The sequence below is a fragment of the Photorhabdus sp. HUG-39 genome (assembly GCF_963878365.1).
Taxonomy (GTDB): domain Bacteria; phylum Pseudomonadota; class Gammaproteobacteria; order Enterobacterales; family Enterobacteriaceae; genus Photorhabdus; species Photorhabdus kayaii.
This window is the reverse complement of the sequence record NZ_CAWNWY010000033.1, coordinates 1-57,059: the sequence shown is the minus strand read 5'-3', so window position 1 is coordinate 57,059 and position 57,059 is coordinate 1. Positions and strand designations below refer to the sequence as shown.

Here is a 57,059-nt window from a genome sequence, read left to right as displayed (position 1 = left end):
ACGAATGAGTAGGAAAAAGAAATGCCTAAGATTGATTTTCAGCAAGCGGGTAAAAAAGTATTACACATAGAACGGGATGGATTAACAGAACTTGAACAACATATAAACGGAGATTTTGACCGTATCTGTGAACTGATGTTCAACTGCGAAGGTAAAGTGATTGTCATGGGGATGGGTAAATCCGGCCATATCGGGTGTAAAATTGCTGCCACTTTCGCCAGCACCGGTACACCATCCTTTTTCGTTCATCCGGGAGAAGCCAGCCACGGCGATCTCGGCATGATCACACCTAAAGACATTGTCTTAGCCATCTCAAATTCGGGTGAATCCAGTGAAATTTTATCGCTGATTCCCGCATTAAAACGCCAAAAAATCCCGCTTATCTGCATGACTAACAATTACAACAGTAATATGGGAAAAGCCGCCGATATCCACCTGTGTATCAAAGTCCCGCAGGAAGCTTGTCCGCTAGGTTTGGCTCCTACAACCAGTACCACTGCAACACTGGTTATGGGTGATGCTTTAGCGGTTGCATTGCTCCAGGCACGCGGCTTTACTGCTGAAGATTTCGCACTATCACATCCAGGCGGCACTCTTGGACGCAAACTTCTGCTACTGGTGAGTGATTTGATGAATACAGGCGATGATATTCCAAAGGTTAATCGTCACGCCACCTTACGCGAAGCACTGCTCGAAATCACCCGACAAAAACTGGGGATGACCGTCATTTGCGATGAAAATATGTATATTGATGGTATTTTTACTGATGGTGATTTACGGCGAGTGTTTGATATGGGCGTCGATTTGTACAATGTCAAAATTTCAGATGTTATGACAACAGGTGGCATCCGCATCAAACCAAATGCCCTTGCAGTTGATGCATTGAATTTAATGCAGTCACACCATATCACGTCCTTATTGGTTGCAGAGGACAATAAATTGCTTGGTGTATTACATATGCATGACCTGCTACAAGCTGGTGTGGTGTAACCGGAGAAAATGCCTTAATGAGCCAATTAGTTTATTTGGACACCTGTTATGGTCCAGTTAATAAAGACGTTATTGAAAAAGCCCGTAAAATCCGCTTGCTGATTTGCGATGTTGACGGTGTTATGTCCGATGGCCGGATCTATATGGGCAATAACGGTGAAGAATTAAAAACATTTAATGTTAGAGATGGTTACGGAATTCGCTGCTTAATTACTTCAGGAATCGAAGTCGCTATTATTACCGGCCGTAAAGCAAAATTGCTGGAAGATCGAGCAAATACCTTGGGTATTACACATCTTTACCAAGGACAAAGTGATAAGGTTTTGGCGTACAAAGAATTGTTAGATAAACTGGGATTAAAACCAGAACAGGTTGCTTATATTGGTGATGATCTGATTGACTGGCCTGTCATGGAACAAGTGGGGTTATCTGTCGCTGTGGCAGATGCACATCCATTACTCTTACCAAAAGCGCATTATGTCACCCAAATTGCAGGGGGACACGGTGCGGTAAGGGAACTTTGTGATTTGGTGCTTTTTGCTCAGAATAAGCTGGAAGAAGCCAAAGGATTATCAATATAGTAGGTTGAAGTGAAACGAGAATGGATAGAATCAAATCCTGGTTGGTGATAACTCTGGTATTAATCATCCTGGCGTTAATTGGCTGGAACTTGTCTGATTCAGATGAGATTAAATCATCTTCTGCCACAGATAACAGTCAGCCAACCTATCAAAGTCAGGAAGCTATAACTTTTGTTTATGACCCTACGGGGAAATTGACGTATAAACTGGTCGCTGATGACGTCCAAAACTATGCAGAGTCAAAACTTACCTGGTTTACCAAACCGGTATTAATTACTTATGACTCAAATGCCATTGCTACATGGACAGTTCGTGCTAACAAAGCCAAACTAACTAATGACAAAATGCTCTATCTTTACGGAGACGTACAGGTTGACAGTCTGACTAATACGTCACAATTACAACGTATTACTACAGAGAACGCTATCATCAACTTGGTCACTCAGGATGTTTCATCTGACGATCAGGTCACACTGATTGGTGTCGGGCTAAAATCCGTCGGTATGAAAATGCGTGGCAACCTGCGAAACAAAACCGCTGAACTGATTGAAAAGGTTAACACCTACTATGAAATCCAACATGAAAAACAGAATCCGTAATGCTTTTATTGCCAGTGCTATCTTTGTAGTCAGTCTTCCCGCTATGGCACTGAAAGATGACACACAGAAACCCATTTCTATCGATTCTGTTAAACAAGCCCTTGACATGACAAGGAACACTTCCACATTTACAGAAGATGTGATCATCAAACAGGGTTCTATCGATATCCGCGCTGACAAAGTTGTTGTGACTCGCCCAGATGGCGATTCTAAGAAAATGGTTATTGAAGCATTTGGCAATCCGGTAACCTTCTATCAATTACAGGACAATGGCAAACCAATCAAGGGCCGCGGTTCCAAAATACGTTACGAAATGGATAAAGAGCTGGTTACACTCACTGGCAATGCCTATTTGGAACAGTTAGACAGCAATATAAAAGGCGACCGTATCACCTATCTAGTCCCAACTCAGCAAATGGAAGCGTTTAGTGACAAAGGTAAACGAGTGACAACCGTCCTACTACCTTCTCAATTACAAGAAGAAGGCCCTGCTGGGGTTAACAACAAGAGTAAATAACGATATATGGCAATACTAAACGCAGAAAACCTGGCAAAAGCTTACAAAGGCCGTAAGGTCGTTGAAAATGTTAGCCTAAACGTGAACTCCGGCGAAATTGTCGGCCTGCTTGGTCCGAACGGTGCAGGGAAAACGACGACTTTCTATATGGTCGTCGGTATCGTTTCACGGGATACCGGGACAATTACCATTGATAATGAAGATATTAGCCTACTGCCACTTCACGAACGGGCACGACGTGGTATCGGTTATTTGCCTCAGGAAGCTTCTATTTTCCGCCGTCTAAGCGTATTCGACAACCTGATGGCTGTATTGGAGATCCGCCAAGATTTGACTCAAGAACAGCGGAAAGAACGTGCCGAAGAGCTGATGGAAGAGTTCCATATCAGCCACCTACGAGACAATCTTGGTCAATCACTTTCCGGAGGTGAACGTCGCCGCGTAGAGATTGCCAGAGCACTGGCAGCTAATCCTAAATTTATTTTGCTGGATGAACCTTTCGCTGGCGTAGATCCTATCTCAGTCATCGATATCAAGAAGATTATTCAGCATTTGAGAGATTATGGACTAGGGGTCCTTATCACAGACCACAATGTCCGTGAAACATTGGATGTATGCGAACGTGCTTATATTGTCAGCCAAGGGCATCTGATTGCTCACGGCACACCTAATGATATTCTTAATAATGAACAGGTGAAGCGCGTTTATTTAGGCGAAGGTTTCCGGCTCTAATTCGGCCAGGAGAATTGATTTAACGCTATGAAGCAAAGTTTGCAACTCAGGCTTAGTCAGCAACTGGCTATGACACCACAGCTCCAACAAGCTATTCGTTTGTTGCAACTTTCTACGCTTGAACTCCAACAGGAAATACAACAAGCGTTAGAAATGAATCCTTTGCTTGAACAGGATGAAGATCATCAGGAAATTGGCAATCAGGAACTTCCCAATCACGAAACGGAAGCTATGGATACGCTTGATGCCTTGCAACAGAAGGATATGCCAGATGAATTACCCCTGGATGCCAGTTGGGATGAAATTTACACCGCTGGCACACCTTCCGGGACACGCAATGACTATAACGACGACGAACTGCCACTTTACCAAGGTGAAACAGTTCAAACCCTGCAAGACTATTTGATGTGGCAAGCAGAATTGACCTCTTTCACGGAAATAGATGCGGCGATTGCGACATCAATCATTGATGCCGTAGATGACACTGGCTATCTCACTGTACCACTAGAAGATATCCTTACCTGCATTGGCGACAATCAACTCACTCTGGCAGAAGTGGAGGCTGTGCTCAAACGGATACAGCATTTTGATCCTATCGGTGTCGCGGCTCGTGATTTAAAAGATTGTCTACTCGTCCAACTATCCATATTTCCACCAGAAACCCCTTATCTGAAAGAGGCGAGACTGATCATTTGCGAACATCTAGAGTTATTAGGTCATCGGGATTTCCGCAATTTAATCCGTCTGAGTCGCTTGAAAGAAGATACACTGAAAGAGGCTATAAATTTAATCCAGTCACTTGAACCAAAGCCTGGTCTGGCAATAAACACTGACCAATCAGAATATGTCATCCCCGATGTACTGGTTCGAAAAGAGGGTGAACACTGGCAAGTAGAATTAAATACAGATAGTATCCCCCGTTTACACATTAATCAGCATTATGCAGAGCTTGGGCAACATACGCGCAATGAAAGTGACAGTCAGTTTATCCGCAATAACCTACAAGAGGCCAAGTGGCTTATTAAAAGCCTGGAAAGCCGAAATGATACTCTGCTGAAAGTTGCGCGTTGTATTGTAGAACAGCAACAGGAATTTTTTGAACATGGTGAAGAATATATGAAACCTATGGTTTTGGCAGACATTGCTTTCCAGGTTGATATGCATGAATCCACCATTTCCAGGGTGACTACCCAGAAATTCCTGCACAGCCCACGTGGTATTTTTGAATTGAAGTATTTTTTCTCCAGCCATGTCAATACAGAAAGTGGAGGCGAAGCCTCTTCAACTGCAATACGGGCTTTGGTGAAAAAACTGGTAGCAGCGGAAAACCCCGCCAAACCATTAAGTGACAGCAAACTGACAAGCATGCTAGCCGATCAAGGCATCATGGTTGCCCGACGGACTGTCGCAAAATATAGAGAGTCGTTATCCATTCCGCCATCAAACCAACGTAAGCGTCTGGTTTGAAATGAACAGAGAAGGAAGACAATATGCAACTCAAAATAACCGGCCACAATATTGAAATTACTGATGCATTACGCGACATTATCACTGCAAAATGCAGCAAACTGGATCAATATTTCGACAGGATCAACCTGACTCAGGTAATCCTCCGAGTGGAAAAGGTACAACAAATCGCCGAAGCTACTGTACACATTAACGGAGGTGAGTTGCACGCATCATCAGAACATGAAGATATGTATGCAGCAATTGATGGACTGGTCGATAAACTGGCGCGTCAATTAACCAAACATAAAGACAAACTGAGACATCATTAACAGTTAGTTAACAAAAAATGTAGTAACAACAGCAGAGTATTACTGTAAAACAGTGCGCAAATACAGGATGCCACAGATAACCTATGGCATCCTGTATCAATAAGCACCTAAGTGAATAGGAAAATGAATAATCAAGCAGATTTACTACTAAGCTCTGTGCTTTCCCTCGCATGTACGCGCAATAATGTACATTGTTCGAGCAAAAAACGGGCTTTAGAGATTATCAGTGAGCTAGCATCTAAGCAGCTTAAGTTACCAGAAAATGTCGTATTCGAAGCAATATTAACCCGAGAAAAAGTAGGTACTACTGGAATTGGCAGTGGTATTGCTATCCCTCACGGTAAGTTAGATGAAGAAAGCTCAGATCAAGCGGTTGGCGTTTTCCTAAATCTGGAACAACCTATTGCTTTCGATGCTATTGATAATCAACCAGTCGATTTGCTGTTTGCTTTACTGGTTCCAAACGATCAATGCCAAACACACCTACACACATTGTCATTGATTGCCAAACGTCTTGCAGATAAAAATCTCTGCCGTCGTTTAAGATCGGCACAAAGTGATGAAGAACTATACGCAATTATCACTGAATAACTGTTGCAATGCATGGATAGCAATAGATAAGAGTGGCTCATAATAACCACTAAGAAATTAAGGGGAGTCGCCTCATGGTGCTGATGATAGTCAGTGGTCGTTCCGGTTCAGGTAAATCCGTTGCCTTACGCGCACTGGAAGATATGGGTTTTTATTGTGTAGACAACTTGCCGGTAGTATTACTGCCGGAATTAGCAAATACGCTAGCTGACCGCGATATTTCTGCTGCGGTTAGTATTGATGTAAGAAACATGCCGGAATCACCTAAAGTTTTCGAAGAAGCTCTGACTAAACTACCAGCGAGTTTCTCACCGCAATTACTATTCCTTGATGCTGAACGTAATACGTTGATCCGCCGTTATAGCGACACCCGCCGTCTGCATCCGCTATCAAGCAAAAATCTTTCTCTGGAAAGCGCTATTGATCAAGAAAGTGATCTGCTGGAACCCCTTCGTTCAAGAGCTGACCTGATTATCGACACCTCTGAAATGTCAGTCCATGAATTGGCTGAAATGCTAAGAACGCGTCTGCTAGGCAAACGGGAACGTGAGTTGACAATGGTCTTTGAGTCTTTCGGCTTTAAGCATGGCATTCCAATTGATGCCGACTATGTTTTTGACGTACGCTTCCTACCAAATCCACACTGGGACCCCAAATTACGGCCAATGACCGGTCTTGATCGTCCTGTAGCCGCTTTCCTCGACCGTCATACGGAAGTGCATAACTTCATCTATCAAACCCGCAGTTATCTTGAACTCTGGCTACCTATGCTTGAAACCAATAACCGCAGCTATCTGACCGTTGCTATTGGCTGTACCGGCGGTAAACACCGTTCTGTTTATGTGGCAGAACAGTTGGCCGATTATTTTCGTTCCAGAGGAAAAAACGTACAGTCGCGCCATCGTACTCTCGAAAAGCGAAAATAATGACTGTCAAGCAAAGACTTGAAATCAAAAATCGGCTGGGAATGCACGCCCGGCCAGCAATGAAGCTGTATGATCTAGTACAGCTCTTTGAATCTCATGTTATTTTACGCAATGATAGCCATGTTGAAGCCGAAGCCAGCAGTGTAATTGCTATGTTGATGCTGGATTCAGAAAAAGGCAGCTATATTGAAGTTGAAGCCAGTGGCCCAGATGAAGAACAGGCTCTTGCAGCTATTATTGATCTATTTAATTCGGGATTTGACGAAGAATAACCTTGCTCACTCACCTATGGATTATCATGTCCTTCACTGTTTTCATTAGCAGCACAAAACAGTTCGTGATCATGATCTCTTTATTTTCCAGTAAGAACAGCCTACTATCAGGTTAATCATTTTAAATAACACCCCCCTCCTCATGGTGCGGGGTGTTATTTTGTATTGGAATCCATTTGGAGTGTGGTATGACTAAACCAGCAATTATCATCAACGAATTAGACGCAGAACGTTTAGATTCCCTGTTGGAACAGCCAGCGTTTGCAGATACTAGTATCGCTGACGCTTTGAATGAGGAGCTGGATCGTGCAGAGATTGTACCGCCAGCAGAAATTCCATCAGATGTTGTGACGATGAACAGCCGGGTTCGTTTTATTGACCTGACAAGCAATGAAGAACGGGTACGTACTTTAGTTTATCCAGCGTCACTGCAAGACAGTTCAGATCAGCTTTCTGTTATGGCTCCTTTAGGTGCTGCATTATTGGGCCTTCGTATCGGTGACGAAATCAGTTGGGAATTGCCAAACGGCGAAGAAACCCGCGTCAAAGTATTAGAATTACTTTACCAACCAGAAGCTGCCGGTGAATATCACAGATAAAACCCTATTAAATCAAGACAAAAAACCACTATCGCACAAGTGGTTTTTTGTCTTTGATAGCCAAATGGCGACAAAATGGCGACAGGAATTTTATATCTTCAATTACTTTTCAACTAACCACTATACATTATGAGGTAATTATAATGTTCGAAAATAATAACAATCTGTCAATTCTTAAAGAAGTAAGAGACACTAATATATTCACTGGCTCTGATATAGATGAATAAGTAAATCAATATCTTCAAGGAGGTTGGATAATACTTTCTGCTACAAGTGGTACAAGTCCAGATAGCTATCCTATTCACTCAGTTTTTTAGGTTTCATTCCTTAACAACTAATTTCATCTCTATGTGTTCAGTAAAGCCGCGTCCTACTTGAATTCTTAAAATCAGCGCGGCTTCTGGTCATGATCCTATCTCCCACGTAAAATAGAATTTTTCCTTTAATATCATTATATTGATATTTTTCCCGTGATCCTCCCTTGATCTACAAACTGAAATTTCCTGAAAATCTTTTCAATCATTTCAGTTTGTGATTTTCCTTACATCGCTAGTACTGGCACGGTCTGGCCGTTTGTCTTGTAGGATTTTAAAACTGAAAAAATTTTTTGATCCAAAGCGTGCAGGCGGGTGCGGTGTAGTGCCGTTTTCGCCATAAGTTCATTTATTTCGTCATAAGCGCAGCAAGACAAACCGTCACTAAGGTATTTATTTGATTCTTGAGTCAGATAATACAATCGGTTAAAGTAGTGTTGTCATTGGCAAAATCCAGTGACCAAGGTTTTGCAGCCTTGCGTTCATGGACGCTGGTAAGAAGTTTTTACCAGTGCGCCTGCTATCGCCCCTCTATGGCGGTTCAGGCAGGGGAGGTTAACACCTCGCCGGAAATGAACGCCGGTCTGCAAACCCTGTTTGAATCGCCACCACCAAAGAGGTAAGCAGGAATATGAAAAAAGACTGGCATACCGCCGATATTATCGCAGCGATACGCAAGAAGAATAAAACGCTGGCATCATTATCCAGAGAGCACGGCTTAAGTTCTTCAACATTAGCAAATGCTTTAACGCGCCCCTGGCCTAAAGGGGAATTATTGATTGCTCAGGAAATTGGTGTAACCCCTGCCGAAATATGGCCCAGTCGGTATTTCGACGAAAATAAGCAGCCTATCAAACGAACCGTCCGAAATGATTTACCAAATAATTCTGATATCACATAAGTTATTTCTATATCCAAAAAAGTAACGACAACTTTTAAATCACTAAGCTAAATAACACGCTGAATTATCAGTTTTTTATTACACTTACTGCCCATTCTTTTAATATCAGAATTGTATTCAAGCTCTATGAAAGTATAAAAAAGCCCGCATGTTGCGGGCGAGATAATTGTATTTCAGACCATCAGAACCCGTAGCGTTGATTGATACCGCATTTAAAAAGGCGTCCCAATGTTATTATGTGTATGACTCGCGGTAAACTACACTAATCTATTGGCTATCCTCCCATACTACCGGAGCAATAATCGCTTGAACACGGGTTCAAGTCCGGTCGGGATTACCAAATTTAAGCTGTTAGATCAGTATATTGGGCCACTTAAACAAGGGTGGCTTACTTGATCAAAGGCGGTAAATGTTAAAGGCCACCGGGAGGTTACCCCGATGGCCTTAGCTACGTTTCCGTTATCTATTTCAGAAATGCACGGATCAGCTCTAAAAGCGCGATTAACGCTTTGAGAACGATGATAGCAGTGTCAATAAATGCTTTCACCCGTTTGCTCCAGTTAGGAGCACGACTCAACCAGCCATTGCCTTTACGCTGCCTGTCCGGCTGACTTCCATCAAGTCAGTTAAGGAATATCGCGCTCTGACCGAGGCACTGAAACAGCACCACCTGTTCTTCAGCCAGGACTTACGAAAACTTGCGTCAGAGATACACAGGCCAGAACGCTACCCAAAACTAACAGCCGTTGATTATAGGTTTATTTTCAGATGATTCAATCAATTAAAATGGTGAGTTGGTAAAAACAAAAAAACCAACTGGTGAGGTTGGCTTTTTTGTTTTACCCATACAGGGCGCGGGTATCTTTTGTGCTATTACCGAGATTGGTAGCCTCAGTCCTAGCGCGATATTCCTTAACTGACATAACCAGTCTAATGTCTATAGCATAAAATATCAACCTAGGATGCGGAGTAAAAAACCTCACATAAATGGAATGATATTCAACCAATCACAGGCGAATATTTCTGTTTCAGCCTATCCGATTTATAGGCCGTGTTCCTTATCGCGTTGGCGTTCTCCGGCGTACCTGTGTTGTGGTGCGTATGGGCGGCAGTCTGTTCCGCCAGTGCTTTAACCACATCCAACGTCTCTAACATCAAGGTCATGACATTGATTTGCTGGCTGCCCACCCAAACCACGGGCGCGATGATTTCTTGCCTGGCACCGGCGATGCTCTGCTTAAGCAGACCAATCTTCTCTATCAGCTTTTGCCCGACTTCAATATTGGCCTCTTTCCCTACACTGGCAACGAAATTTGATGAGGTCGCCATACTATAGTCACCGTCTGCGATTTGCTGGACAGCGCCCGCCAATAGCGTAGACGTGCCCAAAACCGTGGTTTTATCCGTGGCCTGTATCGTGGTTTCCCGTGCGACTACGGTACGCGTTTCCGTGTCTGCCCTGACTTCACGGTGCATAGACAATTCATGAATAGTTTGGTCAGTCTGACGAATCCAGTGCCCTTCCTGAGTCACTCTCTGCGAGACTTCCGCCCGCTGCTGCTGCAATTGCTCGCCTGGCTTGATATCGGGCAAGGTATTGCCCTGGCTTAATGTCTGCCGGATAAAGGGCTTGTCCGGCCTGCCTGCCTCAAAGGCGATTTCAACCATCGTTCCGACAGGCGGATATTGGAACATACCGGATTCACTGCCCGCCATCGGCAAAGGCAGCGGAACAGCGTGGTAAACAGAGACAGCGGCATCCTGACCATCATCAGCCAATAATTGCACATCAACCGCATAGCGTGGCCGGAATGGGTTAGAGATATCGCCGCTGACCGTGTTTTCAGTATGTGCCTCAATGCGGGCAAATTTGGGTAAATGCAGCCCTGCCGATAATTCGGGGTAGGCGGCATCAATCTGGCGCTGCATTGGCGTTTTGGTCTGCGACTGACCGGTCAGTTTGTTGACGGCTTCCCATGTAATGACCATATTTGCATTGTTCAGATTGACCTTGTTCAGCCGGTGCTGGTTGATCTCCACGCCTGGGCGCAACGATGGGATCATAGGAATGGTCATCGTATTGCCTGCGGACTGGCGCTGGCTAAATTCATTGGGGATCTCTACCGGTTTTCCCGCAAACATCGAATGCGCCCCACTGCCCACATAAACCGAACCATCCGGCAACTGATGCCAGAGATAATCCTCAATCGAAAAAACCTGCCCAAGATTAGCCAGTAACTGATAGCCGGTACCATGATGGGTAAAATGCGGGATGGGTGTCTCCGTATAAGGAGCATCCGGTAATGTGAAAGTGAGTCCGCTGTACTCCTGCAACCAATCCGCAATCTGGCTCAGTGTTGGATGCTGAAATGAACACGACCATAATCGGTCAAACACACCAACCAATTCACGCACAAAAAGACGCTGATAACCGTTTTGGGCTGGCTGTGAACGTTCCACATAACCCGTAAACCAGCGTAATACCAAATCCGTGTAACCCACGTCCAGCCGTACCAGTTTTCCGGTGTAATCGGATGTCGTTTCCGCCGTGATAAAACCACGGCCACAGGATGACAGTTCCAGCATAATATTGGCGTCAACCAGATGAATTTCATCACCGGAAAGATAGAGCCGGTTAATCGGTGTCATTATTTAGCGGGTCCTATTTTGTCATTGATGGGTTTCAATACTTTGCTTTCAAACCAGCTTAATTTTTCCGGCGCTTCTTTTGCTGCGGCGGCCCCCTGGCCTGTTTGCTTTTTGGCCTGAATATTATCGGCAACACGGGCATCACGTTTTTCAGCAACGGATAAATGTTCACGTAAAGTAAATGTGACCTGCCATGCCTGTTTACCGTCGATCTTACTGGCATCAATAGTATGGGTGAATGTCCCGATGCGAAAGTTGATAGCACCTGCGGTCAGGTTAGCGACACGGTAGCGTTTCAGATTTCCCTTATCTTTGGCCTCCGCCAATGTAAACAGGCGTGACAACGTTTTTTGCTCAGTAAAGGGGATGATCCCCGTAACACGTAATTCCTTGGGCTTAATGCCTTGCTCCGCTACGGCGGTACTGGATGACTGGCCGCTTTGGTCTGTGTCCTGAAACATCACCGATGGGGTTACGGTCAGACTTTTTAATGGGATGGCCTCGCCATCAAGGGCCAGTGTGATAATTTGGCTCATTATGTAGCATCCTTTCTAATGCGCGAATATCGTCCCCAACAAATAATGTCGCCAACGTGTAAACAGCGTCCTGTTCGGGGGTATCCTGACACAGTTTTTCGGCAAGTAGTACGCCGTTCCCTTTCCCTGAGCATACCCAGACACGGGTCGATTTGTTCCTGACGCCATTCAGAGCGGCAGTCACTTGTTGTAAGGCGTTCTGTCTTACCGTCGTGAAGTTTGTTAATTGTGATTTCAATCCCGCAATGCTGCTGCCGGCGCTAACCTGTGTTTTAGCCTGCTCAATCAATTGCGCATTCACGGCCATGCGGCTGGTTGATGTTGAAAATGGTTGCAACGGAGGCAAACCGCTGCCCGATTTCCCAGGCAATTGCATTTTGGTGATCGCCAGACGTTCCGCTGTCTTTGCCATACGGGTGACCTGAGAAAATACAGGCAACGGCAACACCGCTGAAAATTGGGTTAAATGCTGGATAAATTCATTATGCGTCTTCGCGCAGATCATGAGTACCACGGCGCTGATGTTTCCCGTTCCCCGGATTTTATTTGCCAGATAATTGATGGCGTTTGCCGGACTCAGATAGTGACCGCTGTCCGCTTTCTGCCCGATACCGTATACGAACGGATGGACGGATAGCATCGAGCAATGCATTCCCGTCATATTCGGGGATATGCGCATTATTTTCCGTTGCCAATTCATCACGCGGGTTGCTCAGGCCAGTTGATATCGGGGACAGTTGAAAGGTCTACTCTGTTCACCCGCACACGATATTTTTTCCATTCCACGAACGCTGATTTTTCGGCATCCGTGGCGATATCCAGATCAATGGCATCCTGTAAGGGTTTAATTGCCGCATCTGCCTGCTGCTGTAGAGCGATTTTCTGCTGTTCAGCCTGTTCAATTTGATGAGATTTTAGGGCTGATTTATCTGTGACCCATTGCTTATTCTCCCACTTATCAAAGGGGGTTTGGGGTGATTGCAGGGTAAGATTATCTGGCAACGCACCGATGGCGGTAATATTGATCGGCTGGCCTGTATCGGTTGCATACGCCGTTTTACCCCGATAGTCAGGCACATGTCGCCAGGATTTTTCATCTACACAACGACAAATCGCAACGTCATGCGTGTCAGGTAATTCAGGCTCATCCAGATACGCATTAGCCGCAACAGAAAAACCGCGTGGCACGTGATCCATATCGGCCCCAATATATTCCCGTGTTTCAGGATGACAACGATAAACCGCAACCCATCCGCTAACAATGGCTAACCCATCCTCATCAAACCGGGCCATTTGAATATCTGCACTATATTTAGTCATTACTTTACCCTCGTAATATAAATCACTGATTTGTTGACAGGTCGGTTTTCATTTGCGGTCGGGACCACTCTCGACGCGTCAAATGTCCATGAAATCACCCCACCACCGGCACCGGCGGCGCGACCGCCTGCCTTATACTGGTAGCTGAATGCACCAGAGGCGTTGCTCCCGCTCTCAATAGTGGGACTACCTAATGATCCTGTGATATTTCTGATCGCGTCCCCTTGAACACTCCCTAACGAACGACCCGAATCTAAACCACGTCCTCTATCCAGACCACGCTTAAATAAGCCTCTGTCATCGGGTAATTTCAGGTCGGGAAAAATTTTGGCAAGCTCAGGGTAATCTGCCGCACGGAATGCGCGTCCCTCATTGGGTTCATATCCGGCGGGTATCGGCGCAGCCGCATGCCATTCGATAGTGGCGCCAATCGGGATACCCATCGTAATCTTTTGCTCTACGGCACCGTTAGCGTTGAGAAATCTGGTGTGCAACTGTGCATCGGCATCAATCCAAATTTGCCCCGTGTCACCCCCTACACCGATACTCACCCCTTTGGCCCATCCATTTTCCCGACCACAAGAAAATGGCCCTGAATAATGCCTGCCGGGTAGCTCAGTCATATAGGTAGTCTGGTGATAGGCGCCAACATCACCCGCCATCAAACTGATATCAGACGATAGCGATTTCCCGTTAATTCTCCTGTCATTCGGTACAGCATTCATTGCCTGTTCGACGGTTTCCACTAAACCTATGTTTTTGACAAATTCATTCTTATTGGGAATATCTGCGCCGTTCTGGTTTTTAGCCAGGCGACTATTGGCGTTTTCGCTGACAACGGTTAATGCGGAATTAGTGGCATAGTCCCCTTTCGACTGTTTCCCATGTAGACCGCTTTCCAATGCCTGCTGAGTCACATATTTCCGTTTCACGCTATCAATCTCTTGATGAATAGCGGAAATATCACGGTCATTCAATGACCCTTTAATGCGCAAATCCATCACATCTCCGTGACCATCAACACCCGCAACCGCAAAGACATAATGCAGATACCCTGCCGCATCGATGTAGTTTTTAAGATCATTGGCGGCGGTGATATGAACGGCGGTTTTCCACTGGCTGACCAAATTGCCTTGATAGCTAAAATCCGCATAAACGCGGGTATCGCGCAGGCGGTTAAGTGTTTGGTCAAACGCCAACTCACCCCGCAACCCGCCGATATAAGCCAGCCCCTTTTTGACCGTGTACTGGTCACCACGACGAACCACGGAAAATCCATCACCGAAAAACGCCGCCTCACCGTAACTGTCGGTATTCATCAGACGCTGCATTTCATCGATGCCAGATAAACGGGCGGTAAAATCAATCTGCCAGGTTTCCGCCGTAGTCGTAATAGCCGTCTCTTTGGCTGCCCCTTCAAACTCTAGCAAGAAAGAGCGGGTGAATACATTTCCCTGTAATCCGTTAGCGGTCTTAATTTTTTTCTGAGTTGGGGCATGGGTAATCATGCCAATAATGCCAGAAGCCTTATTTATCAGACCAATCCAGTTAAAATCAAAATGACCGGCTTCCGTTCCCAATGTGACACTGTAGGCTACCGCATTTTCGCTAGCTAACCCTGTTTTATTAACAGCCTGACGATGCACAATATGACTTTCTGCGGGTAATTTCTCATCGCGATTAATGGCAAGAGTGGGATCTAAATCCGGCACATAAGCAAAAACAAACTCATCCAAAACCACGGGTTTTCCCGCCGCGGCCTGCTGCGCTTTCCATTTCTCAAAGTCTACTGTAATCACTGATGCCATATTATTTCCTTATAATGATGCACCGTAGGTCATATTAGGTGCAGTAATCTCCTTTAAACTGGCGCTATCAAAAACGGACTCACCCGACATGTAACCCACTTTTAATAGCAAGGACGGCGAGGACATAGCCGCGTAATAACAGCAATATTCCGCGCCTAAACTGCCCACATGCATAAACAGTTTTTTATTCGTCATCACTTCAAAACGGTAGCGGCGGCAAGTGCGGCCATACTGATGAATGATGCTCATCAGCAAATCAGGGTTTTCAGCGACTTGTCCGTCACTGACGCGCAAAATAATCACATCCCAATCTATCGCCGGTTGTCGTTCCAGTAATTCAACATGGCCGACACCTAAACGTTCAAAGATAGCGATAAATCCCGCGACACTGCCCGCCTCTCTGGCATTAATAAACGCGTATTTCACCCGTTTACGAAATAATGTCAGCGGTTCACCGTTAAAGCGCTGGATGTCCCGCTGATAGGCCAACATCGGCAGTAATTCCGCCGAACAAGTTTCCGCATCCAATTGGGCTAACGGCCATGTCAACCAGCGGTAAATCATTGACCAGAACTCACGCGCGGCCCAAAGCAGTTTGGCGGGTTCTCCCTTATCCATCCATGACGGCAAGGCCAGCCGCTTGAGTCGTTCCTTGAATTCAGACATTCTTCACCTCAATTATCAGTGATTGCAGCCTGGGCACACTTAAATCACTCAGAATGTCACCCAATGAAAAGGTCAGCGATTCAATCTCGGCAAATTCACGGTGTATTTCTCGTCCCAAGTTGGAAAAGGAAAATCGGGCATACGGCCAGGTTTTTTTCACGTGATATTCCCTGTTTTCCCGAAAGGCGCAGCGGATCAGGTTTTCAACATCCGTTTTTAATGTTGTTACCTGTTCCTGGCTGTAGTTCGCCAGATTTGCCACAAACAGCATGACCGATAATTCATGGTGCGTTTCGGGCATCGGCAGACACTGCATATCATCCCCATGCCCATGATGACCCTGATGGGTGATGTAATCGTTCACTGCCTCAATAAAGGGCTGGCTGATGACCCCAGAATCCAGCAACAAATAGGCGTTTGCCGTTCCGGCGCCACGAGGCGCATCATGCAGGAAAAAAATGCGGTCAATGCTTAAGCCTGCCACAGCGGCAATCATGCCACGGTAAACCGCATCAGTATGATAGTTGCCCACCCAGTTATATTGGTTGCGGCAGCGGTCACGCAAATCATCATCGGATTCGGCATCTGAACCGGGCATCAATAGCCAACCCTCTTCATTCTGTACTCGCTCAATGCCGGACACTGCCACGGGCAGGATACGAAAATAACCGGGGGCAAGGTTGAAAGCACCGCCTGCGGCTTCTGCTCTGACAGGCAATAAGGCACTGGACACATTGTCGGCCATCACTACGCTTTCCGTGGTGCTGACGCGATAGATTTCGCCATTAATGCGTTCAGTCTGGATCACCGTTCCGGCGGGCACGGTCACCATCGATGCACCTGCGGTTTTATAGAAGCGGAGCACACCCTGCGCAGCGGATGCGGGTTTACGTTTCAGGTTGACGCCCCACGCAAACATATCCAGCCATGTGCCGGATGCAGTCGCCAAATACATATTTTTTAAGGTGACATTGATTAACGCCGCTTTTAGCCATAACACCGGGCGCGTCACGATGGTGTTAATCAGCCGCCAAAACGGGGACATCCGCGAGGTGTTGGTCACCAATCCGGCTTCATCGACCACTTTAGCGAATGCCGTGCTGATGTCGGTCTCCGTGGTTGGCATCCCGCTATCACGTAAGACCTTTTCATAATCAATCGTCGGTTTCGTTTCCACTGCTCACACTCACGTTAATACGGCCAAAATCATAAGTTTCGGCGGTTATCCATAACTTAATGGGTGATTCTTCATTAATGATGACGGTTCCCGGAATAATCCGCTCATCGTCTTCGACCAGTATGCCTATCTGTGTGTGAATGTCTGCCCGTAATGTTGGGCTGCGTTCGGCGATAAGTTCAGTTGCCAGACCACTTTCAATAATAGCGTGTACACAATCCTGACCGATAGAAACACGGTTATGACAGAAATGCGGTTCATTCCCTGAATTAAGTGTAAAATTGCGCTCGTTAATGAATAAATCAATATATTTCGGCTCATCCATGTGCCACTTGTTCCCATTCCGTTAATTGCTCCGGTGTCATCCCGTTGGAAATATTCAACGTCACATTTTCAATTCGGCGACTGTTATCATTGATGGTCTGTGAATGGGTTGTTATCCCTTTTATCATGCCATGCTTACCGATACCCTGCTTTTTCCCGCCCGTTAATGCACGCTCGTTTTCTGGCGGTTTAATCGCTTGCACAGGCTGGATCATGGCTTTAGGTTGCCCCTGAAAAATACCCTTGGATTGCGTCATCAATTTTGGGGGATTTTCCCCTATGCCCATATTGGGAGCCGTCGCTTTTCCCATTGGTTCAGCGACTATTTTTTCAATGGCCTGGGTTTCAATATTGATACCGGGAATAGCATTTAATTTATCGATAATCCAATGGTAGCTGTCGGAAAAGGATTTCATCAGCCAATCCCATAAGCCGCCGAAAATATTGCCGATACTCTCCACAATGCCCGAAAAGGTATCCGCCAGTGAAAAACGGCTAAACCCGTTACACAGGTTATTCCAACCCTCGGCGATCCCATCCCAAACCGCACTGAATATCCCGCCAACCCATTTCACATACGCCGCCACCATCTTAAAGACGGCTGTGTTCATCATGGCCGCTTTGATGGCATCCCAATGCCTGATAAGCAGATAAATGCCAACAGCCAGCAACGCGATAGCGGCAATAATCAGTAAGATCGGCCAGGTCATAAAGCTGAATGAAATACCCGCTAAAAAGGCCGCCATCCTGACAGCCAACAATACCCCATGTAACACGCGCAATGTGGTGTTCCATGCAATAATGGCCGCGTTATAGAGCCACACCGCCGCCGTACCTAGTTTCATAACGAGCGTACAAGCCGCCCAAATCCCCTTAAGGCCAATCCAGATAAATTTAGATACGCCCATGACGAGATTGGCGGCAGCCCCCGCAGCGGCAAAACTCAGAATACTGAGAGTGATATAACCGACCCAGCGGGCGATATTCGAAAACAGTTTCAGCCAGCGCACCAGTAATTGACCGGCATTAGCAAGCCTATTGACCCGTGAAGAGATAACCGGGAGCACTGTTGAACCTACGGCAATACGGATATTCTGCCAAATAGCATGTAACCGCGCCCACGGGTTCGCCATCCGCTCGGCTATTTCACGAGCACGTTTCAGGCCATCATTGGCCCCTAACGCCGAAATATTCTTACGCAGCATATCCACATTGCCATACAATTGTTTTACGACAATGGCAGAATCGCCAAACGCCTCCTCAATTTCCTTTTGTGCCTTGAGATTGCCCTCAATGTTCCTGCCATATTTGGTCTGTAGCTTTTCCAACATTTCCGGCAGGGTTAGCATATGACCAGACGCATTAACAAAGCTGATACCGAGTTTTTTCGCACCCTCAGCGGCATCAGTCAAAAACGATTCATAAACACTACTGGACTCTGTACCCAATGAACGGTGCAATTCCCCTAATACCGCCAATTGTTCATCAATACCTACCCCGAAATGCGTTCCTGCTGCGCGGGCCCCTTCCATCAAATCCGCGATTTCCTCCATACTGGCGCCAAATGTTTTCGACATGATGATGGCTTTTCCCGCCAGTTCCTCAGCAAACTGAATATTCCCCACGGCTTTAGCATGGCTGGAAAAATTCGAAAACATCTGCCCCATATATTTAGTCGTATCTGCCGCGCTGGATTTCAAGGCAGCGGCGGTGATATTGGTGATGTTAGTCATCTGCGGTAAGTCATTTTGTGACAGTTCGCTAATCTTCTTACTGATTTCCGCCGTTGATTGCACAAATTCAATCGATGACTTGCCATACAATGAACTGAATTTCATGGCATCCGCCGCCACTTTCGCCATCACGCCACTATCAACCCCTTGGAGTGATGCCTCTGTCATCGCATCATCCCATTGAATAGCCGGATCAAGCCCCCCCTTAATTGACCAGAATGTCCCCGCTAACCCTGCGCCGCCGACTGCAATTTTTTCAAACGCCGTTTGTGATACTTTGGCAAACCCAGAAACGGCCGCTTTCGCACTGGCAAGCGGTTGTGTCAGTTTATCAATTAGGCTTAATGTAAAATCTAATTGCCTCATGGTTCACCCTTTAATGCCAATGCAATACCATTCGCGGTTGCGATCCGCATATTTTCCCAATAACGATTATCCAGCCAAATTGCACGGGCTAAATTGTCCGTATTATCATTCTCATTCGGTAAATAATGACGGCGCAATATTAATGCTTGTTCAAATAGGCTGTTATCAATGGATTTAACCCGCGTATTTAGTTTTTTATTTCAATTTCCAGTTTTGGCGCATATTCGGCATTGACCTTTTCAACGATTTGCATCGCAGCACCGGGTATTTTTAACCATTCATCTAAAATTGATTTAGACGCAGGCTGAACAATACGACGCAAATAGGTAACAATGGGTACAACCTTATTATCCATTGCCATATCGTTAATCATGCTATTATAAGCAACAATATTTGGCTCGAATGTAATTTCATTTTCACCGACAATTAAAGTAATGACTTTATTTTCTTTGCTCATAGGTTAATTCCTTTCTTTTATTAATTTCATCCACTAATTGATTATGCCGTGCGGCGCAATTACCATATAATTTGGAATAATCCATTATAACATTTGCCAGATTATTTCCGGTTGTTCCCGTCAGTTTCGGTAATCTGTCCTGACATTTTGTCAGTAAGTTTTCCTGATAGTGTTCGTTCAATACTTTCGGCTGTATCGTTGTACATCCTGACAAATTCAGGGCTAACGCACACATGAGTAAAAACAGGCCGAACCATTTCAGTATGAATCTCTCGTGGGGCGGCATGGGCTATCCCTTCTAACTTATTTTCCAATTGTCGGGCGGATACACTGGAAATGTGTTGCAGTTCCTGCCTGATTTTTCCCCCTGCAGCATCCGCTGCCCGTGTGATATTCAACTCCAGACTGTCACGGTAATAATGGTTTACTCGCCAGCCTGCACAGAATGCCAATGCCAGGAAAGTCAAATACAGCATCCGGGCATTGAACATCATTTCGCCCCATTATGCGCCAGTGAGAAATGATTGCCGTCCGGCCGAGAAAATCGCCCGCCCCACGTGCCGCCAAGAGATTCCCAATATTCTCCTAACGGTAAATAAGCATGACTGTTTGTCTGGTACTCGCCCCCGATAAATAAATTCAGATCTATCGCCAGCCGCTGAATATGCAGGCTATTGGCAATGCCTTTCCCTATCTGAGCGTTTAACTTCGCTTGTTCTGGTGTACGATAAGCCTCGCCTAAAGTCAGGCGATAACCGTGTTCGTCCGCCCATAAGATCAATTGTGCGACCAGTACCGCAAATAATTGCTGTTTTTCACTCAGTGTCATTTCTTTAACTTCCCTGTTAACAAAGCGCTGCCGCGCTTGCGTAGCCAAACTTCAATTAACTGATAGCCGGCAATCCCTAATGCGCTGCCTATCCCAGTCACCGCTATCGGGCTGATGCCCGGCCACCAAATCAGCAATACCCCCGCCATCACTGACACAGCCGACCCTAAGATAATCCGGCCAATGAAAAGCCGCAGGGTGATCGGCTCATCGCCTGTTAGCATCTTTCCTAACGCAATCAGTGCCCCCAATAGCACCAGCGTCACAAAGGTTTTCTCATGCTCTTCCATGAACACGCCTCTTTACCCTATCAGGCTTTGTGTCAATTCCGCTTCCAGATAGGGAATGCCATTAATGCGCACAAAATCGGGACTGGTCACCACAAATTTCACTTTATGCGTCATGACACTGCCGCCTTTCGGATCAACGTCCAAAATGTCGCTGACAATCAGCTTGCAGCCGTAAGCCTCAACTTTGATTTCTTCGTTACCGGCCTTGGCATACCACATCAAATCGACGGGCTGAATACCCCGCCATGAACCCACCGCGCGCGCTTTAGCGGTCACCATCTCCAGATATTTGGTACTGAGTTCAATCTCCCCCTCTGCCGCCACATCACCGGAGATATAACCATCCGGTACGCCCTGTGTTTGGGCGGCGGCGGTGTTGTCCGTAATGGACAAATTGACCTTTTCCGCATGAACCAGATCCCCGTCCATATTAAAATCAACCGACTGGCCTGAAATACGTTTGCTCATGCGGTTTTCTCCAGACTACTATCCAGCAACAGACTCACCGAGATCCCTTTCGGACATTCGTAAGTACGAACAGTGATATAAATTTCCACCGTGTTTTTATTACGCCATGTAATCACCACGTCTTCATCTTTCGGGGATTTCACTTCCCCCGGAAAAGTCACGCCGTTAATTTCAGTACTGCGCGACATTTCACGCAAGGTACGGGCGAAGTATGCCTGATGCGTTGCGACACTGCCCGGCGTGCTGTTTAAGCTACGGTCGGCAATTTTAGCGATAGCCTGCAAACGCACCCGACGCGCTACTTTATCGACAACCCGCAAGTTTTCGATACTCTGGTAGTCTCCGCCTTCTACGTCCAATGTGCGACCATCTGACCAATACATGCCATCATAATCGGGATACCACATCGGCACACTGAAACGCAGTTTTTCCAGTGCCTGCAAGGTTGCCAGATCAATCGGCTGATCTGTGCCATCTTTTGGAAAATCGGTTGAACCCAAATCCATCAACGCTCCGGTTTGTACCCGTGCGGGACTATCCGCCACGGTGACAGTGCGGTTACATAAACGCCCTGCCAATACGCCCGCCTCATTGCCCCACAGACACGGCACCAGTTGCACCGATGCCACAGCTTCGCCCTTTTGTAGCTCTGCCAGACGGGCGACATAATCCGTCCAAGTCTCTTTTGCCTGTGTGCCATCAACCGCCAGAATGGCCCACTGCCAGCGACCAAATTTAGCCATCGTGTTGGCTCGCAAGGTTTGCGCGGCTTTAATGATGGCTTTGGTTGCGCCGACCGTCAGAGTATAGCCCTCAATACTGGCTATACGCTGCGCCGACGTCACCGCCTCAACAAACGCCAATTCATCCGCCGATCCCGGCAATACATGGATATACCCGGACCAGTTTTGCCCCGCATTTGCCATTGCGGCCAGTATATGACGCTTGAGGGCGGTTTGTGCCGTTCCCAGTACAGAATCAAAGTCCGTCTGGGTATTAACCGCAATGGTTTTACCTACGTTGGTTTTTCCCGTCCCAACGAAAAGCAAGACTCGCTCAATTTCCCTTGTTTTGCCTTGCAGTTGATTAACCTGGTTAACCTGAACATGTGGCCACATAATTTAATCCCTTATCAATGCGCTTAACCCACACCGTATCCAATGCCTTGCAACTGGCGAGCCAACGCTTGACTGAATTCTTCATCATTGATACCTAAGAACTTACGGGCAGGAACTTCAATCATCCATGAACGTTTAACCGTCCCGCCGCTCAGTTCGCGGATCAATACCCCTGCCTGAATAAATTTCATATTGGCGGTAATTTCCTTTATCGGGGGCTTCCGCCAGCGTTTATCCTTCTTAACCTGATAACCCAAATCCCGCAGTTTTTTCGCCTGCTTAATGGTTGCCATGCGCTCACGATCAACGCGCTTTTGCACTTGCCGCCGACTGACCTGAATACGCATCCCGTTTTGCTGTACATACCCCACAACACCCGCAGGAAGCTGTTGTTTTCCATTCCGGTAATGCCCGCCTTGCAGGTAAATGCGCACGGCGTTATTTTCCGGCATTTCCCGAATATGCAAGAGCTTCGGCATGTTCCTGAGCATTTTCTTGCGCCACGGGCTTTTTCTGGCTGTCCATCGCCCACCATCCGGTGATTGCTGATTGCGCACATTGCGTTTTGCCGCCTGGATCACCCCGTATTTCGCAATCCGCCATAACAGGCGTTGGCGCTTTTTCGAGGGTAGTTCAAGGTCACTCAGTGCGTTTTGCAGTGCCTTAAACTGATTTCGGTTTAACTGCCCATGCATCATTATTGGCTTTGTCCAACGGGTGCGCCTGACTCATTCACACCATGCACAACCCCCTTTTCAGCAAACCAGATTTCAGTATCAGCCAGCCTCCAGCGCTTACCCTCAAAGGGGACGATGCCGTTTTTATCTTCACGCATGACAACAGGCTCTGACAGTGACAACGACACTACAACTACAGCGGTTTCCTCATCCACTTCAACGGTCATCGCTGGCCGTTCCGGCTCCAGATTGGCATCCCCTAACTCATTGCCCTGCTCAGTCAGCCACACATCTATTAACAATGGGACATATCGCGGATCAAACTCTCGGTATGGGAAACGCCCCCAGGCAATCACCGCCTCATACTGCTGGATAAACATCTGGTATTGCCCCAGACCTAAATCCCGTTGCGCAGGAATGAAACGAATTTCATCCATTTCACTGGTAAATTCTATCTTACAGAGACGTTCTGGCAGGTTTTCCCGCAAAAATGCCGTTAAATGATGTAATTTGCTCATATCATGCGTACCGTTGTGCGACCGTATCCCTTCATATTGCGGATAACAAAAGCCGCTTCCGCTAATAAACGGGGACGTAGTTCAGAACTTTCTTGTGGCGGATGAGGGGCACGACTGACAATAGCGGTGTATTCCCCCAACAGATCCGCTTTTGCCCTGGCATAAACCGCCTTTTTATACTGCCCCACTAACGCATTAACGCCATCGATAGCAATGCCTGGCACATCGGCCGCTTTCTGATAGCCTTTTGCCTGCAACCGGACTTTCAGACGCTGTAAGTCAAGATTGATTTCAGCGGTACTTGCCAGCAGTGCATGAGCTAACAGGCCATTATCTAAGTCAGCCGGAATATTGCGGTTCACCTGAAATTCGCGCAGATTCAAATCCGGCCAAAAACCGTCATTGGTCAACGGTTCATCCCGATAATCAAGGGTGTTGCCACTAAACATCTCGCCTCTCTCATCCATAAAAAAGCGGGCAGCCCGGTTTCCACGGCCATGAGCAATCCTTGCCATGCCTCCACCGCGCCCGCTCTGGCTTGCGGTAGTCATTGTTTATCGTGGTATCGCTATTGGGTTGTCAATGCCCGTAAACGGGCGGCAATCCGTTGCCGATAAGTTTTTACGCCTGATTTCGGGTTACACTGATGCGCTTTTGATAACCAGATATCCGCCTGCTCCAGCACATCCCACCTATCAACCGAACTCACCTTAATGTCGGCGTTATCCCCTTTCAGCAGGTTCAAGGCAGCAAATTTGTAGTATTTAGCCTTAATTTTTTCGTGTACTTTCCATTTGCCCGTGACATTCTGAAATGTCCTTGAAAAATAGGGTTCAACACTATTCCCGGTGTCGGCTTCCACCTGTGCCCAGAGTAAAACCGTGTCGGCAACAAAGGCCGGAAAGCTACTGCGAAAATTGTCAGGGGTGAGCTGCCCTTGCTCAATGGCGATATCGGCCCAATCCAATCCTTTGGCAAAATCCCCAATATCAAATAACCAGATCACGCAGTAAGCAAAAATCGGGTTTCGGTAAATTTCCCCCTCGGTGATGTAGCGTTCCGCCGTGGGCAGATAATTAGGCAACAATTCCCGCTTTTTCATCTCTACCCGTTCCGCCGTTAACGCCAACTGGCGTAACCGCTTAATATCCTGCTCAATGGCGCGGGCTTGCAGGTGCATACTCGCCCCCTCTGCAATCGCAACCGCTTGTTGCCGCGCCAGTTTCTGGCGAAGTTCAACCGCGGCCCGGTGTCGTTGAGCAGGCGACAGCACTATTCTGTATCCAGTTTTTCAGCAGGTTCAGCCACGGTACCGATAGTGACGGCACTTTCATCATAGGCGGCGTACAATTCCGGTGTTTCAATCGCGTAGCCCTCATTGCGCAGGTATTTATTTTCAAATTGTTTACGGTCATCCACAAATTCCGCCTTACGCTGGCGTGTATTACGCTGTGTCAGAATTTGCAAGTTAGGCAGCATGGTGACTGACATACGTTTACCCGGCATAAATGGCGGGATAATGGCCGGACGTCCAGCAATGGAACTCCCTAACATTTGCGCCGCGATTTTTTCAGTCGGTTTATTTGCTGCCTGATATAATCGATATTGTTCAGCCGCCACTAAATCAGCACCGACCAGTACCACCAAACGTGGATCATGCCTGAATTGCTGCGGAATACAGGCGTTAATCAGATCTGACGCCATCGCATCCAGTGAGGTAAAATCACCGTGCTCATCCAGTTTCACCGGTGCAGTAATCACCTGCTTGCCGTCATTCCATTCTTTGGCGATTTGATGCCAACCCATGTTCACATCTTCACCATTCGGATTGGCTTCTGGGTCGGTGGTCTCCGCCACTCGCTGGCCGTTAAAACCAACCCGGATCATATCCAGTGCAAAAGATTCATGAGTGAATTCCTGCATACGTTGGAAAAACTCATTTTCTGAACCCGAGTTCGCCCAGACAGATAACAAATCCCAGGGCAAGGCGGTACCGGAATCGGTTTCAACTAAGCTGTATTTATTGCCGTCAACCCCCGTTTTACGCATAAAGCGGCCATCTTTTTTACGCCCGGTGAATAACCCTGGGTTGCCGACTGACACCACCTGGCCGGAAAGGTGATCCACATCCGCACAGGTGATCATGCTGAGAAATTCCACGGATTCCAACAATGCGCTGCGCAAGGCGGTTTCTTTTGGGTCAGTCAGCGAAAAGTAACGTGATGTGTCTTCAACCCCGTAGGATTCGGCTAACCCCGCCGCATATTTCTGCAAAAATGTCCGTGCCTGATGATTCAATTGCATAGCTCTTCCCTTTGCCTTTTTCCATCATGGAATTACAGAAATTTAAAAGGCTCGTTTTTGTCGCCTTTTGGGTTACGCGATGGTAAGCGGGTAGCAATACCGTCCAATTTGTTAAACTTTTTTAGAATATCGGGCAAACTGTCACGTAAACGCGCAAATGCTTCGGTATCGACAACCGCTTTCATTGTCTCGACATCTTCCTGAACGTCTGCAACTTCCTGCTCGGTCGATTCCTGCTTACCCTCAAGCGTGGTCATTCGCGCTTCTAAATCTGCTACAGCCTGGGCCAGCGCCTGCAACGCATCATCGCTTGATGGTTTTGATTCGATTTCTTCTGGCTCTTCAATGTTAAAAAAGCTTTTCCATCCTTTTTTGGCCTTTGTCATGCCGTTATCCTTAACGTGTTTAACCTCATCAATAACCAGTGGCTTATACGCACCGAATCGACGATGTTTGTTCCTTTTTTTAAATTGCAGACGCGTTGTGCCCACGCTGGCGGGTGAGTCAGTCACTGCCAGTCCTTCCAGATATGTTTTGCCGGTTCCGCGAAAATTGCCATCAGACGTAAGTTCAACAGAGGTAAACAGTAATTGTCCCTCTCGATTGGCCTGTAACAAATGATGATTGGGTCGCAGTTGCGCATATAAGCGTAAAACCCCGCCATCATCTCGCGCTGCTTTGACGGCTAACACTTCGCCCATTGCACCGAACCCACGTTCATGTTCCGGCCAAATGCGGGCAGTGTACAACTCTGGGTTATAGAGTTCGGCAGCCTCTAAAATCCATTGAGGTTCCATTACTCGGCCATCAACCGTGTCGCCCTCCGTGGCAATACATATCCAGTTAGTCATTAACTGAGACATATTTAATTCCTTCCATTTGAATCAAATACAGTATTGCGGATTCAATAAAATGCTGCGAATGGTTTAATTCTGATGAATTCGGATATAACGCCATAACCCATTCAGGCCGAAATTGAATGCGCGTCAGGATACATTTAGCCCGGCATAATATGATTGCTATGGCTAAATACTCCGATGAACTAATCAATGTCGCCCGTTCTTTATACCTACGGCGATATACTCCGGCAGAAATTGCCCGTGAATTAAATCTGCCGAATCGGCGGATCATTTACTATTGGGCGGAAAAATGGCATTGGGCAGATATGCTCAACCATGAAAGTGTTATCGAGGCCATTAACCGCCGAATTGCCGTGCTCAGTGAACGCAACAATAAAACCTCGCTGGAATTAGACGAACTCGACCGATTAATTGCACATCATATAAAACTGATGGCACAGGAAAATAAGCATAAAGAAAAGCTGGCCGAAATTAAGGCGCAAGAAAAATCAGGCGGTGATTATATCCCATTCAGTGAGGATGAACCCAAGAAAAAGAAACGCTATCGTAAAAATGATATTTCGACACTGACTAAAGAAGATTTTCAGCAGTTTGTCGATGAGACGCTTTTCGGCTATCAAAAACATTTACGCAATAATCTGGCAAAACAGATCAGAAATATTCTCAAAAGTCGGCAAATCGGTGCAACCTGGTATTTCGCCTTTGAGGCATTCGAAAATGCCGTATTAACGGGCAATCCTCAAATATTCTTATCCGCCTCAAAACCACAGGCAGAAGTTTTCCGCTCGTATATCGTTAATATCGCTGAACACTTCTTCGGTGTAACGCTGACAGGCAACCCTATTCGGCTCAGCAACGGTGCCGAACTGCGTTTTTTATCAACCAATAAAAACACGGCACAATCCTATTCCGGTCATTTGTATTGTGACGAATATTTTTGGGTACCTGATTTTAAACGCCTCAATGAAGTTGCCTCCGCAATGGCAACCCATGACAAATGGCGTACCACCTATTTTTCAACCCCCAGCGCCAAAACCCATCCCGCCTATCCATTTTGGATGGGTGACGAATGGCGCGGCAATGATCCCAAACGTAAGAACATTGAATTTCCCTCATTTGATGAATTACGTGATGGCGGTCGCGATTGCCCGGATGGTCAATGGCGTTACGTCATTACGCTGGAAGATGCCATTAAGGGCGGATTCAACCTGGCATCCATTGAAAAACTGCGGAACCGTTATAACCCAGACACATTTAACATGTTGTATCTGTGTATGTTTGTTGATAGTGGCGCATCTGTTTTCAAATATCACCAACTAGAAAAATGCGGCGCGGATATCCATCTCTGGGAAGACCATGATCCCAATGCACCGCGTCCTTTTGGGGATCGCGAAGTCTGGGGCGGTTTTGACCCGGCCCGTTCTGGCGATACTTCAACCTTTGTGATTATTGCCCCGCCCATGATGGCGCCCGAAGTTTTTCGGGTATTGGCAACGTTCTATTGGCAAGGCATGAACTGGAAACATCAGGCGAAACTGATTGAAGATCTCTTCAAGCGCTACAAATTTACCCATATCGGTATTGATACCACGGGGATTGGTCACGGTGTCTATGAAATGGTGCAGGACTTCGCCCCCCGGCAAGCCCACGCTATCCACTACAACCCGCAAAGCAAAAACCAACTGGTCATGAAAATGATTGATGTGGTCAGTGAGGAGCGTATCGAATGGGATGTGGAACAAAAAGAAATTCTGGCCTCATTTCTGGCTATTCGACACACCACGACGAAAAAAGGCGGCAGCATGACCTTTGTCGCTGACCGTTCGCGGGAAACCGGACACGCTGACGTCTTCTGGGCAATCGCTCATGCCCTGATGAATGAGCCGTTAAATTACGACAAGAAACGCACCTCTAAATACACATTTGCAAAGGCTGCATAATGAAGAAAAAGTTAAGGAAAACCCGCGCACATTCCCCACGTACAAACGGCCGTCAACGGCAAATGAGCTTAATCACGTTGGGCAAACCTGAACCGATACTCACCACCAGAACGGATTATCAAAATATCTGGTATGACAATGACTATGACCATTACACACTACCGATTGACCGTTTAGCCCTGGCACAACTGACCAACATGAACGGTCAACACGGCGGTGTACTCTATGCCCGTCACAATATGATTGCCTCGGATTATGTCGGTGGCGGACTGTCCCATGAACAATTCAAGTCAGCCGTGATTAATTTCCTGATTTTCGGTGATGTCGCCATTCTGAAAGTCCGTAACTTCTGGGGTGATGTGGTCGCACTGGAGGTCTTGCCTTCCCTATACCTACGTCGCCGTAAGGATAAATATTTTGTGGTCTTGCAAGAGGGTGAACCATTGGTTTTCTCACCGGAAGAGGTCATTTTCATTAAGCAGTATGACCCGCAACAGCAAGTTTACGGATTGCCGGATTATATTGGCGGTATTCATGCCGCACTGCTCAACTCTGAGGCCACCATTTTCCGCCGTCGTTATTACCACAATGGCGCCCACACTGGCGGTATCATTTACACCAATGACCCGAATATCTCTGATGAAACCGAAGAGGAAATTATCCAAAAATTACAACTCAGTAAAGGGATCGGGAATTTCGAAACTCTGTTTGTCAACATTCCCAACGGCGACCCTGACGGGATCAAATTTATTCCGGTGGGTGATATCTCAGCCAATGATGAATTTGCCAATGTGAAAAGTATCAGTTCACAAGATGTGCTGACCGCTCACCGATTCCCGGCGGGATTGGCTGGCATTATCCCGACCAATATCGGCGGGTTGGGTGATCCGGAAAAAGCCCGTGAGGTCTATCGCCAGGATGAAGTTATCCCCGTTCAAAATATGTTCATGAATGCGATAAATACCTATGATGTGCCCGAAATATTACATATCCGTTTTAAACAAGATCGCGTAAGTTCGTGTGCAAAACGCGCAAAAAACAGGTAAAATTACCGAAAATGGATACTTTGGGAATGAGGAATATGCGCGTATTAAAAATTATCTGCCCTGAGTGCGGTGCTAAGGCGGTTATTCGCAAGACGAATCGGAAGCACCGTGAAATTGCTGATCTGTACTGCGCGTGTTCCAGTGTTGAATGTGGTTATACATTTGTTATGAATTTGACGTTTTCGCACACGCTAAGTCCCAGTGCAAAAACGGGTGATCAACTGTTGCAGACCGTGATTAACAACCTCAACCCGCAACAGCGTCAAATGGCATTGGATTTATTAAAAGTTCGCCCTACTGCGTAATTCTGAGCCACTACTTAGTGGCCTTTTAGTTTTTACATTTGAGATTATTTCTTTTCTGACCTGCTCAGCAAGTTCTGCAATCCAATCAAATGCGACTTGCCGTTCTCGACTAGTGCAAATACCTGAATTACCAACTTTAGCAATCAATTCAATCCGTTCCAACACGGCCAACTTATCCAGATAATCTGACATCATATTTTTACCGTTCCATTAACTGTATTTATATACAGTTTAATTTAATATAATTAACAAATGCATCAATTTCATTGAGAAATAATTAGTTATGTGACCTCAATCGGCCCTTGGTTAATTTTTCGCAACATAGTCAAATAATGACCTTTTGGATCACGGAATATCCCGGAAATATCAACCCCCAATTTTTCACTTAACCTACTCATTATCATTTTTGTTGTTTCAGTATGCGTTTTTTTAACTTTATGTAGATGACCGAACATAGATAAACAATAACGCTGTCCATCTATGGTCATACTCCCCCCCTCCAGTAACGAATGTGCCAGCACATCACTCATCTCCAAACTCTGTAATTTTGCCGATTCATAAACTCGCTGTATTTTTTCCTTCTCACTCATTTGATGCCAACCGTAATAGAATTCATCTAAATACAGATCACTTCCTTGACTAACCGTATTTCGTGCCTCCGTACAGTTATTGACAGAACTCCAAGAGGAAGAAAAAACCACACCCTCACCCGCAGATACCGGGCTGGATTTAGGGACCATCCTCCATTTCACAGTACGGGTAACAAAAGAAGAGGATTCGCCCAGACGGGGCGAGTAAATACCGGAAATACGCTGAACATCCTCACCGTAAATATTGCCTTCCTCGGTGACCTCATAAGCAAGGCGCACAGTGAGATCTTTGCGGGCAACCAATGCACCGCCCTGAAATTCGGTATAGGCTGACCAGTTGCCAATATCCGCCGCAAAGCGAACGTTATCCATATCCTCATCAGGCAAAATCTGTTCGTCACCACTTAAGCGACGCAGTTCACGCCAGACAGAAACCGGAGCACCACCAATCTGCTGGAATTGACGGATGCGCCAACGACTCGCCCAGGCAGAAACCGAACGGGACATATCCTTAAGAAGTTGGCCTGTTTCCCCATCCTTTTCGCCATCCAGCGCGTAACCATCAATATTCTTTGAGATGTATTTGGCGATATAGCCCGTGGCCGAACCTTTTGCCTTATCGATAGGCTTCACATGGAAACGCGCCTTGAGTGCCTTTTGTCCCTGTAATTCCTCTGAATCTTCCAACCGGGCGTAATAACACATAATGTCGCGCATTTCATCGACATGCTCAGGGCGCATAAATAGCAGCATATGCCAATGTGGCGTTCCGTCATGGTGAGGTTCAACAACACGAAAACCGAATACGCTGATCCCCGCACGGGAATAAGCCGCCCGGATTTTTGCCCAGACCTTACACAAATACTTTTGTGTATCCTTTGGGGTCGCACCGTTCCAGTTTTTCACAAAACCGCCACCACTATGTACAGAGTGATATTTAGAAGGGGCTGTAATAGTATAAAAATCTCCCACACAGCCCATTTCGTTAGCCAAGTCCTCAAATCCGCGCATACGGATCATGAGTTCACAACGGCGAACGGCAGGGTTTGCAATGCTGCCCAAGACCTTATCGCTTAACGAAACTCGCTCCCCATCTTCATTCTCTAAATCGAACGATTGCAGAAACTCCCAATTTAGCCGCTTCTGCTCTGTCCATTCATGTAAAGTCTGACGTGAAACATAGGATGAAACCGCTTTTTGTACCTGTCCGACAGCAATTGCAATATGTTCGGCACGAATATCACGTATCCGCTTTAAACGGATGTACCACCATTGATCTGACATCATGCGCAGCAATCCCGCACATAGTTGGTCTTCTGTGGGTTTAATTCGACCTTTTGCAAATTGCTGCCAATATGGGGCTATCGTTCCCGCTTGCTGTGTCAATTTAGCCAAACGGGTATAGACATGAATTAATCTACGGCAAGCGTCCTGCTCATTCTGTAGGGCCTGTTCAACATATTGGTCGTAACTCTCAGCCATAAACCGCGCAATCTCATGCGCAAGCTGTTTTATTTCTTTACGTCCTAATGTTGGCAATTGTTCCAGTGATTCGATAAACGGGAACGGCATAACACCAGATACAATATGCTGGAACTCGTATTGTTCATTGACCAATTTTAACCGTGGTAATACGTTCTCGCAGAACTGACGTAAAAACGTATTAGCCCGGCGGCGACCAGATTGATTGAAAATATTGGCGTAACGTGTTGCAAGGTAGATCGCCAGTGAATGCGGCACATTCTCAAGATATTGATGCCGCCATGCATAATCGTTAGGGTTCGCCTCCCACATAATACGTTCAGCCAGAGTTGCATCATTCGGCAACCCTGGCTGAAATTCTATACTCTGGCGATACATTGAACGCAGTGCATCGCCGTTATTTTCTTCTTTTCTTTCAATATTCATGTTACAAACAATTAACGGGAATTAATTAAAATAAAAGCAAAACAAATTCTTCCGCTATCTGCGGATACAAATCTTTATTAATTACCGTTACATTTGTTATTTTTCCTGAAATCAATCTTCCTATGAAATTTCCATTGTCACCAATTTTATTCAATGCAAGAAAATCACCTGTTTTATATTCTTGATCATTTACTCTAAATTCTGCTTTTTTCTCTCCGTTATCAATAGCTATAAAATAAACTCTTTTTTAAATGATGAGTTTTGTTTTTCACTTTCATGATTATTCACCCTCACGAAAGAAAAAATTCGGTGATAGCGATGTAAGTTCATATCTGATATTTCCATATGGATAATCACAGCTAACATCATCTCTTATGACAGAATTAACGATAAAGGTTTTAACCCTAACGCCTTTATATTCACGTAAAATAACAATATCGTTTTCCTCAATTACAGGCATAAATACCGATACATCAATGCAAAGCTGACTATCTGACACAATGCAATCAAAATTTTTAGTTGTTAGATCATGATATCTAGTCATCCCACACACTCCGATAATGTTTCTGTTCCATCTCGAAAACTTCCTGACAGGAAACACAACGGGTAACACCCATGACTTTCATCCGTCGCTCTGATGAGATTAATTCCCCACAATCTTCACATTCAAACGTAGAAACACTCACAGGGCGGTTTATATGCCTTAATATTTTGCGTTCCAGTGTTTCCTCTGCATGTTGACAAGCTTGGTCGATAACATCAGACATAGTGCCACTCCTGGGCCTGACGCTCGACGTTCTCAGATTCACGTTGCAAAAGCGCTGCACTGGCCGCATGATCCATTTTATTTTTCAAAACATGAACGGACAGTTTTGCTAAACGGAATGAAAATAAATCTGCATAATGTTTACGTTCATCCTCCCGCACCTTTTTTATTAACTGCTCAATACCTGTAGCTTTCATTTATTAATTTCCTTGTTTTTGGTAATAAAAATCCCTGACGTGTTAGCGCCATTAAAATTAGAACGATAGTTATTTTTATTTAGTTCGGCAACGATAAATTATTGGGTAATAATACACTCGTTGCCTTGATAATATTTATTGCTCGTATCAGACTAATCATTTCTTCACGAGTTAATTCATTCAATGCCAGTTCATGCCTATTGGTTGGTATACGTGCTATGTAGAAAATGGCAGCTAACACGCGTTTATTATCCACATAGTTTTCGCTACGTTTATCTCTCATCTCATTAATAAAGACACTTAACTCTTTATTATCAGATTTGAAATATTGTGCCCTGACTTGAGCAACTTTATTTAATCCATTAACCCGCGTTTCAAAAGATATTGAGAATGCACGTTGTTCGCTTGATTCAAATTGATATTCCGTGTTCATGTAAACCTCATCGAATCAGGAACAGAATAAAATAAGCAAAAGCACATAGAACGATTGGATAGATAAACCTATCTTTTTGGGGTTTAAATGATTCACCAGTCAATTTATATTGGTGTTCTTGTTGCTTTAATGCGTTCATGCTGACCTCACACTAACAATGCTCCAATACCTGCAACAACATCAACCACCGAACTAGACGCAGGCATTAGAATGCAATCTTGATGAAATGGTAATACCCACTAAAGTTAATAATCTGATCGCATTATTAACCGTCCTCTTAAACTCAGCCACACGGGTATGATTGAAATGACCTCCCGAAACAACAGCACTTGCCAGTTTTCCCACTTCTGCCGTTACACCTAACAAATAATTCGACATGTTGGAATCACAAATCTCATTCACCGGTACCGATGGCTGACACCGCAACTGCTCCAGTAATCCATCCAAAATAGATGCGTCTTGCGTTACATCGGTTAACTTCATTAAGTCAACACAAGTCAGTATGTGAGGCTGTTCAGGATTTAGCTTGTTACGCAGCATTTGCGGATTCATTCGGATAGCTCCCGAAATTTGAGCTAAGTTGCCCCTATGAACGTTGGCGAATGCCCGGCAAGCATGATCAAAGTGTGCTTGTTTGGAAACTTGATAATCAAACATTGCTGTTTTTCTCCAAAAGCGAAATGCTTTACTCGTATTGCGTGTTAAGTGAAATTTGGACACTAGTTGCGCTTAATGCTTCAACTGCCAGAGCCATCATATTGATAAGCACTTTACCGCGTTTCTTATCAATGGATTTTTCACGAACGGGTAAGCGACCATCTCTAACCATGTCGCGGGCAGTCGATATAGACATGGCATGACGGCGGCAATATTCTTCAATTGGAAGGAATGGCTCAGTGACAGTGATTGTAAAGATAGGTCTCATGGGGCAAAATCCTCTTTTAGCTTTAGTCTTATCAATATTCGTTTATATTCGTTCATATTCACTATAACCTACAAAGTGAATTATGCATTCGCTTAAAGACAAAAATCAAGAGGATTTTTAGCTTGAATCTACAAATAGATTTAACCAAAGGCGGCGACAAGGTTCTTGACCGTATCATTGAGGCTTATGGGTTCTCTACAAAAATAGCCCTAGCAGAACATTTCGGTATCGCCAGTAGTAGCTTAGCAATGCGTTATAAACGCGGATTTTTCCCCTCAGATATCGTTGTTCAATGCATGGCTGAGACTGGCGCAACTTTAGAATGGTTAGCTACTGGTCAAGGAAGAAAATTTAATGATGAAGAAATCGACATGCTAAAATTACCTAATAATAAGCTGATTGATGGAAAACTCTATCAATCAGGCTATGTCATGTTCGATAAGGTGATGTTTACTGCTGGTATTCCCTTTCCTTCTGATCCTTTCTGTGTTCTGGATTCCAAAACTTACTACATCATTGATCGTGGGTTTGCAGATGTTTATGATGGCAAATGGTTGATTAAGATTAAAAACAAAATCAGTATTCGCGAGTTAACCCGTATCCCTGTTAGACGTGTCCGAGTTTCCGGTGTTGGAATGGCATTTGATTGTGATTTAGATGAGATCAATGTACTAGGGAGAGTTGTTAAGAAAATAAAGGATTATTAAAATGAAAATTATAATCACAACAATAAAAATTGTTTCACTTACCTTCTTAGTGCTGTTTTTTATTTCTGGATTAGGTTTCCGTTTCGATACCGAACCTAAAAATAAGAGTGTCGTCAAAGCCATGCTGTTTATTTCCGGCTCGGTTCTTTGCTTTTTATTTTATCGTTGGATTTATCTACCACGCAAGGGTAAAAAGGAGAAAGAAGAAAAAAGTAATAACCTATCTATAAGAGAACGATGGTCCCTTATAAAAAATAAATTTTCTGCTGAATATGAGAAAGCAAAGAAAGAATCAAACGAGCGCGAACCAACTAAACGCAATTCAAACTCCGACGCTGAGCCAAGTCTTTACAGCACGTCAAATGGTGAAGCCATTATCTGGGAAGGTACATCCAAGCCTGATTGGTTAACTAATGTGGTCGGTATCGATAGCTATGGCAATAAATAAGCAACCAAATGGCAAATGGCTAGTTGAGCTTTACCCCAACGGCAGGAACGGGCGAAGAATCCGTAAACAGTTCACGACCAAAGGTGAGGCGCTCTCTTATGAGCGCCATATATTAGATGAAACTGTAGACAAGCCTTGGCTCGGAGAAAAGCAAGATAAACGTCTTCTTTCTGAGCTGGTTGATATCTGGTATCGAGCACATGGCATAACCCTAAGTGATGGCAAAAACCGCAAACAAAGAATGCTCTTTGCTTGTAAAGAAATGAGTAATCCCCTTGCAACCGAATTTGATACTAAGTTGTTTTCTGTTTACCGAGAGAAAAGGTTAAATGGGAATGCTAACAAATTAAAACCTGTCACTCCTAGTACCGTTAATAATGAATTAGCATATTTCCGTGCTATGTTTAATGAGTTATACAGGCTCGGAGAATGGAACAAAGAGAATCCATTGAAAAACATCAGAGCGTTCAATACTGATGAAACGGAAATGGCTTTTTTATCAAATCAACAAATTATTACCCTGCTGGATTTCTGCGCACAAAGCACAGCAAAAGATTTGTTGATTATCGTCAAAATTGCTCTATCTACAGGTGCAAGATGGTCTGAAGCTGCGGGATTAACTGGCTCACAAATCACGCCTTATAAGATAACGTTCACTCAGACTAAAGGGAAACGTAATCGTACTGTTCCGATAACTAAGGAGCTATACGATGAGATACCAAAGAGGAAAGGGAAATTGTTCAGCTCCTGCTATTCAGCTTTCCGTAGGGCTGTCAAACGAGCTGGTATAGAGTTACCATCTCACCAATCGTCCCATGTAATGCGCCACACATTCGCATCACATTTTATGATGAGCGGAGGCAATATCATTGTCCTGCAAAAAATACTGGGACATACCGACATCAAAATGACAATGCGGTACGCACATTTTGCACCTGACCATCTGAATGATGCCTTGATATACAACCCGTTATCGCAGTTAAAAAATGGCGACAAGGTGGCGGCAGAGAACTTAAAACCTCAGCGTTCATCAGCACTTGCCGTTTCATAATTCATTGATAAATATGCATTTAATTGATTTCCCTATGGTATTCACAGGATTAGAATTACTTTACCAACCAGAAGCTGCCGGTGAGCTCCACCGTTAATTCAGCCAGCCCATTTGATCCGGGCTGGCTAAAGTAATCGGAAACGAGTATCTCTTATTGACCAGCGATACTCATTTCCGGCAGTAAGACTGAACCACACTGGATATTACTACGCGTTTCAATATCATTCCCAATAGTGACCATATTGGCCCACATATCCTTTAAATTGCCTGCAATAGTAATCTCGCTGACAGGATACTGAATCTCACCATTTTCTACCCAAAAACCAGCGGCACCACGGGAATAGTCGCCAGTTACTGCACTGACTCCCTGCCCCATCAGTTCAGTGACCACTAACCCAGTTCCCATCTGACGCAGTAAATCTGCAAAATCTTGACCTTGCCCTGCAATGCACCAGTTATGAATCCCTCCTGCATGGCCGGTACTTGCCATTCCTAGCTTACGGGCAGAATAACTGGTCAGAAGCCAAGTCTGTAATATACCATCCTTGATAATATCCCGATTGCTGGTAGAAACACCTTCACTATCAAATGGAGAAGATGCTAACCCCGCCAGCAAGTGTGGCCGTTCTTCAATTGTCAGCCATGATGGCAGAATTTGTTTGCCCAGATGATCAAGCAGGAAAGAGGATTTCCGGTAAATACTGCTACCACTGATAGCGCCAACCAAATGACCGAAAAGGCCCGTTGCAACCTCCGCAGCAAACAACACCGGTGCTTTCATAGTCGGTAATTTACGTGGCGACAAACGAGATAATGCACGACGAGCACACTCCTGCCCAACCCATTCTGGCGATTTTAAATCTTCAAAACGACGACTAATGGTATACGCATAATCCCGTTCCATATCGCCATCAAGTTCAGCAATCACACAACTCGACATAGAATGACGACTGGAGCAATAGCTTTGCAACATACCGTGGCTGTTACCAAACACTCTGATACCGTAATGGCTGTTAAAACTGCCACCTTCAGTATTGGTAATACGCTTATCTGCCTGTAATGCAGCTTGTTCCGCACGAGCAGCCAGTTCAATTGCTTTATCCGCATCCAACTCTGTTGGATGGAACAAATCAAGATCTGGCGCTTCAAACGCCAGTAGCGCTTTATCTGCCGGGCCAGCACACGGGTCCCGAGAGGTATAACGAGCGATATCAATCGCAGCCTGAACAGTACGGGCAATGGCATCCGGGCTTAAATCTGTTGATGATGCGCTACCTTTACGTTGCTGATGATATACGGTGATCCCCAGAGCACCATCACTATTGAATTCTACATTTTCAATTTCACCAAAGCGGGTACTGACACTAATACCCGTTGTTTTATTAACCGCAACCTCCGCAGCATCACAACCCGCTTTTGCCAGCTCTAGTGCCCGTGAAACTGCGTTTTCCAGTTGTTTGCGTTGTTCCGCAATTTGATCCGTGATTTTCATTAATTACCTGTAATTTGATGAATAAAGGGAAAATCTGTCGGAAAAACAGAACCGTTTTATCCACACAGTCAATGTCGAGTGGTAATCCGACGTTTTTCCCAGTTACAATACACGATATTAGGATGTTAACACCCACCGAGCTACAGGTCATGCTCCAAAAATAAACCTGCCAGCTCCGGCCTTTTTAAAAGGAAAACCACTATGGCAAAGCAGCCTGAAGATTGGCTCAATGATTCTCCTGCCGAAGAGGAAGAGGAAGAGATAATTTGGGTCAGTAAAAGTGAAATTAAACGTGATGCCGAAGCATTGAAAAAGCTGGGTACAGAATTGGTTGAGCTCAGCAAAAGTGCGCTTGAACGCGTTCCGTTAGATGAGGATCTGCTGGCCGCCATTGAACTTGCACAGAAGATAAAAAGAGAGGGGCGCCGTCGCCAACTACAATTTATTGGTAAACTGCTGCGTACTCGGGATGTCGAGCCAATTACCACCGCGCTTGATAAACTGAAAAATCGTCATAATCAGCAAATCACTCTGCTCCATAAACTGGAAGAATTACGTGATAAATTGATTGATGGCAATGACGATGTTATTGATGAAGTGGTGGCGTTATTCCCACAAACCGATCGCCAGCAACTGCGTACTTTGATCCGCAACGCCAAAAAAGAAAAGGCGGCAAATAAGCCACCTAAATCTTATCGTCAGATTTTCCAGTATCTTAAAGATATGGCTGAATCCGCTTAACGACCTAAAACCCGTAAGGTTCTAATTTCTGTTAGGGGAAAATATTAAAACTAAGTTCCCCTTCCAGTTCTTCTATCACTGATTACGCGGGCGAGTTTAGAATTTTTCATCAGGTTTGCCATCTTCCGCGTCTCCACCATTATCGCTTGGTTTTCGTCAACAATTGCACGAGAAAGTTTGTGTTGAAAGTCGGCACGGGCATTGGCTATCCGTTCGTGTCTTATAATGATCTATCTCGGATAAACAACCAAAAATCAGGCTGTTCCTCCAACGGTCAAGTTGTCCAGTTTCAAAGTAGGCTGACCAACACCAACAGGGACACTCTGGCCCTCTTTGCCACAAACCCCAACACCTTTATCCAGAGCAAGATCGTTTCCTACCATAGAGATCTGCTGCATAGCCTCAATACCGGAACCGATAAGGGTTGCACCTTTCACTGGTTTGGTAATTTTACCGTTCTCAATCAGATAAGCTTCCGATGTCGAGAACACGAATTTACCGGAAGTGATATCCACTTGACCACCACCAAAATTTGGCGCATATAAGCCATTCTCTACACTACTTATGATCTCTTCTGGTGTGGAATGACCCGCCAGCAAATAGGTATTAGTCATACGAGGCATTGGCAAATGGGCATAAGATTCACGGCGACCATTGCCCGTCGGCGTGACCCCCATCAGACGCGCATTCATTTTATCTTGCATGTAACCTTTCAGAATGCCATTTTCAATCAATACATTGTATTGTCCAGGAACGCCTTCATCATCAATTGCCAATGACCCCCGGCGACCTTTTATTGTGCCATCATCAACCACAGTACAGAGTTCAGACGCGACTTTTTCACCAATCTGACCAGAAAACACCGAAGTACCACGGCGGTTAAAATCACCTTCCAGCCCATGACCAACAGCTTCATGCAGCAACACTCCCGGCCAACCAGCCCCTAGAACAACCGGCATGGTACCAGCAGGTGCAGCAACAGCGGAAAGATTCACCAGTGCCATACGGACAGCTTCACGCGCAAATTGTTCTGCACGGATCTGACCACTAACCACTTCCAGAAAATATTCATAACCGTAACGGCCACCACCACCGCTAGTGCCGTGTTCACGTTTGCCGTTATCTTCCACCAGCACCGTGACAGATAAGCGAATGAGAGGACGGATATCAGCCGCCAAGGTCCCATCGGTTGCCGCGACCAACACCCGTTCATAGATCCCTGTCAGACTGGCATTGACTTCCTGTACTCTTGGATCTTCAGCACGAGCCACCTGATCCACACACTGCAATAACGCAACTTTTTCTTCACGGGAAAAACTTTGCAGCGGATCAATTGCTGCATAAAGCTGAGAATAGGTCACTTCGCCAAAAGTATGGGCTTTACCATTCCCTTTTTCATGGACGATGCTACGGGCAGCCTGTGCACTTTGTTGCAACGCATTCAACGTGATCTGGTCTGCATAAGCAAAACCCGTTTTTTCACCACTGATTGCCCTAACGCCAACCCCCTGATCAATATTATAGGAACCATCCTTAATAATCCGATCTTCCAGCACCCAAGATTCATGGTAACTGGACTGAAAATAGAGATCGGCATAATCAAGCCGACGTTCAGCCAGTTGACCGAGTACTGAAAACAGATCTTGATGGCTTAATTTATTTGCAGCCAGTAGGTGTTCACTGACAGAAGTTAAACTCATAATTGCTACTCTTTAATTTGCGGTATTTTTTCAATCAAGGAAGTCAACTGCGGTCGAAAGCGGTTATGTTTCACCACCTTCATCTGCTCACGCATAATCTTCAAGCTATCTGCCCTGATATTCAGTTGTAATGCACTGACTGCATCGGGGTTTTTCTTAATCACTTTCCCCCAACCATCCACTGCCATTGAGTGACCCCACGTCTGGCGGGTTCCATGTACACCAACCTGAGCCGGCGCTAACAAAATACACTGGTTTTCAATAGCGCGAGCCCGCAACAGTGGCTCCCAATGTGCTTTTCCTGTTAAACGAGTAAATGCCGCAGGAACAGATATCAACTCAGCGCCTTGCTCACGTAATGCCTGAAACAACCCAGGGAAGCGCAGATCATAACATATGGTCATTCCGAGACGCCCAACAGGTGTATCTACAACGGTAATATGTTCCCCACGCTGGAAAACAGATGATTCATTATATGATCCATGTTCATCATTAATATTGACATCAAACATATGGATTTTGTCGTAACGTGCGCAAATCTTACCCTGATCATCAAACAACAGGCTACTACTGGTGAGCCGTTCAGGATTTTCACGACTGATAAGCGGCATAGAACCGATTAATAACCAAACACCATAACGGCGTGCAATCTCACTAACAGCTTGCTGCAAAGGCCCATGACCCTGTTGTTCCGCATGCCTACGATAGCTATCAGCATTAGCAAACAACAGTGCATTTTCCGGGGTCATGACAAACTTGATAGTATCTGGCAACTGCTTAATTTGTTGTTCAATTTGCGACAAATTATGTTTGATATTTTCACCGCTACATAACTGCAAGAGTGCAACATTAACGTTTCTCATGTTCCTCTATTCTCCTTAAGCTGACGCAGAACTTCATCAATTTTCGGTTGCTCAAGATTACCAGTAATCCGGTAACGAATAACGGATATCTTATTCCATAACGGCCCCAAAACCTTGGTCGCTGCGAATAATGCAGCACCTGCCATCGGATTGATGACAAAAGCCGTCGCTACCCCCACAGTAGCAGAAATCTCCGGTGTGACGATGGCTTCTATATTGATCTGTTGGCGAACAAGATCGATTTCACCTTTCGTTATCACATCGGCAATCAACCCATCAACCCGTAAGTTTTCAGTCTTGAGTATCCCATTTTTTACTGAAACATCACCACGAATTGAATCAAATTCAAAATCCTGGCTAAAGGTATCGCTAAAATCGAGCTGTAATTTACGTAACAGAGCATCAAAACTGACTAATTTTAGTAACTGACCAGCACTTCCTCCCCCCAATTTTTCAATAGCACCTTTGCCTAAGTCACTTTTAAGATTGCCATTCAGCGTCTGGAAATTGGGTTTCCACGGAGTATCCCACCAATTAAAATCAAAATGGAAGGTAAACGGTGAATTTACAATCGGTACGACTATACCAAGGTAAGATGCCATCTCATCAAACTTTTCACCAGAAAATTGCCCCATAATACGAGTATTATTCCCTACAGCCCCTTCTTGCCAACGACCTGCCAAAGTTAGTTTACTGACACTGTTTTCTACTATTCCATCTCTTAATACCAGCGAATTACCTTCTGGAATCAGGGAACCAGACACCTTCCCAAGTTTCAATCCCATAATCCAACATTCAGAACAGATGATGTCTAACGAAGGCCATTGATTCAACGAATAACGCAGAGTTGTACCTGTCTGAGATTGCTTAGGTAAATCCGATTCAGCTTGCAGAGGACTATGTTGCAGAGGATTATAGTAAAGATGGCTCAAATTCATCTGCCAAGAGCCACTATGACGGATATTAAGTTTACCGCTGATTTCCCGACTATTAGCAGTGATCTGCGTTCCCCAAAGCTGTTTTTCCACATCCAACGATAACTGATTCCAACGTTGTCCCCCCGCATCCAGTGATGGAAGTGATATATGCAGATGCTGTGGCAACATTGACATACCTGCCAATGAAGAACCAGAAGTCAGAGGCGCAATCAGCCCTAACCACTCTTCCCCCTCAACTACCGGAAGATTCAATTCCAATAGGGATTTTTCAGGCAAATCAGGAATTTTATCGCTGCTTTGTAAAATTCCACGTGACAGTTGAGTGCTTTTCCCAGCCAGACGCCATTGAGTATTAAATGCATACTGTTTATCCAGAGTGCCTTTTACTTGCAACTGTTCCATATCACCATCAGCCAGAATATGAAGAGCACGCAGTTCATCCGCTTTCAGGGCAGATAAATAACTATCTACTTGTGATAAATCAACGTCGATTTTCATATCATATTGAGGCTTGCCCTGAAACGGCAAACTGACACCGACCTTCCCTTCCCAATCAACAGAGCCAGAAAACGCTTTAGCAATCGCTGGTGAAAATTTAGATAATTTTGCCACAGCCCAATGCGCATTCAGACCAACATTGACTCGGTAGTTTTTGGGTAAACTTTTAGTAGAAAAATCAACCGTAACAGGCTGCCCAAGCCATTGGGCCGATAATTTGCCGCTTTGTAAATTACCATTATCAAAGCGAAACCGGCCACTCACATTTTTCATTTCGCTATCTAGAGGCTTAATCAACAAGTGATTATTGTTTAAAGTCACCTCACCACGGGCATCCACATTGCCACCATTGAGTGGAATATCCAAATGCAAATTACCAGCAATCCGACCACCAACCTGCAATATATCCAGCGTTTCACCAACAGAATTTGCTAACGGGCTACGGGTAAAATATTCATGAATATCTTTGCCTTCTCCCAGAAGATCAGCGTTGATTAACAATTTCTTACTGCGATAATTAGAAATTACTGCTGAAACATTGCTAGCTTTCACTTTACCAAGTGCCGTTTGCAGAGCAAGCATCCATAAACTGTTATTCTGGAAATTAAGATCAATATTGAGATCTAGCAATGCCGGCCAATTTGGTTGGTACTGAAAAGTCGCATGACGCAATGGAGCAAAAACTTGAAACTGACCATTATTCTTTGCAAATGGGAAATCTTTTGGATTGCCTTGAAAAACAAAAGTCGCGTTTTCTATCTGCCCTTTAATAATTGAAGCTGTTAGATAGTCAGTCAGAGATGTTCCCATCAAAGATTCTGGAAAATATCTCCAGGCATCACCTGCATCATAAACCCGTATTCCCGCCAGAATATTCAGCGCAGGAGGCTGTTCTTTAGGCTGTTGATAACGAAAATCACCATTGACCCACAATGATTTCGCCTGCAAATCCAATCCTTGACTCCAAAGTTGTAAGCCTCGCTCATCTTGCCGCCAGAGTATTTCGCCATGACTTTGGGATATCTCGAACGGTGCCAAGAACATATCTCGATAATCAACGACACTATTCTTCAATGCAAAACTCAGTTTGCCTTGCCGCAAGCTGCCATTGAGAGAACCAGAGAAATTATCAATAGAAGGCAATTCCTGCCAACGCTGCCAACTGACATTCTGCCATTGCATACTGATTCGGGAATCATCTGCCATTTTGGGTGTAATATCGAGGGCAAGATACTTTACCAATCCTTGTGGCTGACGATGCTGCCAATCCTTCACAAGATCAGACGTCAAAAAAGAAAAAGTCGGTAAAATGCTACTTAGCCGTTCAAGTTGAACGTTTTTTGCCCGGACACGCCAATGATCATGACCATCAGCTCTCTTGGCTTCCGGTAGATAGAGCACTGATACTTTTCCTGACGGCCATTGTTGACCATCAGTGATCAAATTTGCCAGCTCAGGTGCATCAAACAACCAACCACCATCTTGGCGACGCATTCGTAACACTAAATCACTGACAGAAAGGTTGTGGGATTTGTTAGCAACTTTCCAATTAGCTTTTCCCTGACGGAGTTGCAGTTGACCACCATCAATCCGACCATCTTTCAGCATAATCCAGCTAGACAAACTAAACTCAGCATCCTTCAGCCCAGTATTATCCTGCAACCAATGGCTTAGCCACGGATGAACATCAACATTATCTGCCTGTAAATAAATAGTACCGTTATCCAATATGCCATTAGTGTCATGCAAATCAAATTTAACTTGTATATCCCCATGCTGATTATTGATCGAAGAGAGACTAATTTTCCCTTGAGCTCGGTGACGATTATCTTTATTCAGCCAGGTTAATTGTGGTAACAGAAGATCAGCGCGTTCACCAGAGGGAGTAAGGAAAGTAAAACGGCTATCTTGCAGATTAAAATGATCAAACTGCTCCAGAAACAGATCAGAAAATAGATCCGATTGGGAAAACATATTACCGCTTTGATCATTAAACAGCGGTTGATAGTAATCTACTTGTAACTGATAAAAAGTAAGATCGCGGAAATTCCAACGCATCCTTAGTAAAGATAACCAGATATCCAATGCAACCGTGATCTTTTTCGCTTTCACATCAGCATTTGCGGTTTTTACACTGATATCACGTAATTCAAAAACAGGCCCGAAAGATTCCCATTCTCCTGCAATATATCCAGCATCAATGGGTACACCAATAATTGATTCAATTTTAGCGAATAATTGTGGGCGGTAATCATTAATATGTGGCAGTAGAAAACGTAATCCACTAACAAGCAAAGCCACAATGATAATGACTATTGCGGCTGTCGCTAATAATACTCCCGGCAGTCGCCTCACACGCATCTCCTTGGTTACCAATGCTGTTATGTCAGCAAATCAGATGGTTACATCATAACTACGTCAAATTGTTCTTGACTGTAGAGCTGTTCTGTCTGAACTTTTACCTGTTTACCGACAAAAATCTCCACTTCCGCCAGTGCATGAGATTCCTCTCCTTTCAACGCTTCAGCCACTGCGGGTGAGGCATAAATAAGGAAACGATCTGCGTCAACTGCCCGGTGCACTCGCACAATTTCACGCATAATCTCATAACAGACAGTTTCAACAGATTTCACGGTTCCCCTTCCTTTACAAGTAGGGCAATCGCCGCAAAGTATATGCTCGATACTTTCACGAGTCCGCTTACGAGTCATTTCCACCAGCCCGAGTTGTGAAAAACCATTAATCGTGGTTTTAACACGATCTTTACTCAGCACCTGTTCAAGAGAAGCCAATACCCGTCGGCGATGCTCCTCGCTATTCATATCGATAAAATCGATAATAATAATACCACCTAGATTACGCAGCCTTAATTGTCTGGCAATAGCTTGCGTCGCCTCAATATTGGTATTAAAAATAGTTTCTTCCAAATTACGATGACCAACAAATGCGCCGGTATTAATATCAATTGTGGTCATCGCTTCAGTTTGGTCAATAATCAAATAACCACCTGATTTTAATTCAACTTTGCGATCGAGTGCTCGCTGAATTTCATTTTCTACATCAAACAGATCGAAAATAGGCTGACTACCGTTATAAAGCTCTAATCTGGCTGTCATTTTAGGAATATATTCGCGAATAAATTCCTGTAACTGAGTAAACGTCAAACGAGAATCTACACGAATACGATCAAGGGCCGCGCCGGCGAAATCACGCAAAATACGATGAGCCAAAGCCAATTCGCCATAAAGTTTATTTTTAGTGACATTGCGCTTTTTACGCTCCATCACCTTACTCCACAATCGTTTCAAGAAAGCCGCATCCTGAGCTAATTCTTCGTCGCCAACGCCCTCGGCAGCCGTCCGAATAATGAAACCACCATGTTCATCACAATAATCAGCAACAATATTTTTCAGGCGATTACGCTCTTCTTCACTTTCAATACGTTGTGAAACCCCGACATGAGATGCACCGGGCATAAATACAAGATAACGGGAAGGTAAGGTAATATCGGTAGTGAGCCGAGCACCCTTGGTACCAAGGGGATCTTTCACTACCTGAACCATTAAATCTTGTCCCTGGCGAACCAACTCAGCAATATCTTTAACATGAAAGTTCTTTTGCTCCTCACCGGCAATACATTCCGTATGAGGCATAATATCTGAGGCATGAAGAAAGGCGGCTTTTTCCAGCCCAATATCAACAAAAGCAGCCTGCATTCCTGGTAATACCCGACTTACACGACCTTTATAAATATTGCCGACAATTCCCCTTTTGGCTTCCCTTTCAATATGGATTTCTTGCAAAATCCCACCATCAATGTAAGCAACGCGCGTTTCGGATGGTGTGATGTTGACTAATAACTCTGCTGTCATAGGTTCCCCTTCCCATCAACTAACGCAAAAAACTTTGTGATTAATTCGTGCGTTTCCACCAATGGCAGACCAACAACTGAGTGATAACTGCCATTCAGCGTTTTAACAAAGCAACCCGCTTTTCCCTGAATACCATAAGCTCCCGCTTTGTCCATCGGCTCACCGGTTGCTACATAATCCAAAATTTCCTGCGTGGATAATTGGCGAAAGGTTACATCTGTAATAACTATATCACTTAAGGTACGCTGACTATCTGATAAAGCAATGGCTGTCATCACCTGATGACGCTGACCGGAAAGTGCACTGAGCATTGCAACAGCATGTTGCTCGCTACGTGGTTTTTCTAGAATCTTACCATTCAATACAACAACAGTATCCGCTCCCAACACCAGAAAATCCTCTGGTGCAATAGCAACTCCCGCTAGAGATTTATCTTTTGCTAATCGGCTGACATACTGACGCGGAGTTTCACCCTCTTGCCACTGCTCCTTTACCTGAGGAGAAAGAATTTCAAATTTAAAGTCCAATAATCCAACCAGCTCACGCCGCCTTGGTGAGCCGGAAGCCAGATAAAGGGTTTTCATGATGATCTCGTCCTTACTACTACCTATCTCATTAGGCTATTTCATTTGCCATTTTGAACCTAGAGCAGAGCTTAATCCTCACGTACATTATGTACGCTCCGGTTATACGCACTACTCGTATCCTCAAGTTATTGGAAAAAATGGCCTGCATCAGTAACGCCTGCTGGAATAAGCTCTGTCAGGACATTAAAAACGGCGATCCGACCACTAATGTACATTAAACTGACGACGGATTTTTCGCATTAACAGGAACAACCACGGCCAAAGAATACCATTGACCAAACTGTTCCAGAATACTTCTGGATGAAAAGCAACATTTGATAACAAAAATTCTGCCCAAAAAACGCTGAGATCCATCAGTACCGATAAAGCAATGACAACCAAAGCCTGCTGCCAAAGTGCCATATTGCGAAATAATTGAAACTTAAATGACACCAAATAACTCACAAGGCTGTAAGCCAAAGCATTAACACCCAGTGTCGCTCCCTGAATCAAATCTACGATGATCCCCAATATAAAACCGGTACCAACACTGACTCTATGCGGTAACGCCATCACCCAATAAATCAACAATAGTGCCGACCAAGTTGGCCGATACATATAAATTTGCTCCGGCCACGGCATAATTTGCAGCACCATTGCAATCAAGAAAGATACCCAAATGATCCAACGCCCATGACTCCGGTATTGATTCATTAACGATTTCCCGAATTTATAAATTTAGCCGACGTTATTGTCGATTCAGCACCTTTTACTCTTTCTGTTGTCTTGGTTGCTTCATCAGAAACCGACGATGGTGCAGGTGGTCCCATTTCATTTGCATGTGGCAATACCTGGGGCATCATTTGCATTAAACGTTCGTTGGCTACACGATAAACCTCTGATGGAGGCAATGGTTCGGATGGATTATTATCTGCCCCCCACAACAACAACAAATAACGCAAACGCTGTAATTCTGCCGTTGGCCGAGCATGAATTACAGTATAAGCCCGTTGATTATCGACTTTAACTGACGAAACCACAGCAACCGGATAACCTTCCGGGAAGCGACCCCCTAACCCAGAAGTCACCAACACATCCCCAACCCGAATATCTGTGTTGCTCGGTAATAACTCAAACTGCAAATCATCAGTACAACCTGCACCAGCAATAATAGCCCTGATATCATTACGTAAGACCTGGATGGGTAAAGCATGAGTCGTATCACAAATCAGTAATACCCGGCTAGTAAACTGACTGACAGCAACAACCTGACCAACAATGCCTTTATCACTGATAACAGGTTGCCCTTCATAAACACCTTCTCTTGATCCCTTATCGATGACGACCTGATCACTATAAGGATTAGCCCTACCGGAGATCACCTGCGTCACCATCATGTGTTCATCCTGACGTAAAGGTGATCCCAATAGCTCACGCAAGCGGGAATTTTCCTGTTTAAGTTGGCCTAACAACAGCATATCGCTATTTTTCATCAATAATTCTTGGCGTAAAGCACGATTTTCCAATCGAAGTTGTTCACGGGAAGCAAGGGTTTCTGACACACCATCAAGCACTTGACGCGGGCCATTGGCGAGAAAATAAAATGGACTGACTACCGTATCCATATAATTACGGACTTTACTGAGAGCATCAAGGCGGCTGTCTGCCACAACCAAAGCAATGGCAACAATAACAGCAAAGAAAAGTCGTAATTGCAGGGAAGGCCCTCTGCTAAAAATTGGCTTCATAAGCTGCGCTATTCCAAACTGTACTGTTTCATAAACAATGGAATTCCCAGACAGCAATCGCAAGGAGGTCTGAGCTGCCCGTCATTCCCCCCTCACTTGCAAGTTAACACTCACTCCTCGCTGAAGAGTTCACCGCCATGCATGTCGATCATTTCAAGTGCTTTCCCGCCACCACGAGCAACACACGTCAAGGGATCTTCCGCAACAATGACAGGAATACCGGTTTCCTCTATCAGTAAACGGTCAAGATTGCGCAATAATGCACCACCCCCGGTCAAGATCATGCCTCGTTCTGAAATATCGGAAGCCAATTCTGGAGGACACTGCTCAAGAGCGACCATGACAGCACTGACAATACCCGTTAAAGGCTCTTGCAGAGCTTCAAGAATTTCATTGGAGTTAAGCGTAAAGCCACGTGGCACACCTTCAGCCAAGTTACGACCACGCACTTCAATCTCCAGCATCTCATCACCAGGATAAGCAGAACCGATCGTGTGCTTAATACGCTCAGCCGTTGCTTCACCAATCAGTGAACCATAATTACGACGAACGTAATTGATAATAGCCTCATCAAAACGATCACCACCGATACGTACAGAAGATGAATAAACAACCCCGTTCAAAGAGATAACCGCCACTTCCGTCGTGCCACCACCAATATCCACAACCATTGATCCAGTGGCTTCAGAAACAGGTAAGCCTGCACCAATCGCCGCAGCCATAGGTTCTTCAATCAAAAATACTTCACGAGCGCCAGCACTGAGTGCAGATTCACGGATTGCCCGACGCTCAACCTGAGTTGCACCAACCGGTACACAAACCAAAACTCGCGGGCTTGGACGCATGAAACTGTTGCTATGAACTTGCTTAATAAAGTGTTGCAGCATCTTCTCTGTAACATAAAAATCGGCAATCACCCCATCTTTCATCGGACGAATTGCCGCAATATTACCCGGTGTTCGACCCAGCATTTGCTTTGCTTCCTGCCCAACGGCAGCAACACTTTTCGATGAACCAGCACGATCCTGACGGATTGCGACGACAGAAGGTTCATTCAATACAATACCCTGACCTTTGACATAAATAAGGGTATTGGCGGTACCCAAGTCAATAGACAAGTCGTTGGAAAACATGCCACGAAATTTTTTAAACATAGCGAAAGGATAATCCTGCAAGCTGGGGACGGAACGAAACCCGTCTACTCTACCAACCACATGAAGCAGCGACAAGGCACACAAGCACTTGCTTCAATAAAAAAGTGGCTACGTTATTCATATCAACAGAGCGATATTCTACGTTACTTCTCCCAAACGGAGCAGAAAAAAACTGCATAAAAATGGGTTAATTTTACCAATTGTTCCATAACTGAATGCAAGAACCACCTGATTTTGCATAATTCAACATTAGGCACGGATACCGTAACCCGAATAAACCCGCTCCTGTTTTTTGACCAGTAACGATTCTTGTAAGTTCACATAAGACCCACACTTCTGCTCACTATTTCCAATATTTAACTACAAGTACGTAGTCTATGTAGTGAACAAATTAATGATGTAATAAATTGCGACTAAAATACAATACTTTCTGCTAATAAATAATAAAAAACAGAATTTTCTGAAATAGATCTCGATAGGTAATAGTCTGAAATCCGATACCGACATCATAGAAAAAATGTGAACAGATTCTGTTTCAGAATCCATCAATACTTTATTTTTTCTTATATTCCTTATGTAAATCACCCATTTTTATCTATTCTTATTTAATGACAAAATCAATTACAGAAAACGGAACGATCAATGAAAGCCTTGCTACTCAAACAACAACAGAATCAATTAACAGCGTCCATTGAAGAAGTTGAGACTTCTCATCTTCCCAAGGGGGATGTTACCGTCGATATTCACTGGTCAACCCTGAACTATAAAGATGCATTGGCAATCACAGGTAAAGGGAAAATTATCCGTCAATTTCCAATGATACCGGGCATTGATTTCTCTGGAATCGTACACCACACAGAAGATCCGCGTTTTCATATCGGCCAGCATGTTTTATTAACCGGCTGGGGCGTAGGAGAAAATCATTGGGGCGGCTTGGCAGAACAAGCCAGAGTTTCAGGGGAATGGTTAACGCCTTTACCCATTGGTTTGGATAGCCGACAGGCAATGATCATTGGTACTGCTGGCTTTACCGCAATGCTGTGTGTTATCGCCTTGGAACAAGGTGGCGTCAAGCCAGAAAATGGTGATGTTATTGTGACAGGCGCCAGTGGTGGTGTAGGAAGCACAGCAATAGCGCTACTCTCACAACTTGGCTATTCCGTTGTTGCCGTTAGCGGCAGACAAGAAAATCATGAATATTTGTTGTCCCTGGGGGCAAAAAAGGTTCTGCCACGTCATGAATTTAGCCAACCACCGCGCCCATTGGAAAAACAACTTTGGGCAGGAGCCATTGATACTGTAGGCGATAATATACTAGCAACAATACTGGCCCAAACTCACTATAACGGTACCGTTGCAGCCTGCGGTCTTGCCAGCAATGCCAATCTGCCAACAACAGTGATGCCATTTATTTTACGCAACATACGCCTGCAAGGTGTAGAGTCGGTCACGGTTCCATCAGCCAAACGCCCCGCCGTGTGGCAACGTCTGCAAGAGCTACTGCCTGCTGCTTTTTATCAACAAGCAACGACTGAAATCACACTAGACCAAGCTGTGGAATACGCTAATAAATTGATAGCTAACCAGGTTACAGGACGTACATTGGTAAGAGTTCGTTAAGAATTGTGATTAGCCTCTAAAGTACGGTTGTTTTATTCTTGACATTTTTTCTGATAAGACCAGTATTTAGCTGCTAAATGCTACGATATGATTATAATGTCGCGCTTTATCGCCGAAATGAACTTGTGGCTGTTATAAAAAGATGACAAATCGTTAATATAGGATTATGTTGGGCAGTTGTTGACAAATTGCCGGAGATACCAGCACAATGGCAGACAAGTTTCACATTTTACTCCTTAACGGCCCTAACTTGAATATGTTAGGAACCCGGGAACCTGATATCTATGGCAACTTAACGCTTGATGATATCGTCAGCAAATTGTCTGAAGAAGCCCATCAATCAGGGGTCAAATTCAGTCACCTGCAATCCAACGCAGAATTTGAGCTGATAAATAGAATTCATTCTGCACAGGGTAATACTGATTTTATCTTGATTAACCCTGCTGCATTCACGCATACCAGCGTGGCACTGCGTGATGCATTGCTGACAGTGAAGATCCCATTTATTGAGATCCACCTATCCAATGTTCACGCCCGCGAGCCATTTCGTCATCACTCATATCTTTCAGATCTTGCTGTTGGTGTAATCTGCGGTTTAGGGGAAGATGGCTATAGCTTTGCATTACAGGCAGCGGTAAACCGCTTGTCAAAACTCAACTAAATAAAACAGAAGAGTACGGAATCACACTCATGGATATTCGTAAGATAAAAAAACTGATCGAGCTGGTTGAAGAATCTGGCATTTCTGAACTGGAAATTTCTGAAGGGGAAGAGTCAGTGCGCATCAGCCGCGCATTAGCCCCCCAGAGTTTTCCGGCAGCTCAACAATATATTCCCGTCCAAGCGCAACAACCTGCGCTGGCTAGCGCTGTTGCGCCTTCTCAAGCTCTACCAGAAACGATCAGCGACAGATCGGTTGCAATCGACGGCCACGTTGTTCGTTCTCCAATGGTAGGTACCTTCTATCGTACACCTAGCCCAGATGCGAAACCGTTTATCGAAATCGGCCAACGTGTCAATGTGGGTGATACCCTCTGCATCGTTGAAGCAATGAAAATGATGAATCAGATTGAAGCCGACAAAGCAGGTGTGGTTAAAGCGATTCTTGTGGAAAACGGTCAACCCGTTGAATTTGACGAGCCATTGGTCGTCATCGAATAACGAGGCGTTCCCATGCTTGATAAAATTGTAATTGCTAACCGTGGTGAAATTGCCCTGCGTATCCTGCGAGCTTGTAAAGAGTTAGGGATCAAAACCGTTGCGGTACATTCCTCTGCGGATCGTGATTTAAAACACGTACTGCTGGCAGATGAAACTATCTGTATCGGCCCGGCAGCTTCTGCAAAAAGCTATCTTAATATCCCTGCGATTATTTCTGCGGCAGAAATCGCTGGCGCAGTAGCCATTCACCCTGGCTACGGTTTTCTGTCTGAAAATGCAGATTTTGCTGAACAGGTTGAACGTTCCGGCTTTATTTTTATCGGCCCAAAAGCAGAAACGATCCGCCTGATGGGTGATAAAGTTTCTGCTATCAATGCGATGAAAAAAGCAGGGGTTCCTTGTGTACCAGGCTCTGATGGTCCATTGTCTGATGACACAGAGAAAAACAAAACCATCGCTAAACGCATCGGCTATCCTGTCATCATCAAAGCATCCGGCGGTGGTGGTGGTCGCGGTATGCGCGTCGTCCGCAGTGATAAAGATCTGGAACAATCAATCAATATGACCCGTGCGGAAGCAAAAGCTGCTTTCAATAACGATATGGTTTATATGGAAAAATTCCTTGAGAATCCACGTCATATTGAAATCCAGGTATTGGCCGACGGTCAAGGTCAAGCAATTTATCTGGCTGAACGTGATTGCTCTATGCAACGCCGTCACCAGAAAGTTGTCGAAGAAGCCCCTGCTCCGGGTATCACGCCAGAGATGCGCCGCAGTATTGGTGAACGTTGTGCTAACGCATGTATTGAAATTGGCTATCGTGGCGCTGGTACTTTCGAATTCCTGTATGAAAACGGCGAGTTCTACTTCATTGAGATGAACACCCGTATTCAGGTCGAACATCCAGTTACAGAAATGATTACCGGTGTTGACTTGATTAAAGAGCAGTTGCGGATTGCCGCAGGTATGCCACTTTCAATTAAGCAGAAAGATGTTGTTATTCGTGGTCACGCCATTGAGTGTCGTATCAATGCCGAAGATCCGAACACATTCCTGCCAAGCCCAGGAAAAATTACCCGCTTCCACTCACCGGGTGGATTTGGCGTACGTTGGGAATCACATATTTATGCTGGCTACACCGTTCCCCCTTACTATGATTCAATGATTGGTAAGCTGATTACTTACGGTGAAAATCGTGACAATGCCATTGCCCGTATGAAAAATGCATTGGCAGAATTGATCATTGATGGCATCAAAACAAATATCGAGCTTCAACAGACGATTATGAATGATGAAAACTTTCAGAATGGTGGCACGAATATCCACTATCTGGAGAAAAAACTGGGATTACAGGAAACTTAAAACTGGTTTAATGACATCAATATCTTTGAAGGAGCGCTTAAACGCTCCTTCAAATTACTGACAAAGCGCCGCTTTTTAATTTTAATCAAGTTCTGTTCGCCAAACGGAGTTTACCACCACGTTAAAACCCACCTTGAGGTAAAATCAGTGTGATTTTAAAATCTGGAAAAAGGGCAAGCGCATCACGAAAAAACCGGTAAAAACGTTAGTCATTAAAGGTAAAACCGAAAGTAATTAAAGATTTTTTAAAGCAGGTAAAAAACTCGATACTATACTGATATTGGAAGAGAAAACATCAGGAAAAACGGCTTTTGAATCTATTAACCACATGACAAAATAATAGCGTTAATCAAAAAACAAGAAGATGAGATTGTATCAAAACATTCAACAGGATTAACCGCATTAAGAAAATTTTCTCAAACAAAAGATTTTGCATGACTGAAAGAAGTTTACGAAAAATGAGGATAATCGTTAAAAAAAGTTGAGAAGCTTTTAGATTAAACATGGAAAAAAGAACAAAAACGTTTAAAAGCATTAAAGATGATTAACTCAGTTATCCATCAGACAAAGGTTAAAAAAATAGGTTCCGATTAATACTAGCTTTTTAAGCAAGACAAAATGACTAAAAAACAGTTTACTCCCTGCCATATTTAATGCATTTATCAGCGATACTATACTCCGTTTATTTTATAATTACCAAATCTGTCATGACCATTTAAAAGCGAAAATACAGAGATATTAAAGATTTTATATAAAAAGCGGATTTAACTAAATACATGCAACTTTTCAAAAGGAGAGTTAATTATATTTAATCGAAGTCATCGACCATTAAAAGAAAGTCGAAAAGAAATCAGCATGCAAAAGCATATTATCCGAACAGATGGGTATTAACGCGCTTTATCATCGTTATTTTATGAAGAAAACCATAAAAACAACGCAATAAAAAAATGGATAAAACGATTAATCTGGCAGGATTAACACCCTGAAAAAAAGGGGATTATCTGAAAAAACATCAAGGGTAGTGATTTATTAAAACTACTCAGAATTGCCGGTAAAACAGCATCAATAAAGGGTATGATTAACGTTGGTTTGACGTAAAATAAGATATCCTATAGTGATTAAACTTAATAAAAATCAAGTGGTAAAAGTGTAGTGATCACAAACCGTCAAAACACTATACTGATTAAAACCCTAAATTAAAACAGTGACTTTAAATAACAGTTTAAAACCTGCTCATGATAAAACTCAAAGTGGAGCCTGTAATTTAAACTGGCTTTACACTATTTTAACTCGCCAATAATATGGCTTTTCTACGGTTCGATTAAACCGTTCCTCTTTATAAAAACCATTGCCCGTCAACTTCACAAATGATTTGGATATTGCTATATCGTTTTTGAAAGCGCGAGCATGATTATGTTCTATACCCGTCATCTTTCAAATTGCCTCTTTGTTGGCTGCACTCACTCACCCCGGTCACATAGTTATCTATGCTCCCGAGGATTCGTTCCCTTGCCATCGCGATCCATCTTGAAATCCATTGGGTATATATTATTAACCATTTTTCATTCCTATTTTAGTTTCTATTATTTGTTTTTTACTTATTTCTTTATCGCCTCTATTACCCGTTATATAAATAATACTACCGACCAAAGAAACAACTGTGATGATAGATGCCACTTTAATAGGTTCATGGTGAGATATATAACCAATAAACAATGATGCCAGTCCTGCACTACCTAATTGCAATGTTCCCATTACGCCGGAAGCTGTCCCAGCCGCTTGAGAATGCGTGGCAATTGCCGATGCAGTACCTAGTGGCAATAAAAAACCATTACCGAAAGTCAATACTGATATTGTTAGCACAGAAGTTATCAATGGGTAGGAACTAAAAAACATTTGTATCGTGAAAGCAATACCTCCAACAACAAAGATGAGATAACCATGAGAAATTGTCTTTCTCACGCCCTGACGGCGACTTAATTTTTTAGCCGTAAGATTACCCAGGGCAAGATCGTGAATATTTTGTTAAAAAAATCAGATTTGACCGACGGTAATAGTTATGATCTCATACTCTCTTTTTGAGAGCAAAAACCATGTGCTTTGATATTTTTACTGAACATTTCTCAGA

66 protein-coding genes and 2 pseudogenes are annotated in these 57,059 nt (G+C 44.6%); 24 read left to right on the top strand and 44 right to left on the bottom strand.

What is annotated here, in order from left to right; genetic code table 11:
- Positions 1-21: 21 nt before the first annotated feature.
- From kdsD to AAC155_RS18710, 13 genes are all read left to right on the top strand, one after another.
- Entirely contained in the window at positions 22-990 is a 969-nt protein-coding gene (gene kdsD, locus AAC155_RS18770) for an arabinose-5-phosphate isomerase KdsD (RefSeq protein WP_113043693.1), read from the top strand.
- 17 nt (positions 991-1,007) lie between these two features.
- The gene (gene kdsC, locus AAC155_RS18765) at positions 1,008-1,571 is read left to right on the top strand and encodes a 3-deoxy-manno-octulosonate-8-phosphatase KdsC (RefSeq protein ID WP_112879243.1); all 564 of its coding nucleotides are present in this window, start codon (positions 1,008-1,010) and stop codon (positions 1,569-1,571) included.
- A gap of 20 nt (positions 1,572-1,591) precedes the next feature.
- Positions 1,592-2,170, top strand: coding sequence for an LPS export ABC transporter periplasmic protein LptC (gene lptC / locus AAC155_RS18760; protein WP_112879244.1), 579 nt, complete (start codon positions 1,592-1,594; stop codon positions 2,168-2,170).
- Entirely contained in the window at positions 2,151-2,687 is a 537-nt protein-coding gene (lptA, locus tag AAC155_RS18755; RefSeq protein WP_113043692.1) for a lipopolysaccharide ABC transporter substrate-binding protein LptA, read from the top strand. Before lptC ends, lptA begins: the two co-directional genes overlap by 20 nt.
- Positions 2,688-2,693: 6 nt before the next feature.
- Positions 2,694-3,419 carry an LPS export ABC transporter ATP-binding protein gene (gene lptB / locus AAC155_RS18750; protein WP_011148169.1) on the top strand — a complete coding sequence of 242 codons (726 nt, stop codon included), beginning with the start codon at positions 2,694-2,696 and terminating at the stop codon, positions 3,417-3,419.
- A gap of 27 nt (positions 3,420-3,446) precedes the next feature.
- On the top strand, positions 3,447-4,886 hold the full coding sequence (rpoN, locus tag AAC155_RS18745) for an RNA polymerase factor sigma-54 (RefSeq protein ID WP_113043691.1): 1,440 nt from the start codon (positions 3,447-3,449) through the stop codon (positions 4,884-4,886).
- A gap of 23 nt (positions 4,887-4,909) precedes the next feature.
- Positions 4,910-5,197 (top strand): ribosome hibernation promoting factor, encoded by a 288-nt coding sequence (gene hpf, locus AAC155_RS18740; protein ID WP_036775988.1) that lies wholly within the window; start codon positions 4,910-4,912, stop codon positions 5,195-5,197.
- A 123-nt stretch (positions 5,198-5,320) separates the two neighbouring features.
- Entirely contained in the window at positions 5,321-5,788 is a 468-nt protein-coding gene (gene ptsN, locus AAC155_RS18735) for a PTS IIA-like nitrogen regulatory protein PtsN (protein ID WP_112896282.1), read from the top strand.
- A 74-nt stretch (positions 5,789-5,862) separates the two neighbouring features.
- The gene (gene rapZ, locus AAC155_RS18730) at positions 5,863-6,714 is read left to right on the top strand and encodes an RNase adapter RapZ (RefSeq protein WP_113043690.1); all 852 of its coding nucleotides are present in this window, start codon (positions 5,863-5,865) and stop codon (positions 6,712-6,714) included.
- Complete coding sequence (gene npr, locus AAC155_RS18725; protein WP_011148174.1) at positions 6,714-6,986, top strand: PTS phosphocarrier protein NPr; 273 nt, start codon at positions 6,714-6,716, stop codon at positions 6,984-6,986. Before rapZ ends, npr begins: the two co-directional genes overlap by 1 nt.
- Positions 6,987-7,174: 188 nt before the next feature.
- On the top strand, positions 7,175-7,585 hold the full coding sequence (gene rnk / locus AAC155_RS18720; protein ID WP_011148175.1) for a nucleoside diphosphate kinase regulator: 411 nt from the start codon (positions 7,175-7,177) through the stop codon (positions 7,583-7,585).
- Positions 7,586-8,303: 718 nt separating this feature from the next.
- Positions 8,304-8,522: a hypothetical protein gene (locus AAC155_RS18715; RefSeq protein ID WP_146748122.1), complete on the top strand. Its 219-nt coding sequence runs from the start codon at positions 8,304-8,306 to the stop codon at positions 8,520-8,522.
- Between the two features lie 8 nt (positions 8,523-8,530).
- Positions 8,531-8,800 carry a helix-turn-helix domain-containing protein gene (locus AAC155_RS18710; protein WP_046975142.1) on the top strand — a complete coding sequence of 90 codons (270 nt, stop codon included), beginning with the start codon at positions 8,531-8,533 and terminating at the stop codon, positions 8,798-8,800.
- Positions 8,801-9,263: 463 nt separating this feature from the next.
- Here AAC155_RS18710 and dinQ read toward each other — a convergent pair whose 3' ends face one another.
- From dinQ to AAC155_RS18590, 24 genes are all read right to left on the bottom strand, one after another.
- Entirely contained in the window at positions 9,264-9,335 is a 72-nt protein-coding gene (gene dinQ / locus AAC155_RS24565; RefSeq protein ID WP_369293964.1) for a damage-inducible type I toxin DinQ, read from the bottom strand.
- A 464-nt stretch (positions 9,336-9,799) separates the two neighbouring features.
- Positions 9,800-11,449, bottom strand: a complete 1,650-nt coding sequence (locus tag AAC155_RS18700) for a hypothetical protein (protein WP_046975141.1) — start codon at positions 11,447-11,449, stop codon at positions 9,800-9,802.
- Positions 11,449-11,985, bottom strand: a complete 537-nt coding sequence (locus tag AAC155_RS18695; protein ID WP_046975140.1) for a baseplate complex protein — start codon at positions 11,983-11,985, stop codon at positions 11,449-11,451. The genes AAC155_RS18700 and AAC155_RS18695 overlap by 1 nt, the downstream gene beginning before the upstream one ends.
- On the bottom strand, positions 11,957-12,664 hold the full coding sequence (locus AAC155_RS18690) for a hypothetical protein (protein WP_229015686.1): 708 nt from the start codon (positions 12,662-12,664) through the stop codon (positions 11,957-11,959). The genes AAC155_RS18695 and AAC155_RS18690 overlap by 29 nt, the downstream gene beginning before the upstream one ends.
- A gap of 20 nt (positions 12,665-12,684) precedes the next feature.
- Positions 12,685-13,305, bottom strand: a complete 621-nt coding sequence (locus AAC155_RS18685) for a tail fiber assembly protein (RefSeq protein WP_046975138.1) — start codon at positions 13,303-13,305, stop codon at positions 12,685-12,687.
- Positions 13,305-15,113: a phage tail-collar fiber domain-containing protein gene (locus tag AAC155_RS18680; RefSeq protein WP_052760829.1), complete on the bottom strand. Its 1,809-nt coding sequence runs from the start codon at positions 15,111-15,113 to the stop codon at positions 13,305-13,307. The genes AAC155_RS18685 and AAC155_RS18680 overlap by 1 nt, the downstream gene beginning before the upstream one ends.
- A 9-nt stretch (positions 15,114-15,122) precedes the next feature.
- Complete coding sequence (locus AAC155_RS18675; RefSeq protein ID WP_046975137.1) at positions 15,123-15,779, bottom strand: phage tail protein; 657 nt, start codon at positions 15,777-15,779, stop codon at positions 15,123-15,125.
- Entirely contained in the window at positions 15,772-16,956 is a 1,185-nt protein-coding gene (locus tag AAC155_RS18670) for a baseplate J/gp47 family protein (RefSeq protein WP_113043689.1), read from the bottom strand. Before AAC155_RS18670 ends, AAC155_RS18675 begins: the two co-directional genes overlap by 8 nt.
- Entirely contained in the window at positions 16,934-17,281 is a 348-nt protein-coding gene (locus AAC155_RS18665) for a DUF2590 family protein (RefSeq protein WP_046975136.1), read from the bottom strand. Before AAC155_RS18665 ends, AAC155_RS18670 begins: the two co-directional genes overlap by 23 nt.
- Complete coding sequence (locus AAC155_RS18660) at positions 17,274-19,379, bottom strand: phage tail tape measure protein (protein WP_113043688.1); 2,106 nt, start codon at positions 19,377-19,379, stop codon at positions 17,274-17,276. Before AAC155_RS18660 ends, AAC155_RS18665 begins: the two co-directional genes overlap by 8 nt.
- Positions 19,376-19,516 (bottom strand): DUF6890 family protein, encoded by a 141-nt coding sequence (locus AAC155_RS18655; protein ID WP_158537808.1) that lies wholly within the window; start codon positions 19,514-19,516, stop codon positions 19,376-19,378. The genes AAC155_RS18660 and AAC155_RS18655 overlap by 4 nt, the downstream gene beginning before the upstream one ends.
- A gap of 50 nt (positions 19,517-19,566) precedes the next feature.
- Positions 19,567-19,836 (bottom strand): putative phage tail assembly chaperone, encoded by a 270-nt coding sequence (locus tag AAC155_RS18650; RefSeq protein WP_046975134.1) that lies wholly within the window; start codon positions 19,834-19,836, stop codon positions 19,567-19,569.
- Positions 19,820-20,017, bottom strand: coding sequence for a hypothetical protein (locus AAC155_RS18645; RefSeq protein WP_071881019.1), 198 nt, complete (start codon positions 20,015-20,017; stop codon positions 19,820-19,822). Before AAC155_RS18645 ends, AAC155_RS18650 begins: the two co-directional genes overlap by 17 nt.
- Positions 19,938-20,330, bottom strand: a complete 393-nt coding sequence (locus AAC155_RS18640) for a hypothetical protein (RefSeq protein WP_082111228.1) — start codon at positions 20,328-20,330, stop codon at positions 19,938-19,940. Before AAC155_RS18640 ends, AAC155_RS18645 begins: the two co-directional genes overlap by 80 nt.
- Complete coding sequence (locus AAC155_RS18635; RefSeq protein WP_046975132.1) at positions 20,327-20,665, bottom strand: M15 family metallopeptidase; 339 nt, start codon at positions 20,663-20,665, stop codon at positions 20,327-20,329. Before AAC155_RS18635 ends, AAC155_RS18640 begins: the two co-directional genes overlap by 4 nt.
- Entirely contained in the window at positions 20,662-20,955 is a 294-nt protein-coding gene (locus AAC155_RS18630; protein WP_046975131.1) for a phage holin family protein, read from the bottom strand. The genes AAC155_RS18635 and AAC155_RS18630 overlap by 4 nt, the downstream gene beginning before the upstream one ends.
- A 12-nt stretch (positions 20,956-20,967) precedes the next feature.
- Complete coding sequence (locus AAC155_RS18625) at positions 20,968-21,423, bottom strand: phage protein (protein WP_046975130.1); 456 nt, start codon at positions 21,421-21,423, stop codon at positions 20,968-20,970.
- On the bottom strand, positions 21,420-22,544 hold the full coding sequence (locus AAC155_RS18620; protein WP_191214946.1) for a DUF2586 domain-containing protein: 1,125 nt from the start codon (positions 22,542-22,544) through the stop codon (positions 21,420-21,422). Before AAC155_RS18620 ends, AAC155_RS18625 begins: the two co-directional genes overlap by 4 nt.
- Before the next feature lie 20 nt (positions 22,545-22,564).
- Positions 22,565-23,242 (bottom strand): hypothetical protein, encoded by a 678-nt coding sequence (locus tag AAC155_RS18615; RefSeq protein WP_146748121.1) that lies wholly within the window; start codon positions 23,240-23,242, stop codon positions 22,565-22,567.
- Positions 23,239-23,736, bottom strand: coding sequence for a phage tail protein (locus tag AAC155_RS18610; RefSeq protein ID WP_113043686.1), 498 nt, complete (start codon positions 23,734-23,736; stop codon positions 23,239-23,241). The genes AAC155_RS18615 and AAC155_RS18610 overlap by 4 nt, the downstream gene beginning before the upstream one ends.
- Complete coding sequence (locus AAC155_RS18605) at positions 23,733-24,185, bottom strand: head completion/stabilization protein (protein ID WP_146748123.1); 453 nt, start codon at positions 24,183-24,185, stop codon at positions 23,733-23,735. Before AAC155_RS18605 ends, AAC155_RS18610 begins: the two co-directional genes overlap by 4 nt.
- Positions 24,186-24,304: 119 nt before the next feature.
- Entirely contained in the window at positions 24,305-25,009 is a 705-nt protein-coding gene (gpM, locus tag AAC155_RS18600; protein WP_113043684.1) for a phage terminase small subunit, read from the bottom strand.
- Positions 25,009-26,040: a phage major capsid protein, P2 family gene (locus AAC155_RS18595; RefSeq protein ID WP_113043683.1), complete on the bottom strand. Its 1,032-nt coding sequence runs from the start codon at positions 26,038-26,040 to the stop codon at positions 25,009-25,011. The genes gpM and AAC155_RS18595 overlap by 1 nt, the downstream gene beginning before the upstream one ends.
- Before the next feature lie 32 nt (positions 26,041-26,072).
- On the bottom strand, positions 26,073-26,903 hold the full coding sequence (locus AAC155_RS18590) for a GPO family capsid scaffolding protein (protein ID WP_113043682.1): 831 nt from the start codon (positions 26,901-26,903) through the stop codon (positions 26,073-26,075).
- A 158-nt stretch (positions 26,904-27,061) separates the two neighbouring features.
- Between AAC155_RS18590 and AAC155_RS18585 the strand changes: the two genes are divergently transcribed.
- Genes AAC155_RS18585 through AAC155_RS18575 form a run of 3 tightly spaced genes read left to right on the top strand, consistent with a single transcriptional unit; the run spans position 27,062 to position 30,191 of the window.
- Positions 27,062-28,840: a terminase large subunit domain-containing protein gene (locus tag AAC155_RS18585; protein ID WP_113043700.1), complete on the top strand. Its 1,779-nt coding sequence runs from the start codon at positions 27,062-27,064 to the stop codon at positions 28,838-28,840.
- Positions 28,840-29,886 carry a phage portal protein gene (locus AAC155_RS18580; RefSeq protein ID WP_113043681.1) on the top strand — a complete coding sequence of 349 codons (1,047 nt, stop codon included), beginning with the start codon at positions 28,840-28,842 and terminating at the stop codon, positions 29,884-29,886. Before AAC155_RS18585 ends, AAC155_RS18580 begins: the two co-directional genes overlap by 1 nt.
- Before the next feature lie 35 nt (positions 29,887-29,921).
- On the top strand, positions 29,922-30,191 hold the full coding sequence (locus AAC155_RS18575; RefSeq protein ID WP_146748120.1) for an ogr/Delta-like zinc finger family protein: 270 nt from the start codon (positions 29,922-29,924) through the stop codon (positions 30,189-30,191).
- Here the strand turns inward: AAC155_RS18575 and AAC155_RS18570 are convergent.
- The 9 genes and pseudogenes from AAC155_RS18570 to AAC155_RS18535 all read right to left on the bottom strand — a co-directional run bounded on the left by AAC155_RS18570 (position 30,168) and on the right by AAC155_RS18535 (position 35,010).
- Positions 30,168-30,386 (bottom strand): hypothetical protein, encoded by a 219-nt coding sequence (locus AAC155_RS18570; protein ID WP_046975121.1) that lies wholly within the window; start codon positions 30,384-30,386, stop codon positions 30,168-30,170. The genes AAC155_RS18575 and AAC155_RS18570 overlap by 24 nt on opposite strands.
- A gap of 86 nt (positions 30,387-30,472) precedes the next feature.
- Entirely contained in the window at positions 30,473-32,689 is a 2,217-nt protein-coding gene (locus AAC155_RS18565) for a replication endonuclease (RefSeq protein WP_046975120.1), read from the bottom strand.
- Between the two features lie 25 nt (positions 32,690-32,714).
- On the bottom strand, positions 32,715-32,921 hold the full coding sequence (locus AAC155_RS24560) for a DUF3850 domain-containing protein (protein ID WP_082111226.1): 207 nt from the start codon (positions 32,919-32,921) through the stop codon (positions 32,715-32,717).
- Positions 32,922-32,969: 48 nt separating this feature from the next.
- Positions 32,970-33,233: a hypothetical protein gene (locus AAC155_RS18560; RefSeq protein ID WP_046975119.1), complete on the bottom strand. Its 264-nt coding sequence runs from the start codon at positions 33,231-33,233 to the stop codon at positions 32,970-32,972.
- Positions 33,226-33,456 carry a TraR/DksA C4-type zinc finger protein gene (locus tag AAC155_RS18555; protein ID WP_046975118.1) on the bottom strand — a complete coding sequence of 77 codons (231 nt, stop codon included), beginning with the start codon at positions 33,454-33,456 and terminating at the stop codon, positions 33,226-33,228. Before AAC155_RS18555 ends, AAC155_RS18560 begins: the two co-directional genes overlap by 8 nt.
- A complete protein-coding gene (locus AAC155_RS18550) occupies positions 33,449-33,652 on the bottom strand; it encodes a DUF2732 family protein (RefSeq protein ID WP_046975117.1) in 204 nt (67 codons plus the stop codon). Before AAC155_RS18550 ends, AAC155_RS18555 begins: the two co-directional genes overlap by 8 nt.
- A gap of 79 nt (positions 33,653-33,731) precedes the next feature.
- A complete protein-coding gene (locus AAC155_RS18545) occupies positions 33,732-34,085 on the bottom strand; it encodes a DUF5347 family protein (protein WP_052760828.1) in 354 nt (117 codons plus the stop codon).
- A gap of 146 nt (positions 34,086-34,231) precedes the next feature.
- Positions 34,232-34,742: pseudogene (locus AAC155_RS18540) on the bottom strand (phage regulatory CII family protein).
- Between the two features lie 28 nt (positions 34,743-34,770).
- Positions 34,771-35,010: a hypothetical protein gene (locus AAC155_RS18535; protein ID WP_046975116.1), complete on the bottom strand. Its 240-nt coding sequence runs from the start codon at positions 35,008-35,010 to the stop codon at positions 34,771-34,773.
- Between the two features lie 122 nt (positions 35,011-35,132).
- On the opposite strand from AAC155_RS18535, the gene AAC155_RS18530 reads away from it, so the two are divergent.
- The 3 genes from AAC155_RS18530 to AAC155_RS18520 are packed head-to-tail and all read left to right on the top strand — an operon-like array spanning position 35,133 to position 37,216.
- Positions 35,133-35,717, top strand: coding sequence for a phage repressor protein CI (locus tag AAC155_RS18530; RefSeq protein WP_046975115.1), 585 nt, complete (start codon positions 35,133-35,135; stop codon positions 35,715-35,717).
- A gap of 1 nt (position 35,718) precedes the next feature.
- The gene (locus AAC155_RS18525) at positions 35,719-36,165 is read left to right on the top strand and encodes a hypothetical protein (RefSeq protein ID WP_046975114.1); all 447 of its coding nucleotides are present in this window, start codon (positions 35,719-35,721) and stop codon (positions 36,163-36,165) included.
- The gene (locus AAC155_RS18520) at positions 36,152-37,216 is read left to right on the top strand and encodes a phage integrase (protein WP_046975113.1); all 1,065 of its coding nucleotides are present in this window, start codon (positions 36,152-36,154) and stop codon (positions 37,214-37,216) included. The genes AAC155_RS18525 and AAC155_RS18520 overlap by 14 nt, the downstream gene beginning before the upstream one ends.
- A gap of 151 nt (positions 37,217-37,367) precedes the next feature.
- On the opposite strand, the gene pmbA is transcribed toward AAC155_RS18520, so the two are convergent.
- Positions 37,368-38,708 carry a metalloprotease PmbA gene (pmbA, locus tag AAC155_RS18515; RefSeq protein WP_113043679.1) on the bottom strand — a complete coding sequence of 447 codons (1,341 nt, stop codon included), beginning with the start codon at positions 38,706-38,708 and terminating at the stop codon, positions 37,368-37,370.
- A gap of 201 nt (positions 38,709-38,909) precedes the next feature.
- On the opposite strand from pmbA, the gene yjgA reads away from it, so the two are divergent.
- A complete protein-coding gene (yjgA, locus tag AAC155_RS18510; RefSeq protein ID WP_113043678.1) occupies positions 38,910-39,449 on the top strand; it encodes a ribosome biogenesis factor YjgA in 540 nt (179 codons plus the stop codon).
- 74 nt (positions 39,450-39,523) lie between these two features.
- Here yjgA and AAC155_RS18505 read toward each other — a convergent pair.
- The 9 genes and pseudogenes from AAC155_RS18505 to mreB form a co-directional block, all read right to left on the bottom strand.
- A pseudogene (locus AAC155_RS18505) lies at positions 39,524-39,667 on the bottom strand (RNA-guided endonuclease TnpB family protein); the annotation flags it as partial.
- A 36-nt stretch (positions 39,668-39,703) separates the two neighbouring features.
- Positions 39,704-41,149, bottom strand: coding sequence for a metalloprotease TldD (gene tldD, locus AAC155_RS18500; RefSeq protein WP_113043677.1), 1,446 nt, complete (start codon positions 41,147-41,149; stop codon positions 39,704-39,706).
- A 5-nt stretch (positions 41,150-41,154) separates the two neighbouring features.
- On the bottom strand, positions 41,155-42,012 hold the full coding sequence (nit1, locus tag AAC155_RS18495) for a deaminated glutathione amidase (protein WP_113043676.1): 858 nt from the start codon (positions 42,010-42,012) through the stop codon (positions 41,155-41,157).
- Positions 42,009-45,809: an AsmA2 domain-containing protein YhdP gene (yhdP, locus tag AAC155_RS18490; RefSeq protein WP_113043675.1), complete on the bottom strand. Its 3,801-nt coding sequence runs from the start codon at positions 45,807-45,809 to the stop codon at positions 42,009-42,011. Before yhdP ends, nit1 begins: the two co-directional genes overlap by 4 nt.
- Before the next feature lie 41 nt (positions 45,810-45,850).
- Positions 45,851-47,320: a ribonuclease G gene (gene rng / locus AAC155_RS18485; RefSeq protein ID WP_113043674.1), complete on the bottom strand. Its 1,470-nt coding sequence runs from the start codon at positions 47,318-47,320 to the stop codon at positions 45,851-45,853.
- Positions 47,317-47,904 (bottom strand): Maf family protein, encoded by a 588-nt coding sequence (locus tag AAC155_RS18480; protein WP_113043673.1) that lies wholly within the window; start codon positions 47,902-47,904, stop codon positions 47,317-47,319. The genes rng and AAC155_RS18480 overlap by 4 nt, the downstream gene beginning before the upstream one ends.
- A gap of 207 nt (positions 47,905-48,111) precedes the next feature.
- Positions 48,112-48,600: a rod shape-determining protein MreD gene (gene mreD, locus AAC155_RS18475; RefSeq protein WP_112879257.1), complete on the bottom strand. Its 489-nt coding sequence runs from the start codon at positions 48,598-48,600 to the stop codon at positions 48,112-48,114.
- Positions 48,600-49,634 (bottom strand): rod shape-determining protein MreC, encoded by a 1,035-nt coding sequence (gene mreC, locus AAC155_RS18470; RefSeq protein ID WP_112896274.1) that lies wholly within the window; start codon positions 49,632-49,634, stop codon positions 48,600-48,602. The genes mreD and mreC overlap by 1 nt, the downstream gene beginning before the upstream one ends.
- Before the next feature lie 110 nt (positions 49,635-49,744).
- The gene (gene mreB / locus AAC155_RS18465) at positions 49,745-50,788 is read right to left on the bottom strand and encodes a rod shape-determining protein MreB (protein ID WP_011148194.1); all 1,044 of its coding nucleotides are present in this window, start codon (positions 50,786-50,788) and stop codon (positions 49,745-49,747) included.
- Between the two features lie 642 nt (positions 50,789-51,430).
- On the opposite strand from mreB, the gene acuI reads away from it, so the two are divergent.
- The 4 genes from acuI (at position 51,431) to accC (ending at position 54,931) form a co-directional block, all read left to right on the top strand.
- Complete coding sequence (gene acuI / locus AAC155_RS18460; RefSeq protein ID WP_113043672.1) at positions 51,431-52,408, top strand: acrylyl-CoA reductase (NADPH); 978 nt, start codon at positions 51,431-51,433, stop codon at positions 52,406-52,408.
- Positions 52,409-52,616: 208 nt separating this feature from the next.
- Positions 52,617-53,069, top strand: coding sequence for a type II 3-dehydroquinate dehydratase (aroQ, locus tag AAC155_RS18455; RefSeq protein WP_113043671.1), 453 nt, complete (start codon positions 52,617-52,619; stop codon positions 53,067-53,069).
- Between the two features lie 29 nt (positions 53,070-53,098).
- On the top strand, positions 53,099-53,569 hold the full coding sequence (gene accB / locus AAC155_RS18450) for an acetyl-CoA carboxylase biotin carboxyl carrier protein (RefSeq protein WP_113043670.1): 471 nt from the start codon (positions 53,099-53,101) through the stop codon (positions 53,567-53,569).
- 12 nt (positions 53,570-53,581) lie between these two features.
- Positions 53,582-54,931, top strand: coding sequence for an acetyl-CoA carboxylase biotin carboxylase subunit (accC, locus tag AAC155_RS18445; RefSeq protein WP_113043669.1), 1,350 nt, complete (start codon positions 53,582-53,584; stop codon positions 54,929-54,931).
- Between the two features lie 1,551 nt (positions 54,932-56,482).
- Here the strand turns inward: accC and AAC155_RS18440 are convergent.
- The gene (locus AAC155_RS18440; RefSeq protein ID WP_191214940.1) at positions 56,483-56,893 is read right to left on the bottom strand and encodes a hypothetical protein; all 411 of its coding nucleotides are present in this window, start codon (positions 56,891-56,893) and stop codon (positions 56,483-56,485) included.
- Positions 56,894-57,059: the final 166 nt, after the last annotated feature.

Bases quoted from the DNA above. Each gene is read 5' to 3' on its own strand.
- kdsD (WP_113043693.1), top strand. From the start codon at position 22: ATGCCTAAGATTGATTTTCAGCAAGCGGGTAAAAAAGTATTACACATA.
- kdsC (WP_112879243.1), top strand. From the start codon at position 1,008: ATGAGCCAATTAGTTTATTTGGACACCTGTTATGGTCCAGTTAATAAA.
- lptC (WP_112879244.1), top strand. From the start codon at position 1,592: ATGGATAGAATCAAATCCTGGTTGGTGATAACTCTGGTATTAATCATC.
- lptA (WP_113043692.1), top strand. From the start codon at position 2,151: ATGAAAAACAGAATCCGTAATGCTTTTATTGCCAGTGCTATCTTTGTA.
- lptB (WP_011148169.1), top strand. From the start codon at position 2,694: ATGGCAATACTAAACGCAGAAAACCTGGCAAAAGCTTACAAAGGCCGT.
- rpoN (WP_113043691.1), top strand. From the start codon at position 3,447: ATGAAGCAAAGTTTGCAACTCAGGCTTAGTCAGCAACTGGCTATGACA.
- hpf (WP_036775988.1), top strand. From the start codon at position 4,910: ATGCAACTCAAAATAACCGGCCACAATATTGAAATTACTGATGCATTA.
- ptsN (WP_112896282.1), top strand. From the start codon at position 5,321: ATGAATAATCAAGCAGATTTACTACTAAGCTCTGTGCTTTCCCTCGCA.
- rapZ (WP_113043690.1), top strand. From the start codon at position 5,863: ATGGTGCTGATGATAGTCAGTGGTCGTTCCGGTTCAGGTAAATCCGTT.
- npr (WP_011148174.1), top strand. From the start codon at position 6,714: ATGACTGTCAAGCAAAGACTTGAAATCAAAAATCGGCTGGGAATGCAC.
- rnk (WP_011148175.1), top strand. From the start codon at position 7,175: ATGACTAAACCAGCAATTATCATCAACGAATTAGACGCAGAACGTTTA.
- AAC155_RS18710 (WP_046975142.1), top strand. From the start codon at position 8,531: ATGAAAAAAGACTGGCATACCGCCGATATTATCGCAGCGATACGCAAG.
- AAC155_RS18700 (WP_046975141.1), bottom strand. From the start codon at position 11,449: ATGACACCGATTAACCGGCTCTATCTTTCCGGTGATGAAATTCATCTG.
- AAC155_RS18695 (WP_046975140.1), bottom strand. From the start codon at position 11,985: ATGAGCCAAATTATCACACTGGCCCTTGATGGCGAGGCCATCCCATTA.
- AAC155_RS18690 (WP_229015686.1), bottom strand. From the start codon at position 12,664: ATGCGCATATCCCCGAATATGACGGGAATGCATTGCTCGATGCTATCC.
- AAC155_RS18685 (WP_046975138.1), bottom strand. From the start codon at position 13,305: ATGACTAAATATAGTGCAGATATTCAAATGGCCCGGTTTGATGAGGAT.
- AAC155_RS18680 (WP_052760829.1), bottom strand. From the start codon at position 15,113: ATGGCATCAGTGATTACAGTAGACTTTGAGAAATGGAAAGCGCAGCAG.
- AAC155_RS18675 (WP_046975137.1), bottom strand. From the start codon at position 15,779: ATGTCTGAATTCAAGGAACGACTCAAGCGGCTGGCCTTGCCGTCATGG.
- AAC155_RS18665 (WP_046975136.1), bottom strand. From the start codon at position 17,281: ATGGATGAGCCGAAATATATTGATTTATTCATTAACGAGCGCAATTTT.
- AAC155_RS18660 (WP_113043688.1), bottom strand. From the start codon at position 19,379: ATGAGGCAATTAGATTTTACATTAAGCCTAATTGATAAACTGACACAA.
- AAC155_RS18650 (WP_046975134.1), bottom strand. From the start codon at position 19,836: ATGAGCAAAGAAAATAAAGTCATTACTTTAATTGTCGGTGAAAATGAA.
- AAC155_RS18640 (WP_082111228.1), bottom strand. From the start codon at position 20,330: ATGATGTTCAATGCCCGGATGCTGTATTTGACTTTCCTGGCATTGGCA.
- AAC155_RS18635 (WP_046975132.1), bottom strand. From the start codon at position 20,665: ATGACACTGAGTGAAAAACAGCAATTATTTGCGGTACTGGTCGCACAA.
- AAC155_RS18630 (WP_046975131.1), bottom strand. From the start codon at position 20,955: ATGGAAGAGCATGAGAAAACCTTTGTGACGCTGGTGCTATTGGGGGCA.
- AAC155_RS18625 (WP_046975130.1), bottom strand. From the start codon at position 21,423: ATGAGCAAACGTATTTCAGGCCAGTCGGTTGATTTTAATATGGACGGG.
- AAC155_RS18610 (WP_113043686.1), bottom strand. From the start codon at position 23,736: ATGAGCAAATTACATCATTTAACGGCATTTTTGCGGGAAAACCTGCCA.
- AAC155_RS18605 (WP_146748123.1), bottom strand. From the start codon at position 24,185: ATGTTTAGTGGCAACACCCTTGATTATCGGGATGAACCGTTGACCAAT.
- AAC155_RS18595 (WP_113043683.1), bottom strand. From the start codon at position 26,040: ATGCAATTGAATCATCAGGCACGGACATTTTTGCAGAAATATGCGGCG.
- AAC155_RS18590 (WP_113043682.1), bottom strand. From the start codon at position 26,903: ATGTCTCAGTTAATGACTAACTGGATATGTATTGCCACGGAGGGCGAC.
- AAC155_RS18585 (WP_113043700.1), top strand. From the start codon at position 27,062: ATGGCTAAATACTCCGATGAACTAATCAATGTCGCCCGTTCTTTATAC.
- AAC155_RS18580 (WP_113043681.1), top strand. From the start codon at position 28,840: ATGAAGAAAAAGTTAAGGAAAACCCGCGCACATTCCCCACGTACAAAC.
- AAC155_RS18575 (WP_146748120.1), top strand. From the start codon at position 29,922: ATGCGCGTATTAAAAATTATCTGCCCTGAGTGCGGTGCTAAGGCGGTT.
- AAC155_RS18570 (WP_046975121.1), bottom strand. From the start codon at position 30,386: ATGATGTCAGATTATCTGGATAAGTTGGCCGTGTTGGAACGGATTGAA.
- AAC155_RS18565 (WP_046975120.1), bottom strand. From the start codon at position 32,689: ATGAATATTGAAAGAAAAGAAGAAAATAACGGCGATGCACTGCGTTCA.
- AAC155_RS18560 (WP_046975119.1), bottom strand. From the start codon at position 33,233: ATGACTAGATATCATGATCTAACAACTAAAAATTTTGATTGCATTGTG.
- AAC155_RS18555 (WP_046975118.1), bottom strand. From the start codon at position 33,456: ATGTCTGATGTTATCGACCAAGCTTGTCAACATGCAGAGGAAACACTG.
- AAC155_RS18550 (WP_046975117.1), bottom strand. From the start codon at position 33,652: ATGAAAGCTACAGGTATTGAGCAGTTAATAAAAAAGGTGCGGGAGGAT.
- AAC155_RS18545 (WP_052760828.1), bottom strand. From the start codon at position 34,085: ATGAACACGGAATATCAATTTGAATCAAGCGAACAACGTGCATTCTCA.
- AAC155_RS18535 (WP_046975116.1), bottom strand. From the start codon at position 35,010: ATGAGACCTATCTTTACAATCACTGTCACTGAGCCATTCCTTCCAATT.
- AAC155_RS18525 (WP_046975114.1), top strand. From the start codon at position 35,719: ATGAAAATTATAATCACAACAATAAAAATTGTTTCACTTACCTTCTTA.
- AAC155_RS18520 (WP_046975113.1), top strand. From the start codon at position 36,152: ATGGCAATAAATAAGCAACCAAATGGCAAATGGCTAGTTGAGCTTTAC.
- pmbA (WP_113043679.1), bottom strand. From the start codon at position 38,708: ATGAAAATCACGGATCAAATTGCGGAACAACGCAAACAACTGGAAAAC.
- yjgA (WP_113043678.1), top strand. From the start codon at position 38,910: ATGGCAAAGCAGCCTGAAGATTGGCTCAATGATTCTCCTGCCGAAGAG.
- tldD (WP_113043677.1), bottom strand. From the start codon at position 41,149: ATGAGTTTAACTTCTGTCAGTGAACACCTACTGGCTGCAAATAAATTA.
- nit1 (WP_113043676.1), bottom strand. From the start codon at position 42,012: ATGAGAAACGTTAATGTTGCACTCTTGCAGTTATGTAGCGGTGAAAAT.
- yhdP (WP_113043675.1), bottom strand. From the start codon at position 45,809: ATGCGTGTGAGGCGACTGCCGGGAGTATTATTAGCGACAGCCGCAATA.
- rng (WP_113043674.1), bottom strand. From the start codon at position 47,320: ATGACAGCAGAGTTATTAGTCAACATCACACCATCCGAAACGCGCGTT.
- AAC155_RS18480 (WP_113043673.1), bottom strand. From the start codon at position 47,904: ATGAAAACCCTTTATCTGGCTTCCGGCTCACCAAGGCGGCGTGAGCTG.
- mreD (WP_112879257.1), bottom strand. From the start codon at position 48,600: ATGAATCAATACCGGAGTCATGGGCGTTGGATCATTTGGGTATCTTTC.
- mreC (WP_112896274.1), bottom strand. From the start codon at position 49,634: ATGAAGCCAATTTTTAGCAGAGGGCCTTCCCTGCAATTACGACTTTTC.
- mreB (WP_011148194.1), bottom strand. From the start codon at position 50,788: ATGTTTAAAAAATTTCGTGGCATGTTTTCCAACGACTTGTCTATTGAC.
- acuI (WP_113043672.1), top strand. From the start codon at position 51,431: ATGAAAGCCTTGCTACTCAAACAACAACAGAATCAATTAACAGCGTCC.
- aroQ (WP_113043671.1), top strand. From the start codon at position 52,617: ATGGCAGACAAGTTTCACATTTTACTCCTTAACGGCCCTAACTTGAAT.
- accB (WP_113043670.1), top strand. From the start codon at position 53,099: ATGGATATTCGTAAGATAAAAAAACTGATCGAGCTGGTTGAAGAATCT.
- accC (WP_113043669.1), top strand. From the start codon at position 53,582: ATGCTTGATAAAATTGTAATTGCTAACCGTGGTGAAATTGCCCTGCGT.